Genomic DNA, 54788 nt, shown 5'->3' with positions numbered 1-54788 from the left:
GCACGCCCTGGACCAGCTTCTGTGCCAGCTCGCCGCGATAGAAGCCGTCACGGCCGTGGTTGGCCAGGCGCTCCAGGGTTTGCGCCAGCTCCGGCTGGCGCAGCAGATGGCCTTCGGGCGGAAGTTCGCCCTCGTCGAGAAACAGCCGCGCGCTCTCGGGATCGTCACGCAGTGCGGCCAGGCGCCAGCCGGCGCGCTGGCGGTACACCGCATCCACCGCGAAGCCGTCGCGGGCCAGGGCGATGGCGGGTGCCAGGGTCGTCTTGAGCGGCAGGCGACCGCGTTTTTCGGCGAGTTCGACCAGTGCCGCTGGCGTGCCGGGAATCGCCGCGGCCAGCGGGCCGTTCAGCGAGAGTTCGCGCTGGATCTTGCCTTCGCGCAGATACATGTCCGGCGTGGCGGCGCTGGGCGCTCGCTCGCGGGCGTCGAGAAATACATGACGGGCCGGCTCGGCGGCCTCGCGCAGCAGAAAGAAGCCGCCGCCGCCGAGCCCGGAGCCGTAGGGTTCGACCACGGCCAACGCGGCGCTCACCGCGACGGTGGCGTCGAAGGCGTTGCCGCCTGCTTCGAGGATCTGTCGGCCGACTTCGCTGGCCAGGGGGTGGGCGGTGGCAACGGCACCGTTGTCGAGCGGGCTGGCCTGGACGCTGCAGGCCAGCAACAGCAGGACGGCGAACCAGCCGTGGAGCACCCTGAACAGGAGCGTCCGCCGGGTCGGTTGCCGCCAGCGCATCACGCCTTGCCGGTGATGATCAGGTACTTCTGCATCAGTTCGTCCTTGCTCTCGACGTTGTTCTCGTCGAGCGGAATGCAGTCTACCGGGCAAACCTGCTGGCACTGCGGTTCGTCATAGTGGCCGACGCACTCGGTGCAGAGGTTGGGGTCGATGACGTAGATCTCCTCGCCCTGGGAGATGGCGCTGTTCGGGCACTCCGGCTCGCAGACATCGCAGTTGATGCAGTCATCGGTGATTTTCAGGGACATCCAGCGAACTCCTGCCGTGGCTCGAACCACGGCACAGCTAAATTACGACGGCCAATTGTGCCGCATCGGCGCGCGGCGTGCATCCGACGCAGCGCCGACGGTGGCCCTCAGTTCTGGCCGAAGCGCGTCTTGAGCGCCTGCATCACGGCCGGATGGACGAACTTCGAGACGTCGCCCTGGAGCGAGGCGATCTCGCGCACCAGGGTCGAGGAAATGTAGGAGTACTTTTCCGACGGCGTGAGGAACAGGCTTTCGACGTCCGGCGCCAGCTGCCGGTTCATGTTGGCCAGCTGGAATTCGTATTCGAAGTCGGATACCGCGCGCAGACCGCGCAGCAGGATGTTGGCCTGCTGCTCCTTGACGAAATGGGCGAGCAGGGTGGAGAAGCCGATGACCTTGACGTTCGGCAGGTGCTTGGTCACCTCGCGGGCCAGCTCTACACGTTGCTCCAGCGGGAACAGCGGGTTCTTCTTCGGGTTGGCCGCCACGGCGATGATGACCTCGTCGAACAGCCGCGAGGCACGTTCCACCAGATCGGCGTGGCCCATGGTGATGGGATCGAAGGTTCCCGGATACAACACTCGATTCATCGCGGCGTCCTGACGCATGCGTGGGGGTGTGGATGGTAGCGGCTCGGTATCGGCAGCGTAAAGCCTGAATGGCCGTGCGGCGATCTGCCGCGAATGCGGGGCAATCTCAGGCGTTCTGCAAACGATCGATCAGCTCTGCCGTCAGTTTCGCGCACAGTGCGTAGATCGACAGCTGCGGGTTGGCGCCGACACTGGTGGGAAACAGCGAGCCGTCGTGTATCGACAGGTTGCCCAGCTGATGGTGCCGGCCGAGGCTGTCGGTTACCGCCTGGCGCGGGTCCTCGCCCATGGCGCAACCGCCCATGACGTGGGCGCTGCCGAGGCGGGTGCGGTACGGCGCGAGGTCGAGACGCTCGATCAGTTCGCGGGCGGCGCGGGGCGTCTTCACGTAGCGGGCGTCGGCATGCAGCGGCAGTACGGCGCGCGCCCCCGCGGCGAACTGGATCTCGGCCATGCTCAGAAAGGCGCGGCGGATACCGTTCCAGGCATAGTCGGTCATGCGGTAGTCGAGCACTGGGCTGCCGTCGCTGCGCAGCTCGACCGTGCCCTCGGCACTGTCCGGATGAAAGCCGTCGCGCTGCAGGGCGATCATCGCGTGGGTGTGCGGCAGCGCGGCCAGGCGCCGGGCGTTCTGCATGCCATAGTCGCCGAGCAGGGTGGCGGCGAGAGCCGGGTGAACCGGCGGCACCTCCAGCTTGTAGCCGGCAGGGCCGGTCGCGCCGTCGCGCCATTGAAAGTGATCGGAGTAGATCGATTGCGGTGCGCCGTAGAAGGCTTCGATGCGCTCGTCGAAGCGTGCCGCGGAGAAGTTCGTCAGGTGCAGGAAGGTGCGCTTGCCGACGCGCTTATGTGGGTCCGGCGCATCGGAGCGCAGCAGCAGCGCCGGGGTGTTGATACCGCCGCCGGCGAGGATGTAATGCTTGGCGATTACGCGGATGCGTCGACCGTTCGGCGCCACGCAACGTTCATCCATGCCCAGGCAGTCCAGGCCGACGACCCGCTCGCCCTGCATCAGCAGGCGTTCGGCGCGGGCGAGGTAGAGCAGCTCGCCGCCCTTGTCCAGCAGCGCTGGAATGCTGGTGACCAGCATCGACTGCTTGGCATTGGTCGGGCAGCCCATGCCGCAGTAGCCCAGATTCCAGCAGCCGCGCACGTTGCGCGGGATCACCGCCCAGTGATAGTCGAGCCGTTCGCAGCCGCGTTTGAGCACCTGGTTGTTGGCGTTCGGCGGGACTGCCCAGGGCGTGATGCCTAGGTGCTGCTCCATGCGTTCGAACCAGGGCTGTAAGGCCTCGGCGGAGAGGCCGCGCACACCGTGTTCGCGCGCCCAGTGCGCCAGCGTCTGCGGCGGGGTGCGGAAGCTCGAGGTCCAGTTCACCAGGGTGGTGCCGCCTACCGCACGGCCCTGCAGGATGGTGATGGCGCCGTCCTTGCTGGTGCGGCCGATGGCCTCCTGATAGAGCGAGCGGTAGGCACGGGCTTCCTGCATGTCGAAGTCGCGGCTGGTGCGCAGTGGGCCTTCCTCGATCAGCAGCACTTTGAAGCCGGCGGCACTGAGGATTTCCGCGCTGGTGGCGCCGCCTGCGCCGCTGCCGACGATGGCGATGTCGGCTTCCAGCGTCAGGTCGTGCGGCAGGCGCGAGCCGTCATGGGTGGTCCAGCCACGGGCGAGGCCTTCGGCGAAGAGATCGGGAACGGGCACGGCGGCCTCCTTGGTCAGACGGCCGGTGGCCCGGGATAGCCGCAGTGCGCCCAGGAAGCCGGGCAGGCGTACCAGGCCATGAGGATCATCTGCAGCAGCGAGGCATGCCCCTGGCGCAGCAGCGCCAGCGAGCTGTTCTGCCAACGGTTTAGGAACGCCCGCAGTTCGTCATCCGAGGCCTCGCGCCAGTCGCGCCAGATGCCAGTGAGCGGACCGCGGGTCAGGGGTTGGGTGAGCACATCGAACAACTGGCGTACCTGGGCCGCCAGCGCCGGCGAAAGATGGTGCAGGCCCTGATCCAGGCTGATAAGAGTGGCTGCCGCCGCTTGCGGCATTTCGGCCGGTGGCACCGACCCCTCCAACAACAACGGAATCAGGCGATGTAGCATCGGCAGGTCGCTCTCGCGCAGCACGGCGAAGCCGCTGGCGGGAACGGCGGCTGTCGCCCCGGCGCAGCGGCCGAGCAGTCCGCCGGCGGCCAGGATGGTGCTGCCGAGCAGCCCGACCTTGAGCAGGGTGCGGCGGTTCATGGCGAGATCGTGCATCGTGGCGTCGCGTTTCAGCGGATGAACAGAGCGTAGATCAGCTTCTGCCACCACTTGCCGTAGGGTGGATAGACCAGCCGGGCGGCGTTGAAGCGCTGCTTGGCGAAAACGCTCTTGGCCTTGCTGAAGGTCAGGAATCCCTCGCGGCCGTGGTAGTGGCCCATGCCTGAGGGGCCGATGCCGCCAAAGGGCAGATCGTCCTGGGCGACGTGCAGCAGGGTGTCGTTCAGGCAGACCCCGCCCGAATGTGTCGAGTCCAGAACCCGCTGCTGTTCGGGCCGGTCGTAGCCGAAGTAGTAAAGCGCCAGCGGCCGCGGCCGGGCATTGACGTAGGCCAGCGCCTTGTCCAGCTCGTCGTAGGGAATGATCGGTAGCAGCGGGCCGAAGATCTCCTCGTGCATCACCCGCATGTGCTCGTTGACCTCGAGCAGCAGGCAGTGCGGCATACGCCGCTGCTGCGCCTCGGTGAACAGTGGCACGACCTGGGCGCCCTTGGCGCGGGCATCGTCGAGGTAGTCCTGCAATCTTGCCAGCTGACGCGCATTGATGATTGCGGTGTAGTCGGGGTTGTCCGCAAGGCTCGGATACAGACGCTGTACCGCTTCACGATAGGCGTCGACGAAGCCCTCGAGGCGGGCCCGCGGTACCAGCACATAGTCCGGCGCGACGCAGGTCTGCCCGGCATTCATGCATTTGCCGAAGGCGATGCGCTCGGCGGCATCGGCCAGCGGTACCGTGGCCGAGACGATGGCCGGCGACTTGCCGCCCAGCTCGAGGGTCACCGGGGTGAGGTTCTCGGCGGCGGCACGCATCACGTCACGGCCTATATGCGTTGCGCCGGTGAACAGCAGATGGTCGAACGGCAGGCGGGCAAAGGCGCGCCCGACCTCGACATCGCCGAGCACCACCGCCACCTGATTCTCCGGAAAAACCTGCGCCAGCAGCGCCTTCAGCAGCTGGCCGGTGGCCGGTGTCGACTCGCTCATCTTCAGCATCACCCGATTGCCTGCCGCCAGCGCGCCGACCAGTGGGCCGATGGCCAGGTAGAGCGGGTAGTTCCACGGCACGATGATGCCCACCACTCCCAGCGGCTGATAGACGACCCGCGCACTGGCCGGCTGGAAAGCCAGGCCGACCCGGCGCCGCGATGGCTTCATCCAGCGCCGCAGATGGCGGCAGGCGTAGCGGATGCCATGCAGGCTGGGCATCAGTTCGGCCAGCAGGGTCTCGTCGGCCGAGCGATGACCGAAATCCGTGCTGATCGCCTCGATCAGAGCCGGCTGGTGAGTCGCCAGCACATCGCGCAGCGCGTCCAGCCAGCGCAGACGGTCTTCCTCGGATGGCATCGGTGCGGCGGCGAATGCTGCACGCTGGCAAGCGAACACCGCTTCAAGGGCGGCGAGTGCTTGTGGAGTGTCGGCTGACATTGGGGCTCCGGCTGGCGAGGCGGGTTGATAGATTTCTAGAGTAATTGCTCTAAACTGTCAACGAGACGTGCTTGCCCGACCGCTGCCGTGTACCGTTGCCCCTTCGCTCCATCGCCGAGATCCCGCCGCCCATGGCACCCCGAGCAAAGACCCGCGATCGCATCATCGAAGCCAGCCTGGCGCTGTTCAACGCCCAGGGCGAACGCAACGTCACCACCAACCACATCGCCGCGCACCTGGGCATCTCGCCGGGAAACCTCTACTACCACTTCCCCAACAAGCAGGCGATCGTCGCCGAGCTGTTCGGCCAGTACGAGGCGCGGGTCGATGCCTTTCTGCGCCTGCCGCTGGCGCGCGCGATGCAGGTAGAGGACAAGGCGATCTACCTGGAGGCACTGCTCGGCGCGATGTGGGATTACCGTTTTCTGCACCGGGATCTGGAGGGGTTGCTCGACGCCGATATGGAGTTGGCGCGGCGCTACGAAGGCTTTGCCGCGCGTTGCCTGCAGCATGCTCGGGCGATCTACCAGGGTTTCGTCGAAGTCGGGATTCTGGAGATGGACGATGAACAAACCGAGGCGCTGGCGCTCAATGCCTGGATCATCGTTACGTCCTGGATTCGCTTCCTCGGCACGGTTGGCGCCGGGGCGGGCCAGCTCGATCCTGTGCAGATGCGGCGTGGCATCTATCAGGTGCTGGCGCTGGAGAGCGGCTTCGTCGCGACCGAAGCGCGCGAGGCGGTGGCTGCATTGCGGGGTCAGTACTTCGTTGCGCTGGAGTCGCTGCTGCCGACGGCGGATGCCTGACGCCTCTCAGGGCTCGCTCAGCCACTGCGGAATCCGTCGCTCCAGGTAGTAGCGAGGGCGGCGTGGCGTGCCTTCGACAAAGCCGACGTGGCCGCCGCGACGGTGCAGCTCCAGGGTTGTGGTTGCGGACAGTTCGGTTGGTTCCGGTACGCTGTGGCGGAACACGAAGGGGTCGTCCGCGGCCTGGATCAGCAGGGTCGGTGTCGCGATCGCTGGCAGGTAGTAGCGGCTGGAGGCACGGCGGTAGTAGTCCTGGGCGTCGCTGTAGCCGTGCAGCGGTGCGGTGAAGCGACCGTCGAAATCCCAGAAGGTGCGCATGCCGTGCAGCGGGCCGAGGCTCTGCAAGGCACCGAGGTGGTTCAGCAGCCCCTCGCGCTGGAAGCGCTGTTGTTTGTCCCTCACGTAGGCCACCATCGCCTTCATGAAATGCGCCTGGTAGACGCGGGAGAAGCCGAGGCCGATGCGATCGGCGCACTGGTCCAGGCGAAACGGCACCGACACCGCCGCCGCCTTGCGCAGCGGGCAACTGGAACCGGTTTCGCCGAGGTACTTGAGCAGCACGTTGCCACCCAGCGAGTAGCCCACCGCGTGCAGCGGTGCCATGGGTCGGCTGGCCTGTAGATGCCCGATCACTTCGGCGAGATCGTCGCTGGCGCCGGAATGATAGGCGCGCGGCAGTAGATTCGGTTCGCCCGAGCAGCCGCGCCAGTTGATCGCGACGCTGCCCCAGCCCTGTGCGGCCAGTTGTTGCTGCAGGCCGAGCACGTATAGCGAGCTGGACGAGCCGGTCAGCCCGTGCAGCACCAGCACCAGTGGCGCCGTGGCCTCATGCGGGCCGTGCCAGTCCAGGTCGATGAAATCGCCATCGGCCAGCCACAGTCGCTCACGCCGGCGTTCGAGACGCGGCGCCTTGCGAAAGAAGGGGTTCCACAAGGTCTGCAAGTGCGGCCCGGGAAGCCACCAGGCGGGTTGGAAGGTTTCGGACACGGTCTCGGGTTCCTCGTTTGCTCCGACGTTAGAGCGTTGGCGGCTCGAAGAAAAGCATGATGCAGGCATTGAATGATGCCTGCCGCCCGGCGACTTACGCCTTTGGGGATATGGTCAGCGCCACCCAAGGGGTGGAGAGTGACGCGATAGTCTTATCCGGAACCCTGCCCATGACGCCTACCCCCTTCGACCAACTGCTCGGCGCCGCGCGCCAAGAGCGCGAGCCCCAGCGCCTGCTGTTCGTCTTTGTCAGCGCCGAACTGCCCGAGGACGCCACCGAGGCCGAGCGCCAGCGTTTCGAGGAAAACGCCGGCGGTTCGCTGAAACCGGTGCTCTGCGTCGACAAGCTGCCCGAGGAACTGAGCGACTTCGCCGCGCTGCGTGAAGAATCCGAGCGCACCGGCGTGGCCTGGGACCTGCTGTTCGCCGCGGCGCTGCCCGGCCAGGCCGGCATCACGCCGAACGCAGACGAGGCCGAGCAGCCACTGAAGATGATGGTCAGCGCGATCGAGACCGGCAACGTCGGCCGCTTCCTGGCCTTCGATCGCAACGGTCAGACCGTCGACTTCTACTGAAGTCGCCGACTTCAAGCGGTAGGTGCGTGGCGCTCCCAGAGTGCGTAGTGCACCTTGCCGGCCTGCTTCTCCCGATGCAGTCGCCAGTTCCCCGGCAGGCCGAGGCTGGACGGCAGCGCCTCGCTTTCGGTGTAGACCCAGGCGTGTTCGGCCAGCCAACCCTTGCTCTCCAGCAGCTCGCAGGCCGGTTGCAACAGATTCTTGTTGAACGGCGGGTCGAGGAATACCAGGTCGAAGGCGGTCGGCGTCTGAGTTTCCAGATAGCGCAGGGCATCGCTCTGCAGCAGTTGGCCGTGGCCGCAGTTGAGCGTGTCCAGGTGCTTGCGCAGGCTGGCGATGGCATTGGCGTTCACGTCCAGCGCCAGGGCCATGCTGGCGCCGCGCGACAGCGCTTCCAGATAGATCGCGCCGCTGCCGGTGAACGGATCGAGCACCCGTGCGCCGGATAGGTAGGGTGCCAGCCAGTTGAACAGGGTTTCGCGCACCCGGTCCGGCGTAGGGCGCAGGCCTTCGGCATCGGGAAAGCTGAAGCGGCGCGAGCGCCACTCGCCGCCGATGATGCGCAGCTGGCCCTGGCCGCCGTGGGCGTTGGGGCGAATGGGTGGATTGGCCATCAGTGCTCCGGAACGCCGCTGGGCTGTTCGGCTGGTTTATCGGTGGGCGGCGGCAGCGGCTGCTGCTCGACGTTGGGGCCGGCGGTGACGATGACGAAGGCATCGGCCTGCAGATGCTTGTTCATCGCGGCTTTGACTTGTTCGACCGTCAGCGCCTGCACCTCGCCCATGAAATCCTCTAGGTAGGTCAGCGGCAGGTCGTAGAAGCCGATGCTGCCGAGCTGACCGACGATGTCGGCATTGCTTGCGGTAGACAGCGGGAAGCTGCCGGCGATCTCGCGCTTGCTGCGCTCCAGCTCGGCCTCGGTCGGACCCTCCACGAGGTAGTCGCGGACCAGCTGCTGCACCAGTTCCAGCGCGCCATCGGTGAGTTCGGCGCGGGTCTGCATGCTGATCATGAACGGCCCTTCGGCGCGCATCGGGCTGAAGCCGGAGTAGATGCCGTAGGTCAGGCCGCGCTTTTCGCGCACCTCTTCCATCAGTCGCGTGCCGAAGCCGCCGCCGCCGAGGATCTGGTTGCCCAGATACAGCGCCGCATAGTCCGGATGGCCGCGAGGGATGCCGAGTTGGGCCAGCATCAGGTGGCTCTGGTTGGAGGGGAAGTCAACGTGATGCTTGCCGGCTGCGGGCGGTTGGGGCGACGGCGTCGTTGGCAGCGCCGGGCCTTCCGGCAGCGCGGCGGAGACCTCGGCGGCGAGCGCTTCGGCTTCCTCGCGGGAAAGGTCGCCGACCAGTGCGATCACCGCATTGCCTGCCGCATAGGCGCGGGCGTGGAAGTCGCGCAGCTGCTCGACGCTGATCGCCGGAATCGACTCGGGCGTGCCTTCGCTGGGATGGGCGTAGGGGTGATCGCCATAGAGTTGCTCGAACAGCTCGAGGCTGGCCAGCTTGCCGGGGTTCTGCTTCTGGAATTCGAAGCCGGCCAGCAGCTGGTTCTTGATCCGTTGCAGCGAGTCCTCCGGGAAGGTCGGCTGGCCGATGACCTGGTTGAACAGCGCCAGCGCCGGCTCGCGCTTGTCCGGTGCACTGAGGCTGCGCAGGCTGACCACCGCCATGTCGCGGTAGGAACCGTTGCCGAAGTTCGCACCGAGGCCTTCGAAGCCGCGGGCGATGGCGCTGACGTCCTTGCCTTCGACGCCCTCGTTGAGCATGGCATTGGTCAGCAAGGCCAGGCCGGGCATGTCGCCGTCCTGGCTACTGCCGGCGGAAAAAGTCAGGCGCAGGTCGAACATCGGTAGCTCGCGGGCCTCGACGAAAAGCACCTTGGCGCCTTCGCTGGTCTGCCAGCTCTGGATGTCCAGCTTGCGACGGGCCAGCGGCTGGTCGCTCAGCTCGCTGAGCGATTCCAGGCGCGGCTTTTCGGGCGTTGCGGTCGGCACGGCAGGCTGGCTCGCCTCGCGGGCGACATCCTGCTCCGCCGGCTGGCCGGGCTGTGGCAGGGCGGTGGAGCCTTCGTCGCAGCCCGCCAGGCCGAAGCTGGCCGCCAGCAGCAGGCCAAGCAGACCGTTGCGCAGGGCTTTGCAATCACTCATCACGGGCTTCCTCGGGCAGAACATGGGCGACGCTCAGGCGGGAGCGGGTGAAGTAGGTGCGGGCGGCCTGCTGGATGTCCTCGGGCGTGACCGCTTCCAGCGCGCTCAGCTCCTCGTCCATCAGGCGCCAGGACAGCCCGACGGTTTCCAGCTTGCCGATGGTGGTGGCCTGCTGGGTGATGGAGTCGCGCTCGTAGACCAGGCCGGCGATGACCTGGGCACGCACGCGCTCGAGTTCGTCCGCCGAGGGTGGCGTCTCCTTGAGCGCGTCCAGCTGCCGCCAGAGACCGGCTTCGACTTCTTCCAGGGTGCGGCCCTTCTGCAAGTTCGGCGCGGCGCTCAAGACGAACAGGCTGTCGCCACGGGCATAGGCGTCGTACCAGGCCGAGGCGCTGGTCACCAGTTCCTCACCGCGCTCCAGCCGCTCCGGCAGGCGCGCGCTGTAGCCGCCGTCGAGCAGGGCGGAGATCAACCGCAGGGCATGCACCTGGCGAGCGTTCTCCTCGGTCGCAAGGCTCGGTGCATTGAAGGCCATGAGCAGCGTCGGCAGCTGGGTCTTCACGTGCAGCTGGAGGCGGCGCTCGCCCGGTTCGTCCAGCTCAAGCGGCCGCTTGGCCGCCGGCACCTCGCGTTTCTCGATGCCGCCGAAGAAGCGTTCGGCCAGCCCGCGGACCTCGTCGACGGTCACGTCGCCGACCACCACCAGGGTGGCGTTGTTCGGTGCATACCACTGCTCGTACCAGGCGCGCAGCTCGTCGGCCTGCATGCGGTTGAGATCGGCCATCCAGCCGATGGTCGGGTTGCGGTAGCCGCTGGCGGGATAGGTGATGGTCTTGAAGCGCTCGTAGGCCAGCGAGCTGGGCTTGTCATCGGTGCGCAGGCGGCGTTCTTCCTTGATCACTTCGATCTCGCGGGCGAACTCCTCGGGCGGCAGCCTGAGGCTGGCCAGGCGGTCGGCTTCGAGCTCGAACGCAACGGCCAGGCGGTCGCGTGCCAGAACTTGGTAATAGGCCGTGTAGTCGTCGCTGGTGAAGGCATTTTCCTCGGCGCCCAGCTCACGCAGGATGCGCGAGGCTTCGCCGGCATCGAGCTTGCGGCTGCCCTTGAACATCATGTGTTCGAGCGCGTGGGAGAGGCCGGTCTGGCCGGCTGTCTCGTAGCTGGAGCCAACCTTGTACCAGAGCTGGGAAACCACCACCGGCGCACGATGATCCTCGCGCACGATCACCTTCAGGCCGTTGTCGAGGAAGAACTCGTGGGTGGGCTGGCTGTCTGCTGCTGCCAGCAGGGGCAGATAGAACGCTCCGAGCAGCAGGGCGGCGGCGCGGCGTAACATCAGAGGCATAGTCGGGACTCGTCCAGGTTGGTGCCCGCCACGGCAGATGGCAGGACGGCGACACGGCAGCCATGGTAATGGCCCGCGCGGGTCAGGCAAAGCCGGGGTATCCGCACAGTCTGCTCGGCCACAGTGCCCGCGCTTAGCGCACCTGCCTGGCGAGGTGCTAGGATAGGGCCCATTTTTAGGCCGGAAGCCAGGCTGCCGGCGTTTCGCATCCTTGAGAATACCTTCTCCATGTTTGGTTCCAACGACGACAAGAAGACGCCGGCCGAGCCCGGTGAAAAGAAAGGCCTGTTCGGCTGGCTGCGCAAGAAGCCGCAGCCCGCGCCGGCAGAGCAGCCCGCCGCCGAACAGCCGGACAGCGAATCGGTCGAGCAGACCGGGGCGCCTGTCGAATCGCCTGTCGCGACACCTCAGGAAGAGCAACCGGCGCGCATGGTCGAGGCCGATATGCAGCCGGCTGAGGACATAGAGCCGGTGCTGCTGCACCCTGAGCCCGAACCCGAACCCGAACCCGAACCCGAACCCGAACCCGAACCGGAGCCGTTACTTGCCCCGGTCGTAGCGACCGCGCCGGAGGCCCCAGCCAAGCTCGGCTTCTTCGCTCGCCTGCGCCAGGGGCTGTCGAAAACCAGCGCCAGCATTGGCGAAGGTATGGCCAGCCTGTTCCTCGGCAAGAAGGCCATCGACGACGATCTGCTCGACGAACTGGAAACCCGCCTGCTGACCGCCGACGTCGGCGTCGAGGCGACCACTGCGATCATGCAGAATCTCACCCGGCGCGTCTCGCGCAAGGAGTTGGCCGACAGCGGCGCGCTCTACACCGCACTGCAGGAAGAACTCGTTGGCCTGCTCAAGCCGGTCGAGCAGCCGCTGACGATCGATGCTGGCAAGCGCCCGTATGTCATCCTGGTGGTCGGCGTGAACGGCGTCGGCAAGACCACCACCATCGGCAAGCTGGCCAAGAAGCTGCAGCTCGACGGCAAGAAGGTCATGCTCGCCGCCGGCGACACATTCCGCGCTGCGGCGGTGGAGCAGCTGCAGGTCTGGGGCGAGCGCAACGGCATTCCGGTGGTCGCCCAGCACACTGGTGCCGATTCCGCCTCGGTGATCTTCGATGCGGTGCAGGCCGCCAAGGCGCGCGGCATCGACGTGCTGATCGCCGACACCGCGGGCCGACTGCATACCAAGGACAACCTGATGGAAGAGCTGAAAAAAGTCCGTCGGGTGATGGGCAAGCTCGACGAGTCGGCTCCCCACGAAGTCCTGCTGGTACTCGACGCCGGCACTGGCCAGAACGCCATCAACCAGACCAAGCAGTTCAACCAGGCGGTCGAGCTGACCGGGCTGGCACTGACCAAGCTCGACGGCACCGCCAAGGGCGGCGTGATCTTCGCGCTGGCCAAGCAGTTCGGCACGCCGATCCGCTACATCGGCGTGGGTGAAGGCATCGACGATCTGCGCACCTTCGAGGCCGATGCCTTCGTCAAGGCGCTGTTCTCCCAGCGGGAAGACGCATGATCCGTTTCGAACAGGTCGGCAAACGCTACCCCAACGGCCACGTCGGGCTGCACGAGCTGTCCTTCCAGGTCAGGCGTGGCGAGTTCCTCTTCGTCACCGGCCATTCCGGTGCCGGCAAGAGCACGCTGCTGCGCCTGCTCTTGGCGATGGAGCGGCCCACCAGTGGCAAGCTGCTGCTGGCCGGGCAGGACCTGTCGCGCATCACCAATGCGCAGATCCCTTTCCTGCGCCGGCAGATCGGCGTGGTGTTCCAGAACCACCAGCTGCTGTTCGATCGTACGGTGTTCGACAACGTCGCCCTGCCGCTGCAGATCCTCGGGCTGAACAAGCGCGAGATCGGCCAGCGGGTGATGACCGCGCTGGAGCGCGTCAGCCTCAAGGACAAGGCGCTGCAGTATCCGGCGGACCTGTCCACCGGCCAGCAGCAGCGTGTCGGCATCGCCCGCGCCGTCGTGCATCGGCCGGCTCTGCTTCTCGCCGATGAACCGACCGGTAACCTCGACCCGCGACTCGCTGCGGAGATCATGGGCGTGTTCGAAGACATCAACCGCCTGGGGACCACAGTGCTGATCGCCAGCCACGACCTGGCGCTGATCGCGCGGATGCGCCATCGCATGCTGACCCTGCAACGTGGTCGCCTGATCGGCGACGGGGAGGCCAGCCGATGAGCAGCGAACGCAATCCCAAGACCAACCCGAGCACGGCCGAGCGCGTCGGCGGTTCGGTGAAGAAGCCGGAGCAGCCACGCGGCGACGAGCCGGACTTCAAGACGCTATTCCACGCCTGGCTGGAAAGTCACCGCGCCAGCCTGGTGGACAGCGTCGGGCGCCTGATCAAGCAGCCGATCGGCAGCTTCTTCACCTGCCTGGTGATGGCCGTGGCGTTGAGCCTGCCCATGGGCCTGGCGCTGCTGCTGGACAACGTCGAGCGACTCGGTGGCTCCTGGCAGCGCGCCGCGCAGATCTCGCTGTTCATGGACCTCGAGGTGGATAGCGCCGCCGGTGAGCGCCTGCGTGACGAGGTTGCGGCCATGCCCGATGTGGCAGCGGCGGACTGGGTCAGTCGCGAGCAGGCGCTGGACGAGTTCCAGCAGCTCTCCGGGCTTGGCGAAGCGCTCAAGGAATTGCCGGAGAATCCGCTGCCCGGCGTGATCATCGTGACACCCGAAGAGGTGGACAAGGACAAGCTCGAAGCGCTGCGCCAGCAGCTGGCCGAGTTGCCGGGCGTGCAGCTGGCGCAGCTGGATCTGCTCTGGGTCGAGCGGCTGACCGCCATCCTCAAGCTCGGCGACCGTTTCGTCTTTGGCCTGACATTGCTGCTGGTGGCGACGTTGCTGCTGGTGATTGGCAACACCATCCGCCTGCACATCGAGAACCGCCGCACCGAGATCGAGGTGGTCAAGCTGGTGGGCGGTACCGATGGTTACGTTCGCCGCCCGTTCCTCTACATGGGGGCCATCTATGGCCTGGGTGCCGGCCTGATCGCCTGGCTGCTGCTGGTCTACGGTCTGGGCTGGCTGAATGAAGCCGTGGTCAACCTGGCGGGCCTCTACGGTAGCGATTTCGGCCTGGGGGGCGTTCCGGCCGGCGATGCGTTATCGCTGGTGATCGGTGCGGTGCTGCTCGGCTACATTGGTGCCTGGCTGGCTGTCGCAAGGCATCTGAGCGAACTCGCTCCGCGTTAAAGTTTCGTTTAAAAACAATGACTTGATTGTTGTATCGGGGAACTTTTCCACAGGCTTGCAGTCTCATGCGGCAATGCTAAACTGCTGCAGCTTCGTCATTGGAGGTACTGCATGACAACTACTCTGCAACCTGTTCAAGCGCTAGTCCCGGGAGCGAATCTCGAGGCCTACGTGCAGACCGTGAACAGCCTCCCGCTGCTCACCGTCGAGCAGGAGCGCGAGCTGGCCGGGCGCCTCTTCTATCATCAGGATCTCGAAGCGGCTCGGCAGATGGTGCTGGCGCACCTGCGTTTCGTCGTTCACATCGCCCGCAGCTATTCCGGCTACGGGCTGGCCCAGGCCGACCTGATCCAGGAAGGCAATGTCGGCCTGATGAAGGCGGTCAAGCGTTTCAATCCGGAAATGGGTGTGCGGTTGGTGTCCTTCGCCGTGCACTGGATTCGCGCCGAAATCCACGAGTTCATCCTGCGCAACTGGCGCATCGTCAAGGTCGCTACCACCAAGGCGCAGCGCAAGCTGTTCTTCAACCTGCGCAGCCAGAAGAAGCGTCTGGCCTGGCTGAACAATGATGAAGTCACCGCCGTGGCCGACAGCCTGGGCGTCGAGCCGCATGAAGTGCGCGAGATGGAAAGCCGCCTGACCGGTCATGACATGGCCTTCGACCCGGCCGCCGATGCCGACGACGACAGCGCCTACCAGTCGCCTGCGCATTACCTGGAAGATCATCGCTACGATCCGGCGCGTCAGCTGGAAGATGCCGACTGGAGTGACAGCTCCACCTCCAGCCTGCACGCCGCGCTTGAGGGGCTCGACGAGCGCAGCCGGGACATTCTCCAGCAGCGCTGGCTGAACGAGGACAAGGCGACCCTGCACGACCTGGCGGCCAAGTACAACGTGTCGGCCGAGCGCATTCGTCAGCTGGAAAAGAATGCGATGAACAAGCTGAAGGGCTCGATCCAGGCCTGACGCCCCTTAGCAGGAACGAATCGCGGGATGCCGATGGCTCCCGCGATTTTTTTTTGCCGAACGTCCGGCTCGCAGGCGTTAGTTATCGCTGTTCGTCGCCTTGATGAAGCGTGTTTCGTCGCGCCTGGTCTATCGCCGCCAGCAGCTGTGCATTGGTGATCGGCTTGTGCAGCCAGACGATCCGGTCAGGGAATTTCGCCTCGTCGAACTGGTGCGCTGCGGAGATCACGACGATCGGCAATTCGTGTATGGCCGGCCGTGCGCGCAGTTCGTCAATCAACTGTGCCCCGCTGCCATCGGGTAGGTGCAGGTCCAGCGTCATGGCCTCGTAGCACCCGGTGGCGAGTTTCTCCCGTGCCTGATGCAGGCTCTGCACGCGATCCACCGCGTATCCTCCCTCGCGCAGCATCATGTGCAGCAGGCGCCCGGTATCCGGCTCGTCTTCGACGACCAGTATCCGCGGCAGGCCTTCCCGGTTGTCTGCCTCGCTTGTCGGCGTCTGGATCGGCAGCTCGCACCAGAAGGTGGTGCCAGCGCCGGGCTGGCAATCGAAGCCGACTGTGCCGCCCATGCGCTCGATGAGCTCCTTGGTGATCGCCAGGCCCAGGCCGGTGCCCGACTTCTGCCGACTGTCAGAGGCATCGGCTTGGGCGAACTTCTCGAATACCCGTGAGCGGAAGGCGTCCGGTATGCCCGGCCCCTGATCGGTCACGCTGATGCGTACCCGCGCGCCGCGAAGGCTGGTGTGCAGACGGATCTCTCCGCCTTCGGGAGTGAACTTCACGGCATTGGAAAGAAAATTGCCGAGCACCTGCTGCAGGCGCAGGCTGTCGACCCAGACCAGGACGTCCTGTGGATGGTGCAGCGTGCAGCGCACGCCATGCTGGCCGCACAGTGGCTGATTGCTTGAAAGCGATTCCTCCAGCAGCTTGCCGAGTGAATGCTCGCGCAGTTCGAAGGCCATCTTGCCGGCAGCGATCTTCTCCATGTCCAGCAGGTCGTTGATCAGATGACCCAGGCGCAGGCTGTTGCGGTAGGCGATCTCGAGCATCTGCTGCATGGCTGGCGGCGCCGCACCGAGTGCGCCGCCGACGATCAGGCCGAGCGCACCGCTGATGGAGGTCAAGGGCGTGCGCAGTTCATGGCTCACGGTCGAGACGAAGTCATTCTTCATCTGCTCGATGCGCTTGCGCTCGGTCAGGTCCATCAGGGTACCGCTGATGCGCTGGGCCATTCCTTGCGGGTCGCGCTGGATATAGCCACGCAGCAGAACGGGTACGACATGGCCGTGCTTGTGTTGCAGGCGCAGTTCGCTCGTGAAGTGATCGATATTGGACAGCATGGTTTGCGCCAGCTTGGCTTTCTGCTGCGTCAGGTTCTCGGGTACGGTCAGGCGTTCCCATAGCTTGAGGTCGCAGGTCAACTCGTTCGGCCGGTAGCCGAGCATTTCCCACGCGCGTGGCGAGGCATACATGCTGCCTGCTTCCAGATCGAGATCCCAGAGGCCATCGTTGCTGCCCTTGAGGGCCAGCGAGAGCCGCTCCTCGCTCACCTTCAGGTCATTCTTGCTTTGGCGGATGCGCTGGGTCATCTCTTCCGCCAGGGCCTGGATGCGGCTATGGCGCAGGGCAAGCGAGGAGCTGAGGAAGAACACCAGCAGGCTCAGGCCGAGGCCCAGGGCGAGCATCAGGGTTTCGTTGCCGTGGAAGCGCGCGTCGAACTCCGGCCGGCTGTCCATGCGCAGGGTCCAGGTCTGGCCGTACAGGTGCAGCTGCTGCAATCGGCTGTAGCGAGCGTCGCCGGGCTGTGGCGCATCGGGCGAGGCATAGAGCAGTTGTTCTGGGTCTTCGTCGTCGCTGGCGTAGATATGCAGCGCCAGCGGCAGGTCGGCGGCGCGCAGGATGCCCTGCATCAGATCATCGAGGCGATAGGGGCTGTAGACGAAGCCGATGAGCGCCTGCATGCGCTGTGCGGGTGTGTCGGTCGGCTCGCCTTGCCGGTATACCGGCACGTAAAGCAGTACGCCGGCCTGGACCTTGCCGTGGGTCTCCTGCATCAGCGTCACCTTCGCCGTGATGCTGGTCTCGCCCAGGCGCGCAGCCCGCAGCATGGCCCGGCGGCGGGTCGGCTCGGAGTACATGTCGAAGCCGAAAGCGGCCAGGTTGCGCCCGACGAAGGGCTCGAGAAAAACGATCGAGGTATAGAGGTCGCGCTCACCAGGCGGATGGATGTCGTACTCCGGGAAGCCTTCGGCTCGAATCCGTGCGATATGCGCGTCCCGCTCGTCCGGCGCGATGACCTGGCTGAAGCCTACGCCCTGGATGCCCGGGTAGCGGTCTGGCAGCAGCAGGCGCTGAACATACAGACGCCATTGCGCGCGGCTGACGTGGTCGACGGCGTCGAACAGGCCGGCGCCCCCGAGGAGAATCTGCTCGTGGTCGCGTAGCCGCTTGCGGATGGCTTCGGTGACTTTCTCGCTGAGTAGCTGGAACTGCTGTTCGGCCGCCCGGTCCTCGTTGGCGCGCAGGTTCTGCCAGGCCGCCAGCTGTACCAGCAGGGTGAACAACAGCATCGCCCAGGCAATACCGTTTTGCCGGGTGAACAACTGTCGCAGGGCCTGGAACTGGCTGGCGGGTTGGGCTGGGTTGCTCATCATCTTCGCTGCAGTGCGCATGTCTGAATCGATTTGGATGCCCCGCGGGTCAGAATGTGCGTCAGCCCGCCGGTAGCCGATCGGTTCAGTATGCCGCAAGCGCTGAGGCGGAAACTGGAATGGATCGGCGACTCCGGGAACTCGGTCAGCTTACCCTTCGTACTGGCCGTTTGATATACGCGCCCGCTCAGGCGCGCGACGAGTGGCAGTGCTGCTCATAGTCGAGTGCCGTAGGGCTCCACTCGATCGATTCTGCTGGCAGCGGCCGGGCGAAGCCGTAGCCCTGCCCGTAATCGCAGCTTTGTCCGAGCAGGAAGGCCGCCTGCTCCGCGGTTTCGATGCCCTCGGCCACCACTTTCAGGCCGAGGTTGTGTGCCAGGCCGATGACGGATCGGGTAATGGCGGCGTCATCATGGTCGTTCGGCAGCCCGCGAACGAACCCTTGATCGATCTTGAGCTTGTGTACGTTCATCCGCTTGAGCCGCTGCAATGACGAGTAGCCGGTACCGAAATCGTCGATCGCCAGCTGCACCCCGAGTGCGCGCAGGCGCTGCAGTAGCTGGACGGCGGCATCCGGGTCCTGCATCACTGCGCTTTCGGTGATCTCCAGCTCGAGATGGCGCGCGTCGAGTCCGGATCTGGCGAGGATCGTGGCGACCTGCAGATCGAGTTCGCCGTTACCGAACAACCTGCTGGAAATATTCACGGCGATGAAGCCGAGCGGCCGATTCTGGGCCAGCCACTCCTGCGCCTGGTGGCAAGCCTTTTCCAGTACCCAGCGGTCAATGGCGCTGATCAAGCCGGTTTCTTCGGCGATGGGAATGAAAATGCCCGGTGCGATCAGCCCTTTCTCCGGATGCAGCCAGCGTACCAGCGCCTCGAAGCCGGTGATGGTGCCGTGACGCAGATCGTAGATCGGTTGGTAATGCAGACGCAGCTGGCCCTGTTCCAGCGCCTGGCGCAGCGCGGTGACCAGTTCGACGCGCAGACGGGCCTGGCTGGTCAATTCCTGGGAATAGAAGGCGTAGGTGGAGCGGCCGCTGCTCTTGGCCTTGAACAGAGCCGAGTCGGCATTGCGCATCAGTTGCTCGACATTCTGTACGTCGGTGGGGTACGGGTAGAGCACGATGCCAATGCTGGCACTGCTGAACAGCTCGCGGTCGTCCAGGTGATAAGGCTCGTTCAGCCGATCCAGCAGGCGCAACGCCAGTGCGGTCGCCTTTTCCGCGCCGTGATCCTCGCAGAGCAGGGCAAACTCATCGCCGCCCAGCCGGCCGAGGGTCATGCCGTTCTCCAGCTGTTCGCTCAGTCGGGCGCTGACGGCCTGGAGCAGGGCGTCGCCCAGGCTGTGCCCGAGGCTCTCGTTGATGTCCTTGAAGTGGTCCAGGTCGATCAGCAGCAACGCGCCGCTGCGTTTGTTCGCCCGGGCGCGCTCGAGGTCCTGCTTGGCACGCTCGGTGAACAGCAAGCGATTCGGCAGATTGACCAGCGGGTCATAGTGAGCGAGCTGGTCGAGTTCTTCGCGTGAACGCTTCAGCGCCGAGAGATCGGAAAATACCGCGACATAATGGCTAAGCTGGCCCTGATCGTCGTAGATGCAGCGCAGATTCTGCCACTGTGGATAGACGTCGCCATTCTTGCGCCGATTCCAGATCTCGCCGCTCCAGGACCCGTGCTCGCGCAGTGCATGCCACATCTCCTGATAGAAGGCTGCATCGTGCTTGCCAGAGGCGAACAGTTTCGGCGTCTGGCCGAGCACTTCCTCCGTGCTGTAGCCGGTGATGCGGCTGAATGCCGGGTTGACGTGCACGATGTGCTGATGCGGATCGGTGACCAGCACGCCTTCCTGGGTGCTGTCGAAGACCGCAGCGGCCTGCTTCAGACTGGTCTTCTGCAGATGCTGGGCGCGCTGCTGCTCATCGAAGCGACGGAAGTGCTGTCGACCAAGCAGAAAGATCAGGCCGCTGGTGAGTGTCACGAACAGCGCGCCCTTGCCCATGTGCCAGGCCTGGTTGTCGCCTGCCACCAGACGGCTGACCAGGGTGTCGCCAAGAAGGATCCACAGCATCGCCAGGCAGAAGTAGCCCAGACTCAGCCGCGCGAGGTATGTGTTCATCGTTGCTCTTGGGTCCGATCAAATACTGCATAGTCAAACCCCATCGCACTGGGCGAGCGGGAGATACGTCAAAAAGCACCGGTGGTGCTGCTTCCTGCTGCGCCGGTTGTCTTGCATGCTGGCTCAAAGCCAGCTTGGCCACCAGTCCCGGCGGTCAGGTTTGATGCGCTGCAGGTAGTGGCTGCCGCCGAGCTGGCGCATCTGCTGCCGGATCCAGGCGGCCCGATTGTTCACATGGCCGCTGGGTTTGCCAGCGCTCCATTGTCGCGGGTTCGGCAACACGGCGGCCAGCAGGCTGGCCTGACGGCTCGACAGATAGGGCGCGCCAATGCCGAAGTGATGACGCGCGGCCGCCTCGGCACCGAAGATTCCGTCGGCCCATTCCACGCTGTTGAGGTACACCTCGAGAATGCGCTGCTTGGGCCACAGCAGCTCGATCAGCGCAGTGAACCAGGCCTCCAGTCCCTTGCGCGGCCAGCTGCGGCCGGACCATAGGAAAAGGTTCTTCGCCACCTGCTGACTCAATGTGCTGGCACCGCGCAGTGAACCACCGCGTTCATTGTGGCTGAGGGCGGCGCGAATTGCAGCGATGTCGAAGCCCCAGTGGTCGGCGAACTTCTGGTCCTCGGCGGCGATCACTGCCATCTTCAGGTCGTCTGGCAGCTCTTTCCAGGGCCGCCACTTGCGGGTCAGGTCGATAGCTTCGCCTGTGTGCCAGGACTCGATCTTGCGCTCGATCATCAAAGCGGTGAACGGCGGTGGCACCCAGCGCAGCAGCAGTACCAGCAGCACCGAGAGGCCGATCAGCCAGAGCAGCAGTTTGGACAGGCGCAGCAGGAGGTTCCGCAACATGGCACTTGGTCGTGGGCGAAAAGAGCGGGCATTATAGCGGCCGCTAAGGCTATCGACCGGAAATGGCAATGATTCGTGCTTATATCGTCCTTGCCGCGCTGTTCGGCTTTACCGGCGTTGCGCTGGGCGCCTTCGCTTCCCATGCCCTCAAGAGCCAGTTGAGCGCTGCCTATCTCGCGGTGTTTCAGACCGGCGTGCAGTACCAGATGCTCCATGCACTGGCGCTGCTGGGCGTCGCGCTGCTTTCACTGCATCGGCCCGGCCGCCTGCTGACTGTGGCAGGCGGCTTGTTCGTCGTCGGTATCCTGCTGTTCTCCGGCAGCCTCTACCTGCTCACCCTGAGCGGCGTCGGCAGGCTCGGCATGATCACGCCGATCGGGGGCATGTCATTCCTGGCCGGCTGGTTGTGCCTGGGACTGGCTGGTTGGCGCCTGCGCGGCTGAGCGGGACGAACGGCCGCGGCCTTCGCCTTGGTGCACCGGGTGGTTCGGGCTAGAATGCCGTCCCCTTTGCGCAATGCGGCGAACAGCATGCAGATTCAGTTGAACGGCGAACCCTACGAGCTGCCAGCCGGCGAGACGGTGGCTGACCTGCTGGCGCGTCTGGAACTGACCGGCCGTCGTCTGGCCGTCGAGCTCAACCGCGATATCGTGCCGCGCAGCGCGCACGCCAGCACCGCGCTCAGCGAAGGCGACCAGGTCGAAGTGGTGCACGCCATCGGTGGCGGTTAGCCGCCGCCCGCTCATTCGAATGACGCCGCCTCTGCGGCGCCCAGCCCGCAGCAATACGTCCGAACGAGGATTTCTCATGCCCCCAGTTCCGAACGACAAGCCTTTCACCCTGGCCGGTCGCACCTATCAATCGCGCCTGCTGGTCGGCACCGGCAAGTACAAGGATCTCGAGGAAACGCGCGCGGCCATCGAGGCCTCGGGTGCCGAGATCGTCACCGTCGCGGTGCGCCGCACCAACATCGGCCAGAATCCGGGCGAGCCGAACCTGCTCGATGTGATCAGCCCCGAGCGCTACACCATCCTGCCGAACACCGCCGGATGCTTTACCGCCGAGGACGCGGTACGTACCTGCCGCCTGGCACGTGAACTGCTCGATGGCCACAAGCTGGTCAAGCTGGAAGTGCTGGCCGACCAGAAGACCCTGTTCCCCAACGTGATCGAGACCCTAAAGGCCGCCGAAGTGCTGATCAAGGACGGCTTCGACGTCATGGTCTACACCAGCGACGACCCGATCATCGCGCGCCAGCTGGCCGAAATGGGCTGCATCGCGGTGATGCCGCTGGCCGGCCTGATCGGCACCGGCCTGGGCATCTGCAACCCGTACAACCTGCGCATCATCCTCGAGGAAGCGACCGTGCCCGTGCTGGTCGACGCCGGTGTCGGCACCGCTTCGGATGCCACCATCGCCATGGAGTTGGGCTGCGAAGCGGTGCTGATGAACAGCGCCATCGCCCATGCGCAGAATCCGGTGCTGATGGCCGAGGCGATGAAATACGCCATCGAGGCCGGGCGCCTGGCGTACCTGGCCGGGCGCATGCCGAAGAAGCTCTACGCCAGTGCCTCGTCGCCGCTGGATGGGCTGATTCGCTGAATCGATTCGTGGCCGGCCTCGACCGTGGTCGGGGCCGGCCTTTTTTATGTCTTGCAGGTAAACCATGACTGAGCAGAACCCCGCGGCCGAAGAGCAACAGAGCGCGCCTCGCCGCACCATCAAGAGTTTCGTCATGCGCGCCGGGCGCATGACCGAAGGCCAGCAGCGCGGCCTGGAGCAGGGCTGGCCACTGTTCGGTCTTGAGCTGGCGGATGGTCTGCGCGACTTCGACGCCGTCTTTGGCCGCAGTGCGCCGCGCACCTTCGAGATCGGCTTCGGCATGGGTCATTCGACCCTGGAGATGGCTGCTGCGGCGCCGGAGCAGGACTTCATCGGCGTCGAAGTGCATAAACCGGGCGTCGGCGCGTTGCTGAGCGGACTTGTGTCACAGAAATTGAGCAACGTCCGAGTCTACAGTTGCGACGCTCTGGAGGTGCTGCGCGATTGCGTACCCGACGCCAGCCTCGACCGCGTGCTGCTGTTCTTTCCAGACCCCTGGCACAAGAGCCGTCATCACAAGCGTCGCATCGTTCAGCCGGCCTTCGCCGAGCTGGTACGCAGCAAGCTGAAGATCGGCGGCGTGCTGCACATGGCCACCGACTGGGAGCCCTATGCCGAACACATGCTCGAAGTGATGAGCGTCGCCCCGGGCTACCGCAATCTGGCCGAGGATGGCCGCTATGTGCCGCGACCCGCTGAGCGGCCGGTGACCAAGTTCGAACGCCGCGGTGAGCGGCTCGGGCATGGCGTCTGGGACTTGAAATTCCAGCGCGTCGACTGAGTGACAGCGTAATAACGGCAGCCTGTGCTGCTGCCGCCGTACCGCCCGCGGGCGGTGCCAGGCCAGCCACGCTGGCCGCATCCAATCGAAGAGCCGCAACAGCGGCCAGGGACGAATGCCGGCCAGGAAGGCATGCCTGCCCACACCGATAACAATGCAACGCCGATGATCGGGCATGCCTGGCAGCGCCCTGACATCGTGCGCAATTGGGGGAGTAGACGATGTACGCGAAGATTGGAGCCTTGATGCTGGCCACCTGTGCCGCACTGCCGGTACAGGCCAAGGTCGACAGTACGCAGGCCGCCCGGCTCGGGCAGGACCTGACGCCGCTGGGTGCAGAACAATCGGCGAATGCGGCCGGCACCATTCCCGCCTGGACTGGAGGCGTCGCGCCGCCAACCGGCTATGAACGTGGCATGCACCACCCGGATCCCTTTGCCGCCGACGCGATGCTCTATCGGGTCGATGGCACTAACCTGGCCGAGCACAGCGAACAGCTATCCGCGGGCATGAAGGCGCTGCTCGAGCGCAATCCTGACTATTACCTGCGCGTGTTCCCGACCCGCCGCAGCGCGGCGGTACCGCAGCGCATCTACGACGCCACTCGCTTCAACGCCGTCAGCGCCGAGCTGATCGCCAACGGCAACGGCATCCAGGGCGCGGCGGCCGGGATTCCCTTCCCGATTCCGCAAAGCGGTATCGAGGTCATCTGGAACCACATCCTGCATTACAAGGGTGACCAGAGCCACATGATCAACAACCAGGCAGTGGTGATCGGCGGCCGGGCCAACTACATCAAGCGCGATCGCCACGTGTACTACGTCTATAACCGCGAAGGCATGACCTACGCGGATCTGGACAATACCGTGCTGTATTACAAGTACCGCGTCACCGCCCCGGCCAAGCTCTCCGGCACGGCGCTGGTGGTGCAGGACCCGATTGATCAGGTGCTCACCACCCGCAAGGCCTGGCGCTACAGTGCGGACGACCGCCGTGTGCGTCGTCTGCCCTCGCTTGCCTACGATTCGTTGCAACCGGACACCAGCGGCCTGGCCACGGCTGATGTGGTCGATTCGTTCAATGGCGCACCGGATCGCTACGAGTGGGAGCTGCTCGGCAAGCGCGAAATGCTGGTGCCCTACAACAGCTACGCCCTGCATCAGAAGGGCATTGCCTACGACACAATCGTCCAGCCGCGCACGCTCAATCCCGACCTGCTGCGCTACGAGCTGCACCGCGTGTGGGTGGTCGACGCCACGCTGCGCAAGGGCTTCAGCCATCTCTACGACAAGCGCCGCTTCTACATCGACGAGGACAGCTGGGCGATCCTGGCGGTCGATCTGTATGACGAGAACGGGCAGCTGATCGGCCTGCAGGAAAGCCATCCGATCAGCTACTACGAGGTGCCGATGTTCAACAGCACGCTGGAGACGCTCTACCACCTCAAGGACGGCAACTACTTCGTCGATGGCCTGGATAACAACGAGCCGATGTACGACTTCGACGTGAAACTCGGCCCGCGTGACTTCTCGCCGCAGGCGCTGCGTCGCGGTAATTGAGGTTCACCTGCTAAGCGAAGGGCGCCGCTGGCGCCCTTTTTTATGCGTGGTGCAGGCCGGTTGCCGCCAGGCTGACGCGGGTACCGGCTTCGCCGCGGACGATGACCTCGATCTGTTCGAGCGAGCCGATCACCGCGACCTTGCCGGTATGACGGGCGAACTGGCAGGCTGCCTCGACCTTCGGTCCCATGGAGCCGGCAGCGAAACCCAGGCCTTGCAGTCGGTCTGGATGGGCTTCGACGATCCGCCGCTGCTGCAGGGTGCCCCAGTCCAGGTAGGCGCCGTCTACATCGGTCGCGATCACTAGCAGATCGGCGCCGAGCTGCTCGGCCAGCAGCGCCGAACACAGGTCCTTGTCGATCACCGCCTCGACCCCTTGTAGCCGCCCCTGCTGGTCGTAGACGGTCGGAATGCCACCGCCGCCGGCGCAGATCACCACGCAGCCCTTCTCCAGCAGCCAGCTGATCGGCCTGATCTCGAAGATCCGCTTTGGACGCGGGCTGGGCACCACGCGGCGGAAACGCTCACCGTCGGGCGCGATGCTCCAGCCCCGTTGTTCGGCCAGACGCTCTGCCTCTTCGCGGCTGTAGACCGGGCCGATCGGCTTGCTCGGTGCCTTGAATGCCGGGTCCTCGGGGTCCACCTCGACCTGGGTTAATAGCGTCGCGAAGGGCACCTCGAACGGCAGCAGGTTGCCCAGCTCCTGCTCGATGATGTAGCCGATCATGCCCTCGGTTTCGGCTCCCAAGACGTCCAGCGGATAGCTGGGTACCTCCTTGTAGGCGGCCCCCTGCAGGGCCAGCAGCCCGACCTGCGGGCCGTTGCCGTGCGCCACCACCAGTTCGTTGCCCGGTGCGACCCGCGCGATCTGTGCGCAGGCCCGGCGGATGTTCTCTCGCTGATTCTCGGCGCTCAGCGGCTCCCCTCGGCGAAGCAGGGCATTGCCGCCCAGCGCGATGACGATGCGCATGTCGGTTCCTCCAGCGCGCCCGTCACGGGCGCCGGTCACGTCAGATATCGGCGAGGGTGGAGACCAGGATCGCCTTGATGGTGTGCATGCGGTTCTCTGCCTGCTCGAAGGCAATGCAGGCCGGGGATTCGAACACCTCCTCGGTGACCTCGATACCGTTGGCCAGGTGCGGATAGCGCGTGGCGATCTCCCTGCCGACCTTGGTCTCGCTGTTGTGGAACGCCGGCAGGCAGTGCATGAACTTCACCCGCGGATTGTTGCTCGCCTGCATCAGCGCCGCGTTCACCTGGTAGGGCAGCAGCTGCTGGATGCGCTCGGCCCAGGCGTCCATCGGCTCGCCCATCGAGACCCAGACGTCGGTGTGGATGAAGTCGACGCCCTGCACCGCCGCCTGCGTATCCTCGGTGAGCAGCAGGCGCGCACCGCTCTGCGCGGCGAATTCCTCGCAGGCCTTGACGTGCTGCTCGCTGGGCCAAAGGGCGCGCGGTGCGGCGATGCGGACGTCCATGCCCAGCTTGGCGCCGATCAGCAGCAGCGAGTTGCCCATGTTGTTGCGTGCATCGCCCACGTAGGCGTAGCTGATCTGGTGCAGTGGCTTGTCGCTGTGCTCGCGCATGGTCATGACGTCAGCGATCATCTGGGTCGGATGGTATTCGTCGGTCAGGCCGTTGTAGACCGGCACGCCGGCGTACTGCGCCAGCTCCTCGACGATCTCCTGCCGGAATCCGCGGTACTCGATGGCGTCGTACAGCCGCCCGAGCACCCGAGCGGTGTCCTTCATGCTTTCCTTGTGGCCGATCTGCGAAGAGTTGGGGTCGATGTAGGTGACGTTGGCGCCCTGATCGTAGGCGGCCACCTCGAAGGCGCAGCGGGTTCGCGTGGAGGTCTTCTCGAAGATCAGCGCGATGTTCTTGCCCTTGAGATGCTGGCGTTCGGTGCCGCTGTACTTGGCGCGCTTGAGGTCGCGAGAGAGGTCGAGCAGATACTGCAGCTCGCGCTCGCTGTGGTGCATCAGGCTGAGCAGGCTGCGGTTGTGGATGTTGAAGGCCATGGCGAGTCCTCCGCAATGTGGGGTTGCCGGGCAAACCCCGGCGCGGTGATCAGTAGTCGAGCGCGTCGCGCACGATCGGGCAGGTCATGCAGTGACCGCCGCCGCGGCCACGGCCCAGTTCGCTGGAGCTGATGGTGATGACTTCGACGCCGGCCTTGCGTAGCAGCGTGTTGGTGAAGGTGTTGCGGTCGTAGCCGATGACCACGCCGGGCTCTAGGGCGACCACGTTGTTACCATCGTCCCACTGCTCGCGCTCCACCTCGTAGCTGTCGCCACCGGTTTCCACTACACGCAGAGCCGGCAGGCCGAGAGCTTCGGCTACCACCTGGAGGAAGCTGGCCTTTTCCCGGCGCAGATCGATGCCGCCGGGCTTGCTCTCGTCAGGGCGCAGACTGAAGGCGACGATGCTTTGCACCACTTCTGGGAAAACGGTCACCAGATCGCGATCGCAGAAGCTGAATACCGTATCCAGATGCATCGCCGAGCGCGCACGCGGCAGGCCGGCGACGATCACCCGCTCGGCCGCACCGTGGCGGAACAGCGACAGCGCCAGCTGGCCAATGGCCTGCCGTGAGCTGCGTTCGCCCATGCCGACCAGCACCACGCCTTTGCCGATCGGCATGACGTCGCCACCTTCGAGCGTGGCCAGGCCGTGGTCGAGCTCGGGATCGCCATACCAGACCTTGAAGTCCTGACCGGCGAACTGCGGATGGAAGCGGTAGATCGCGGCGGTGAGCAGGGTTTCCTGGCGGCGCGCGGTCCAGTGCATCGGGTTGAGCGACACGCCGCCGTAGATCCAGCAACTGGTGTCGCGGGTGAACAGGGTGTTGGGCAGCGGCGGCAGGATGAAGCTCGAGTGGCCCAGGTAGTCGCGGAACAGGCTGACGATCTCGCCGCTCTGGGTGCCGGGGATGTCACTGCCCGAAACACCGCCGATCAGGTACTCGGCAAGCTGTCGGGGTTGCTGTTCTTCGAGCCAGCTGCGCACCTCGTCCTGCAGGCCGATGCCGACCTGGTTGGCGGTGATCTTGCGGTCGAGAATCCACTTCAAGGCCTCTGGATCGCTCACCGTCTCGGTCAGCAGGTTGTGCATTTCCAGCACCTCGACGCCGCGCTCGCGCATCTTGGTGACGAAATCGAAATGGTCGCGCTTGGCCTGGTTGACCCAGAGCACGTCGTCGAACAGCAGCTCGTCGCAGTTGCTCGGCGTCAGGCGCTGGTGGGCCAGCCCGGGCGCGCAGACCATCACCTTGCGCAGCTTGCCCGCTTCGGAGTGAACACCCAGTTTCGCCGGTTGCTGAGTCATGGCATTGCCTCCGTCAATCGTTGCACCTGTGGGTGCAGAGTGGCTCGCCGCCGCTTGTGGCCTTGGCGAGAGGGCGCGTTGCTGCTCCGGTCAGAGGGACAGGAAACCGTCGTACAGACCATAGGCCGCGATCGCTGCACCGACGAGCACGGCAGCGAAGATCAGCTTCTCGGCGCCGCTGAATACCGGCTGTCCCAGTTCGCGCTTGGCCTTGGCGAAGAACAGTGCCCCCGGCGCATAGAGCAGCGCCGACAGCAGTAGGTACTGCATGCCCCCGGCGTAGACCAGCCACACGGCATATAGCGTAGCGACGGCGGCGATCAGCGTGTCCTTGCGCCGTTCACCCGCGGCGTTGGCGTATCCCTCGCCGCGAACCCCGAGCAGCAATGCATAGGCCGCCGACCAGAAGTACGGCACCAGGATCATCGAGGTGGCGAGGTAGAGCAGGCTGAGGTAGGTGGAGGCGTTGAACAGGGTGATGATCAGGAACAGCTGGATCAGCCCGTTGGACAGCCACAGCGCGTTGACCGGAACGTGGCGGGCATTTTCCTTGCGCAGGAAGCTCGGCATGGTGTGGTCACGGGCGGCGGCGAAGAGAATCTCGGCACACAGAAGGGTCCAAGACAACAGGGCACCGGCCAGCGAAACCACCAGGCCGACGCTGATCAGCACTGCGCCCCAGCGACCGACCACCTGCTCCAGCACGCCTGCCATGGAGGGGTTCTTCAGGCCCGCCAGCTCGGCCTGGCTCATGATGCCCATCGACAGGATGTTCACCAGCACCAGCAGCGCGAGCACGCTGTAGAAACCGATGACCGTTGCGCGCCCGACATCGCTGCGGCGTTCGGCGCGGGCCGAGAACACGTTGGCGCCCTCGATGCCGATGAACACCCACACCGTCACCAGCATCATGTTGCGCACCTGCTGCATGACGCTGCCCAGCTCCAGGTTGCCGCGACCCCAGAAGTCGGCGGTGAACACGTCCAGGCGGAAGGCCAGCGCGGTGATCACGATGAACAGGAGCAACGGCACGATCTTGGCGATGGTGGTGACCAGATTGACGAACGCCGCCTCGCGGATACCGCGCAGGACGAGGAAATGCACGCCCCACAGCACCAGCGAGGCGCCGATCACCGCCGGCAGGGTGTTGCCCTCGCCGAACATCGGTACGAAGTAGCCGAGGGTGCTGAACAGCAACACGAAGTAGCTGACGTTGCCGATCCAGGCGCTGATCCAATAGCCCCAGGCGGACGAGAAGCCCATGTAGTCGCCGAAACCGGCCTTGGCATAGGCGTACACGCCGGCGTCGAGTTCCGGCTTGCGGTTGGCCAGGCTCTGGAAGACGAACGCCAGGGTCAGCATGCCCACCGCGGTGATCGCCCAGCCGATCAGGATGGCGCCGGCGCTGGCACTGGCCGCCATGTTCTGCGGCAGGGAGAAGATTCCGCCGCCAATCATCGAACCCATCACCAGCGCCACCAGTGCGCTGAGCTTCAGTTGCTTCGAGGTCGTGGCCATAACCCTGTCTCCTGTGAAGACCGTGCGTAGCGGGACCATTGAATGCCTGCCCGTGCGATGCGGTGATGACAGGCGTCAAGAAAGTATGGATGTAGCGGTGCAAGGATGCTCTGGGCCGGTTGCGCTGCGACGAATGCGGCCAGCCTCGGTGTCAGTTATCGAGCGCTCAGGCGCGACGAGGGGGAAACGGTGTTCAGACCCGGACATGTGGAAATCAGCCGGCTGCCGACCGATGTGCGGCTCGGCTATCGCCTGACTCTTGACTATCACGTCGAAGGCGCTGAGCCGAGACCGGAGTGGGCCTGCTTTCATCTCTGCGTCGAAGCCGGTCAGGTGCATATCGACGAGCGCTTCCGGATGCATCGGGATGTCGCCTGCAACTTCCTGCAACGGGTAAGGCAGTGCCTGCGCGCGCACGGCGTACAGGTCAGGCAGGACATCCTGTTCGGCTTTCATGGCCTGTATGACCCGCTGTATGCGGATCTGCGCGAGCAGCTGCATCTGCAGCCCGGTGAGGCGGTCGATCTCGACCGCTTCCTGCGCGAGGGCTGAGCGGCGTCAGTTGCGGTCGGCGATCACACCGATGAGGAAGAAGATCAGCAGCAGTACCGGCGCCAGGCTGTAGTTGTTCAGGTGCGCCAGGCCTTGGGTCATCCACGGCGTGAGAAAGACGATGGCCAGGCCGTAGCCGACCGCGCAGACAAGCACGAAGATCAGCGTGCGGAAAAAGAAATTCAGACTGCTGACCGCGCCCTTTACCCAGGTATTGATTGCCGGCCCGAACAGCACGAAGAGGGTCGCCATCAGTGCCAGGGAAATATCGGACAGGTGGCTGCGGCTCCAGCGCGACAGCGTGACGATCAGGTCGAGTAGCAAATCCATGCAGGGTCCTTAAGGCAGGAAGCTCTGTAGCAGGTCGTTGAGAAACAGCTGGCCCTTCGGCGTTGCCACCAGGCGTGCCGGATCAGCCGAGAGCAGGCCGCGTGCTTCGGCATCGCGCCGTGGCTTGGCGAGTACATCCAGCGCCAGTCCGGTGCGCTGAGTGAACAGCATGGCCGGTACGCCGTCGGTGAGGCGCAGCACATTCATCAGGAATTCGAAGGGCAGCTCGTCCGCTGTCAGCTGTTTTTCGCCTGCGCGGAAGGCCTTGCCCGGATCCAGATAGTCCTTCGGCAGGCGGGTCTTCCAGCTGCGCAGGATGCGCCCGTCGGCGTGGCTGAGCTTGGCGTGGGCGCCGGCGCCGATGCCGAGGAAGTCGCCGAAGGTCCAGTAGTTCAGGTTGTGCCGCGCCTGTTGCCCGGGCAGGGCGTAGGCCGAGGTCTCGTACTGGCGATAGCCATGCTCGGCGAGCAGCGCCTGGCCGGCTTCCTGAATGTCCCAGAGGATGTCGTCTTCGGGCAGCTGCGGCGGTTGGCTCCAGAACACCGTGTTCGGCTCCAGCGTCAGCTGGTACCAGGACAGGTGCGTCGGTTGCTGGGCGATGGCGATGCGCAGGTCGCTCAACGCATCCTCCAGGCTCTGGTCCGGCAGACCGTGCATGAGGTCGAGGTTGAAATTGTCGAAGCCTGCGGCGCGGGCCATGTCGGCGGCGCGGATCGCTTCGTCGCCATCGTGGATGCGCCCCAGCGCCTTGAGCTTGTCGGCCTGGAAACTCTGCACGCCGATGGACAGCCGGTTGATGCCGAGCTGGCGGTAGTCGCGGAATTTGGCCTGCTCGAACGTTCCCGGATTGGCCTCCAGGGTGATCTCGATATCCTCGGCAAAGCCGACCAGCCGCTCCAGCCCGTCGACGATCGCCGCCAGTGCCTTGGCGGAAAACAGGCTTGGCGTACCGCCGCCGAAGAAGATCGAACTCAGCCGGCGGCCCTGGACGTGCTCGAGATCCGCGCGAAGATCGGCCAGCAGCGCGGCGACATAGGCGTCTTCTGGCAGCTTGGGACCGGCTGCGTGGGAGTTGAAGTCACAGTACGGGCACTTGCGCACGCACCAGGGAATATGGACGTACGCTGCCAGCGGTGGCAGTTCGAAGCGGCCCTGTCCGGATGTAGGCATGGGGCTTGCGGTGATCATATCCCCAGCCGCTGCTTGAGCAGGGCCATGGCGCGTGCACGGTGGCTGAGCTGGTTCTTCTGCGCAGCTGGCAGCTCGGCGCTGGAGCAGTCGCACTCCGGCACCCAGAACAGTGGGTCGTAGCCGAAGCCGTGCTCGCCACGCGGCGCATGCAGGATGCGGCCGTGCCAGAGGCCTTCGCAGATGATTGGCAGCGGATCGTCGGCGTGCCGCACCAGCGCCAGGGCGCAGACGAACTGCGCGCCGCGCTCGGCATCCGGCACGTCGCGCAGCACCTGCAGCAGCTTGGCATTGTTGGCGGCATCGCCCTGGCCATCGGCGTAGCGCGCCGAGTAGATGCCCGGTGCGCCACCCAGAGCGTCGACCGCCAGACCGGAGTCGTCGGCCAGCGCCGGCAGGCCGGAGATCCGTGCCGCATTGCGCGCCTTGAGAATGGCGTTCTCGATGAACGACAGGCCGGTCTCTTCCGGCTCCACGCTGCTGAACTCGGCCACCGAGCGTACGCGCACGGTGTCGCCGAGCATGGCCTGGAGTTCCTTGAGTTTGCCGGCATTGTGGCTGGCCAGCACCAGTTCGGAAAAAGGCATCATCGGTCGGGGAAGAATTCCTGGGTGAACTCGAAGCTGAACGGCTCGGCGCCGGTCGGCTGTACGGTGAGAGCGAAACGCAGGGTTTCCTGCGAGTCGAAGGGGAACTGCGCGAGGTAATAGATCGCCTCGTCGCCTTCCTTGAGTTGCTTGAAGCCCAGCGCGCGATCCTGTCCGAGCAGGTTCTTCACTACACCGCTGACCTGCGCCGCGACCGGCTTGCCGCCCTTGATCACCGAGACGTTGACCACGCCCTGGGTCTTGCTGCGCGTGAGTCCGGCGGCGGCGGCAATGTCCGGCTGCAGGAAGCCCGAATTGAAGGCGCTGTAGTGGATGTCGTATTCGCCGACGCTGTGCTTGCGCTCGGCCAGCGCCGGCAATGTGAGGAGTGCGGCCAACAGGCCGATCAGGACGCGTTTCATATGCTTACCTCCAGCGTTGAACCGCTCAGCGGGACGGCCCGGTGACGCGGTAGATGCCGATTTCACCCAGCAGATTCGGCCATAGTCGACTGGCCCAGCCATGCCTGTGATCGCGGTCGACGGCCAGGCGTTCGAGTACTCTGGCACCGCTTTCCAGACACAGCCTCTCGAAATCTTCGAACGTGCAGAAGTGAATGTTCGGCGTGTTGTACCAAGTGTAGGGGAGGAACTCCGACACCGGCATGCGGCCTTTGCTCGCAAGGTACCAGCGACAACGCCAATGGCCGAAGTTGGGGAAGGTGATGATGCACTGGCGGCCGACGCGCAGCATTTCCTTCAACAGCTGGTCGGGGTAATGCACGGCCTGCAGCGCCTGGGTCATCACCACCATGTCGAAGCTGTCGCTGGCGAAGTTGCCCAGGCCTAGGTCGAGGTTCTGCTCGATGACATTGACGCCCTTGTCGATGCAGGCGGCGATGTTGTCCGGGTCGATTTCCAGGCCATAGCCGCTGACCTGCTTGTGGTCACGCAGCCAGGCCAGCAGCTCGCCGTTGCCGCAGCCGAGGTCGAGAACTCGGCTGCCGGCCGGAATCCACTCTTGGATGATGTCCAGATCGGCGCGCATCTTCGTTCCTTATACGGCTATGCGGTTCATGTAACCGCGGAAGGCTTGCAGGTAGCGGGGGTTGGGGATCAGGAAGGCGTCGTGGCCCTGCGGCGCATCGATCTCCAGGTAGCAGACGTCCTTGCGCGCGGCGAGCAGCGCGTCGACGATTTCCCGCGAGCGTTCCGGCGAGAAGCGCCAGTCGGTGGTGAAGGACATCACACAGAAGCGCGCTTGGGCGACCTCGAAGGTCTTGGCCAGATTGTCATCATTGGCCGCGGCCGGGTCGAAGTAGTCCAGCGCCTTGGTCATCAGCAGGTAAGTGTTGGCGTCGAAACGCCCGGAAAACTCCTCGCCCTGGTAGCGCAGGTAGCTTTCGACCTGGAACTCGACGCTGTTGAAGTCGTAGTTCAGCTTCTCGCTCTTCAGCCCGCGGCCGAACTTGGTGCCCATGGCGTCATCGGACAGGTAGGTGATGTGCCCGACCATGCGCGCCAGCATCAGTCCGCGCTTGGGGATCACGCCCATCTCCTGGAAGTGCCCGCCGTGGAACTCGGGGTCGGAGAGGATCGCCTGGCGCGCGACCTCGTTGAAGGCGATGTTCTGTGCCGACAGCCTGGGCGCCGAGGCGATGGCCAGGCAGTGACGCACCCGCTCGGGGTAGCTGATGGTCCACTGCAGCGCCTGCATGCCACCCAGGCTGCCGCCGACCACCGCAGCCCACTGGGCGATGCCGAGCCGGTCGGCAAGCAGTGCCTGGCTATGCACCCAGTCCTCCACCGTGACCACCGGGAAGTCGGCGCCGTAGGGCTTGCCACTGGCCGGATTGGTGCTGCTGGGACCGGTGGAGCCGTTGCAGCCGCCCAGATTGTTCAGGCTGACGACGAAGTAGCGCTCGGTATCGATGGCCTTGCCCGGACCGATGCACGAGTCCCACCAGCCAGGCTTGCGGTCGTCCACGCTGTGGTAGCCGGCCGCATGGTGGTGGCCGGACAGCGCATGACAGATCAGCACGGCATTGCTGCGCGCGGCGTTCAGCTCGCCGTAGGTTTCGTAGATCAGCTGGTAGTCGGCCAGCGTGCGGCCGCAGGCGAGTGTCAGTGGTTCGGCAAAATGCGCGACCTGCGGACTCACCAGGCCAACGGAATCGGCGGGAATTGCAGTGGGCATCGACCCTGGCTCTTGCTTGAGGAAGGCGGCAAAGTCTAAAGGTAAGCGCGGCGCAATTCATCCTGAAATGCAACAGCGAGCGGGGCTCTCGCCATTTCCTCGCTGGCTGCGACGAAATGGCGACAGCTTTAGCTGATCTGCGCGTTGGTCAGGCTGACGACCTTGCCCTGCCGCCGTAGCGGCGCCGGTCGGCGCAACGCACGGAGCATTTCCGTGGCCTGCGCCAGTTGTTGCTCCAGCTCGCCGCTGTAGCGGGTCAGCAGCTGGCCGCGCTGGCTGTTCTGCTGGCTCTCGCTGGCCAGCGACTTGAGCTTCAGGATGTGGGTTTCCAGCTGTTGCTTGTGTTCGAGCGAGTACTGCAACAGCGGCATCAGGGCCTCGCCAGCCCACTGTTCGGCCTCCTGACGCAAACGCTGGTGCAGACCGATGACTTCCTGGACCAGGGTGGCGAAAAAGCGCCGGGTCAGGGTGCGCTGCTCGGTGAGCAGGGTCTTGAGTTGCAGGCGGAACTGATCGGCCTTGGTTTGCAGGGTACGCAGCTCGCGCTGGTAAGGCTGCAACTGGAACAGAGGCGGGTCGATGCCGTGCAACGGATTTTCTTCGTTGTGTCGACGATAGATGGCCGAGACCATCTTGTTGGCACGTTCGGCCTCCTGCTCGAGGATTCCCAGGTCCTGCTCCACGGAGCGGAAGAAGTGCAGGATCGCCAGGTTGATGCCCAGCGTGGTCAGGCTGCCGGTCAGGCTGCGGCGCAGGCGGGTCAGATGCTCTTCGAGGCGCTCGGCACGTATCGCCGTACGCAACAGGTCCCCCTGACGTTGCAGCAGGCGCTGGTTGGTCTTCAGATCGAGCAGGCGCTTGTGGTGACGATTATGGTCGTGGCGGGTGCGCGCGGTGAGCTCGAGCAGCATCTGCCCGCTGCCCATCTGATGGCTGGCGAGCAGGTCGCGCTGCTCGATGACCTTTTCCAGGCGCAGGCGGAGCGTGTGCTGGCTGTTCTGCAGCAAGGCCAGCACCTGATGCACGACCTGTTCCTCGAGCAGCTGTTCCTTGTGCGTCAGAATTCGCTGGCTGAGCAGGCGTTCCAGCTGCTCCAGCTGGCTGCGCTCGAGCAGCGCCTGGTCGCCGCGGATCTTGGCCATCAGCGCCTGCTTGGCCGACAGCGGCATCACGTCAGCCGGGTCGATGCCCAGCTGCTGTGCGGTGCTCTGGCGGATCTGCTCGATGGCGTTCTGCACGAAGTCTTCGCCGGCGACGTCGTCCCAGAGCACGTCGATCTTGTTCAGCACGGCGAACAGACTGTTCTGCGTGTCTTCGTCGAGCTGACGGATGTGCTGCTGCCAGATCTGCATGTCGCTGGCGGTGACACCGGCGTCAGCCGACAGCAGGAATATGATCGCCTGGGCATTGGGCAGCATCGACAGGGTCAGTTCCGGCTCGCTGCCCAGCGCATTGAGTCCGGGGGTATCGAGAATGCGCAGGCCCTGACGCAGCAGCGGGTGATCGAAGTTGACCATTGCATGGCGCCAGGCCGGCACCCGTACATGATCGCTGCCGTCTGCGCTTTCCAAGGTGGCGGGGTCGAAGCCGAGCTGGATCGCCTGCTCCACCGGCATGGCCTTGGTCAGTGCGACCTGGGCAAAGGCTTCGGCCATATTGTCCGGGTCCTGCGGGTCGAGGGGCAGGTGCAGCCACAATCGCGGGGTCCGCTTGAGTTGGGCGATACTGGCATCTTCCAGGCGCGACTCGATGGGCAGGAGGCGGATATAGGAGCGCTCCGAACGCGGGTCGAAGAACAGCTCGGTGGGGCACATGGTGGTGCGTCCGGCGCGCGAAGGCAGGATGCGTTGGCCGTAGTTGGAAAAGAACAGGCTGTTGATCAGCTCGGTCTTGCCGCGCGAGTACTCGCCGACGAAAGCCAGTGTGATGTGGTCGGTACGCAGGACCCGCAAGGCGCGTTCCAGGCGGGCATCGACCGCTTCGCTGTTGAGGCGGTTGTGTGCCAGCCAGCTGCGGTAGCGGGTGATCTCGCGGATCAGGTCGCGCTTCCAGGCGACGTAGGCATCCACTTGTCGATCGAGTCGTTCCATGCTCATCCAGCTCCTGGACGTATGTCCGGCGATTATCGGGCCCGCCGGCATGACGTCAATTCAGTCGGAGCCTGCTGCGCCGGACGGGCGAGCAGGGTGCACGAACGGTCATCGCAGGGCTCGAAGGCGTGTCGATGTACTCGTTCACATCCCCGCATTCAGCAGGCGAGGCAGGATGGAAACAACCGAGCGAATGGAGTCTACGTGCAGCCAGGCGGCAAGCCGAGGCGCATTTCCGCCCCCGCTGCCGCTTTGACAGCAAAACTTGAACGGCGTCTCAGATGAGCATGCGCAGGATGTTCGGCATGTGGGTCATCGTCGCCAGGTTGTTCACCACCAGCATGTCCAGCAGCTTGATCGCCAGGAAGGCGAAGATCGGCGAAATATCCAGCCCGCCGAGGTTCGGCAGCAGGCGGCGGAATGGCATCAGCACCGGTTCGCAGATCTGACTGACCAGCTGAGCGCCGGGGTTGTGGCTGCCCGGTGCGACCCAGGAGAGGATTACGCTGATGATCAGCGCCCAGAAGAAGATGTTGAGGAACAGACCGGTGATGCCTACCAGCGCCCAGACAAGGAGCAGCAGCGGATTGCCGGTGGTGCCGTAAGCGATCAGCAGGATCAGCGCCATCAGCACCATTTGCACGATGATCGCGAGGACCAGCGAGGACAGGTCCAGCGAGCCCATGCTAGGAATGATTCGGCGCATCGGGCGCAGTAGCGGATGGGTGGCCTTGACGATGAACTGGCTGAGCGGGTTGTAGAAGTCGGCGCGTACCAGCTGAAGGATGAAGCGCAGCAGCACGATCAGCAGATAGAGGCTGCCCAGGGTCTGGATGACGAGAATCAGGGCTTGCGAGAGTTGGGACATGAATGCTCCTTATTGACCCAGTTGTTCGGCCAGCTCGGCCGAGCGCTGTGCGGCCGCGTTCAGCGCCTGCTGCACAAGCTGTTCGAAGCCGCCCGTCTGGAAGGCTTTGATCGCTGCTTCGGTGGTTCCGTTCGGCGAGGTGACGCGACGCCGCAGTTCGGCGGCATCGACATCGCTCTCGCAAGCCATGCGCGCGGCGCCCAGCGCGGTCTGCAGGGTGAGCTGGGCGGCGGTTTCGCGAGGCAGGCCGAGCTGCTGGCCGGCCGCCGTCATCGCCTCGATCAGCAGGAAGAAATAGGCCGGACCACTGCCGGAAACGGCGGTCACCGCATCGATCAGGTGCTCCTCGTCGAGCCACAGCGCCATGCCGACGGCTGACAGCAGCTGTTCGGCCTGCCGCTTCTGCTCGGCGCTGACCTGGGCGTTGGCGAACAGCCCGCTGACGCCCTGGCGCAGCAGCGCGGGGGTGTTGGGCATGCAGCGCACGATCGCCTGCGGTCGCGGGCCGAGCCAGCGCTGCAGGCTGTCGCAGCTGATGCCGGCGGCGATGGACACGATCAGCGGCCCATGTTCGAGGTGGGCGGCCAGGTCGCGGCAGACGGCCTGCATCACCTGCGGCTTGACCGACAGCACCACCACATCGGCGCCAGCCAGTGCTTCGGCATTCTGCGCGAAGGTCTGAATGCCGTGTTCGGCGCTGATCTTCGCGCGCTGTTCGGCGCCGGGGTCGCTGGCGCGGATGGCGTCGGCGGGGAAGCCCTGGGCGCGCAGGCCGCCGATCAGGCTGGCGGCCATGTTGCCGGCGCCGATGAAGGCGATGCGGGGAGTGGTCATAGCAATTCCTTTATTGAGGGCGGCCGTAGTCACGAGCGCCGAAGAGAGCGGTGCCGATGCGAACCCAGGTCGCACCTTCGGCAATGGCCGCTTCGAGATCCTGGCTCATGCCCATGGACAGCGTATCCAGGTCCAGTGCCAGCTCGTCGCGCAACAGCCGCAGGCGGGCGAAGGCAGCGCGCTGCTCGGCAGGGTCCTCAGTGGGTGCCGGGATGCACATCAGGCCGCGCAGACGCAGCTGAGGCATCGCAGCGACGGCCTCGGCCAGCGGCCCTAACTCCTGTGGAGTACAACCCGATTTGCTGGCCTCGCCACTGACATTGACCTGCAGGCAGACGTTCAGCGGCGGCAGCGTGGCGGGGCGCTGGTCGGACAAGCGCTGGGCGATCTTCAAGCGGTCCACCGAATGCACCCAGTCGAAGTGCTCTGCGATGGCTTTGGTCTTGTTCGACTGGATGGGGCCGATGAAATGCCAGATCAATGGCAGGTCGTCCAGTTCGACCTGTTTATCCAGCGCTTCCTGTAGATAGTTCTCGCCGAAATCGCGCAGACCGGCAGCGAACGCCTCGCGAATGGCGGCGGCTGGCTGGGTCTTGCTCACGGCCAGCAGGCCGACCGTGGCAGCGTCGCGATGCACAGCTTGCGCCGCCTCACGGATGCGCGCTGCGACCTTTGCAATATTCTTCTCTATCGTGGACATTACTTGCGCCCGCTGCCTTGGGGTCTGCGCGGCATTCTACCTGCTTGCTTGTAATTGGGGAGTCCCATGGATATCACAGAACTGCTGGCCTTCAGCGCCAAGCAGGGTGCGTCGGATTTGCACCTTTCCGCCGGCCTGCCGCCGATGATCCGCGTCGATGGCGACGTGCGGCGCATCAACCTGCCGGCCATGGACCACAAGCAGGTGCATGCGCTGATCTACGACATCATGAACGACAAGCAGCGCAAGGATTACGAGGAATTCCTCGAAACCGACTTCTCGTTCGAGGTGCCGGGCGTGGCGCGTTTCCGCGTCAACGCGTTCAATCAGAACCGCGGCTCGGGCGCGGTATTCCGGACCATTCCTTCCAAGGTGCTGACCATGGAAGACCTGAACATGGGCGAGGTCTTCCGCAAGATCACCGACGTGCCGCGCGGGTTGGTGCTGGTCACCGGGCCGACCGGTTCGGGTAAGTCGACTACCCTGGCGGCGATGCTCGACTACCTAAACAACACCAAGTACCACCATATCCTTACCATCGAAGACCCCATCGAATTCGTTCACGAATCGAAGAAATGTCTGGTCAACCAGCGCGAGGTACACCGCGATACCCTCGGCTTCTCCGAAGCCCTGCGCTCGGCCCTGCGTGAGGACCCGGACATCATCCTGGTGGGCGAGATGCGCGACCTGGAAACCATCCGCCTGGCGCTGACGGCCGCGGAAACCGGTCACCTGGTGTTCGGCACCCTGCACACCACCTCGGCCGCCAAGACCATCGACCGTGTGGTCGACGTGTTCCCGGCCGAAGAGAAGTCCATGGTCCGCTCGATGCTCTCCGAATCCCTGCAGGCTGTGATCTCGCAGACGCTGCTGAAGAAGGTTGGCGGTGGTCGCGTGGCGGCCCACGAGATCATGATCGGTACGCCGGCGATCCGTAACCTGATCCGCGAGGACAAGGTCGCGCAGATGTACTCGGCGATCCAGACCGGCGGCTCGCTGGGCATGCAGACCCTGGACATGTGCCTCAAGGGGCTGCTGGCCAAGGGCCTGATCAGCCGCGACAGCGCGCGCGAGAAGGCCAAGCAGCCAGAGAATTTCTAGACCGCCTGACAACCCCGGACGCCGCTCGGTGCGGCGCTTGCCACGATTGCGAGTATGACGATGGAATTCGAGAAACTTCTGCGCCTGATGGTGGAAAAGGGCGGCTCCGATCTGTTCATCACGGCGGGCGTGCCGCCGTCGATGAAGGTCAACGGCAAGATCATGCCGGTGAGCAAGACCGCCATGTCACCGGAGATGACCCGCGAAACCGTGCACGGCGTGATGAACGAGCAGCAGCGTCGCGAGTTCACCGAAAATCACGAATGCAACTTCGCCATCAGTGCCCGCGGGATCGGTCGCTTCCGTGTCAGTGCGTTCTATCAGCGAAACCTGGCCGGCATGGTGCTGCGTCGCATCGAGACCAACATTCCGACCATCGAAGAGCTGAAGCTGCCTGACGTTCTCAAGAAGCTGTCGATGACCAAGCGTGGCCTGGTGCTGTTCGTCGGCGCCACCGGCACCGGCAAGTCGACCTCGCTGGCCTCGATGATCGGCTACCGCAACAAGAACTCCAGCGGCCACATCATCTCCATCGAAGACCCGATCGAATTCATCCACCAGCATCAGAACTGCATCGTTACCCAGCGCGAAGTCGGCATCGATACCAGCTCTTTCGAGGTGGCACTGAAGAACACGCTGCGCCAGGCGCCGGACGTGATTCTCATCGGCGAGATTCGTACCCGCGAGACGATGGACTATGCCGTAGCCTTCGCCGAAACCGGACACCTGTGTCTGGCCACGCTGCACGCCAACAACGCCAACCAGGCGCTGGACCGCATCATCAACTTCTTCCCGCCGGATCGGCACAACCAGGTCTGGATGGATCTGTCGCTCAACCTCAAGGCCATCGTCGCCCAGCAGCTGGTGCCGACCCCGGACGGCAAGGGTCGTCGCGCGGTGATCGAGGTGTTGATCAACACCCCGCTGGCCGCGGACCTTATCCGCAAGGGCGAGGTGCATGAACTCAAGTCGCTGATGAAACGCTCCACCGAGCTGGGTATGCAGACCTTCGACCAGGCGCTGTACAACCTCTATGTGCAGGGCGAGATCACCTATGAAGATGCGCTGTTGCACGCCGACTCGGCCAACGACCTGCGGCTGTTGATCAAGCTGGGTTCGGAAACCGACGGCGAGCACCTGACCACTGTTTCGCAGGGGTTGAGTCTGGAGGTCAGCGACGACGATCCGGGTCGGCGCTTCCGTTAATCGACCTTAGCCCGGTTGCCGGCCGATGCGCTTGCCATGCCGGCCGGCCACGCGCTCGGCCTGGCCGTCACGCTGCGCACCGGCGCGTGCGCGGCTCATCAACTCGGGAATCAGCATGCCTTCGGGCAGGTTCTTCCAGAACCGCACCGGCAGGTTGCTTTCCATCACGCTGCGGTTCAGCCGGGCCGGGTTGAAGGTACTTTCGTAATACGTCTTCCAGAGTTCGCCACCGGGATCGGCAGCGTTCTGCGCCAGCTGCTGCCACTGTGGTGGGCAGGGACGGGTGTAGTACAGCTCCTGGCCATCCCAGCAAACACCTTCTTCCGGTGTCGCGATCAGCCAGCTGTTCTCACCCATGCGCTCGGCGAAATGCCCTGCCGCCCATGGCAGCACGTCGTGCGCCGGCTCGAACCAAGCCACATGCCGAGGCCCATCGTCGCTCTCCAGCGGGCTGAAGCGCAGGAAGGCATGCAGATGGTGCGCCTCCCGCCGAACCACCTTGATCCGGCTATGCAGCTCGCTGCCGTCGACATCGCCTGCCATTCTGGCGCTGGCGTCACCTTGGGCAACCCGCCAGAGCACGCGATACAGCAGGCTCCAGCGCTGATCGGTGCGAAAGCGGGCGGCCATCTCCAGTTCTTCGAGCAGCTGGCGGGGGACCCGAATGCGCGGCCCGTCCGTGGCCGCTGACGCGGACATTGGCTCATCGAACAAGCCGGCGTCACCGCCGCTTGCCCAGTTCAATTCATGCGGCGCGATCCGCTCCTGCAGCAGCGCCCGCGCCGCGTCTCGCCAGCCCTGGAAGCTGCCGTCGAAGTGCACCGTGCGCATCACCAGAGCGCCATCTGCGTCGGCGTGCCATCGCGCAGGTGCTGCCGCAATGCCGCCGATTCCTGCCCGGCGAGGCTGGGTCGATAGTCCTGGGTGACGATGAACGGCTTGGCCTTCTCCAGCGAGCAGCGCAGGCGAGTCAGGTCCTCGAAGCGGATGCGCTTGTGTCGCCGCAGGTCCACCAGGCGCTTGGCACTGAGCACGCCGATGCCGGGAACGCGGGCGATCATGGTCGGTTCGGCACGGTTGAGATCAATCGGGAAATGTTCCCGGTTAGCCAACGCCCAGGCCAGCTTCGGGTCCACATCGAGGGCCAGGTTGCCGGGCCCGCTGAGCAATTCGCCGGCCGAGAAGCCGTAGCCGCGCATGAGAAAGTCCGCCTGGTACAGCCGATGCTCGCGCAACAGGGGCGGCGCGGCGAACGGTACGGTCTTCGGACTGTGCGGGATGGGGCTGAACGCCGAGTAGTAGACACGCCGCAAGCGGTAGTCGCCATAGAGGGACTGCGCGGTGTGCAGAATGGTGCGGTCGTCGGTGTCATCGGCGCCGACGATCATCTGCGTGCTCTGCCCGGCAGGCGCGAAGCGCGGCGCGCGCTTCTCCGTGCTCGCCTCGGCCTCGCCCTGGTGAATGGTGTGCATGGCCTGCTTGATGGTCAGCACCTGCTTTTCCGGTGCCAGGCGGATCAGGCTGGTTTCGGTCGGCAGTTCGATGTTAACGCTGAGCCGATCGGCGTAGCGGCCGGCCTCGGCGATCAGCAATGGGTCGGCATCGGGAATCGTCTTCAGGTGGATGTAGCCGCGAAACTCGTGCTCGTCGCGCAGCAGTCTGGCGACGCGCACCAGCTGCTCCATGGTGTAGTCGGCCGAGCGGATGATGCCTGAGCTGAGGAACAGGCCGCTGATGCAGTTGCGCCGGTAGAAATCCAGCGTCAGCTCGACCACCTCCTCCGGCGTGAAGCGCGCGCGCGGTACGTCGCTGGAGCGTCGATTGACGCAATATTGGCAGTCGTACAGGCAGAAGTTGGTCAACAGAATCTTCAACAGCGACACGCACCGACCGTCCGGGGTGAAGCTGTGGCAGATGCCCATGCCGTTGGTGGCGCCAAGCCCGCGCTTACCTTTAGAGGAGCGCTTCGGCGCGCCGCTGCTGGCGCACGAGACGTCGTACTTGGCGGCGTCGGCGAGTACGCTGAGTTTGTCGATCAGCTGCATGATCCGGCTCGTGACACTGTTTGCATATACAGTATCACGACGAATCGAACCGGCAAGAACCATCTGGCGGGCTCTTCGATGGGCTTATCGGATAAGCTGGAGACCACTCATCAATCGCAAATCGAGGTTCGGATGCAGCAGAACACTCACAGCACGCTGATCGGCTATCTCCTATGGATCTTTGGCTTTCTCGGCTCCCATCGCTTCTACTATGGCAAGCCGATCACCGGCACCATCTGGTTCTTCACCCTTGGGCTGTTCTTCATCGGCTGGATCATCGACCTGTTCCTGATCCCGTCGATGGATCGTGAAGCGGATCTGCGCTTTCAGCCGGGGCCTATCGATTACACGGTGGGCTGGATCCTGCTGACCTTCCTAGGGGTCTTCGGCGTGCACCGGATGTATCAGGGCAAGTGGATCACCGGCATCCTCTACCTGTTCACCGGCGGGCTGTTCTTCATCGGCGTGCTCTATGACTTCTGGACGCTGAACACGCAGATATCGGAGCGTAATCGCGCGCGGGTCTGACGCCCCGAGAAGCTACGGGCCGGGCCGGGGCGAGCGAGCCGCCGCCCCGGCCACCTGCGTTCAGGCCTGGTAGCTGATGTGGCCGTCGACGAGGGTGTAGCGCACCGAGCCCGGCAGGCAGTGGCCCATGAATGGGCAGTTGCGACCTTTCGAGTACCAGCTTTCGCCGACCAGGGTCGAGCTGTGCGGATCGAACAACACCAGGTCGGCGGCCTGACCGGCCTGCAGCGTGCCGGTTGACAGCTGCAGCGCGGCGGCGGGGCCGCTGGTGAGGCGCGCGAGCAGGGTCGGCAGGTCGAGCAGGCCGTCGTCCACCAGCGTCATCGCCAGCGGCAGGAGTATCTCCGCACTACTGATGCCTGCTTCGGTCTCGCCGAACGGTGCCAGTTTGGCATCGGCTTCGTGCGGTTGATGGTGGCTCGAAATCGCCGAGATCACGCCCGCCCTGACCGCCTCGCGCAGGTCATCGCGATCCGCCGTGCTGCGCAGCGGCGGCTGCACGTGGTACAGGCTGGAGAAGCCGTGCAACGCTTCGTCGGTGAGTATCAGCTGATACATTGCCACGTCGGCCGTGACCGGCAACCCGCGGGCCTGGGCCTGGGCGATCATCTCCGCGCCACGCGCGCTGGTCAGCTGGGTGAAGTGCGCGCGCACGCCGGAGCGCTCCACCAATAGCAGGTTGCGCGCCAGCGCCACGGTTTCCGCGGTCTCTGGAATGCCGGAGAGGCCGAGGAAACTCGCGGCCGCGCCCTCATGGGCGAGGCCGCCTTCGGCGAGGTCGCTGTCCTGGGAATGGAGGATCACCGTCAGATCGAAGGTGGCGGCGTACTCCAGGGCGCGGCGCAGGTTGCGGTTGCTGGCGAATTCGGTGAGGCCGTTGCCGAAGGCGACGCAGCCGGCTTCACGCAGTGCGACCAGTTCGGACAGCTGTTCCCCGGCCAGGCCGCGGGTCAGCGCGCCGATGGGAAAGACCTTGGCGTGCCCCGATTCGCGGGCGCGGTCGAGGATCAGTTCGGCCACCGCCGCGGTATCCAGTATTGGGCGTGTCTGCGGCGGGCAACACAGGCTGGTGATTCCGCCAGCTGCGGCGGCCAGGGTCTCGCTGGCGATGCTGCCCTTGCGGCTGTAGCCGGGTTCGCGCAATGCCACGGACAGATCGACCAGTCCCGGAGCGGCAATCAGCCCCAGCGCATCGATGCTGCGCTGGGCCCCGAAGCCGGCTGGCGCCTGGCCGATGGCCGTGATCCTGCCGTCCTGCAGGAAGATATCGGCGACTTCGTCGCGCCCGCTGCTGGGGTCGATAACGCGCGCGCCGAGGATTCTTGTTGCCACCATCACTGCTGCTCCTCGGAAACGGACTCGGAATCGATCTGACGCTGCGCGGTCTGGCCGCTCATCGCCATGGACAGCACGGCCATGCGGATGGCGATGCCGTAGGTAACCTGATTGAGAATGACCGACTGCGCCCCATCGGCCACCGCGGACTCGATCTCCACGCCGCGGTTGATCGGCCCTGGATGCATGACGATGGCATCCGGCTTGGCCAGTTCAAGACGTTGAGTGTTCAGGCCGTAGAGTTTGTAGAACTCGCCTTCGCTGGGCAGTAGGCCGCCCTGCATGCGCTCGCGCTGCAGGCGCAGCATGATCACCACGTCGACATCGCGCATCCCTTCGTTCATATCGGTGAATACGCGTACGCCGTATTGCTCGATGCCCTCGGGTAGCAGGGTTTTCGGCGCGATCACGCGGATGTCGGGGCAGCCCAGGGTGCGCAGGGCCAGCATGTTCGAGCGGGCCACCCGCGAATGCAGGATGTCGCCGACGATGGCCACCGAGAGGTTCTCGAAACCGCCCTTGTGTCGACGAATGGTGAGCATGTCGAGCATGCCCTGGGTCGGGTGGGCATGGCGCCCATCGCCGCCATTGATCACCGCCACCTCGGGGCAGACATGTTCGGCGATGAAATGCGCCGCCCCGGAGTCGGCATGGCGCACCACGAACATGTCCGCTGCCATGGCTTCGAGATTGCGCAGGGTATCGGTCAGGGTCTCGCCCTTGCTGGTCGAGGAGGTGGAGACGTTGAGCGTGATGACGTCCGCCGAGAGTCGCTGTGCCGCCAGTTCGAACGTGGTGCGGGTACGCGTGGAATTCTCGAAGAACACGTTGCAGACGGTCTTGCCGCGCAGCAGCGGGACCTTTTTCACCGCCCGTGCGCCGACCTCGAGGAAGGAGTCGGCGGTGTCCAGGATCTCGGTGAGCAGCTCGCGGGGCAGGCCGTCGAGGGAGAGAAAGTGGCGCAGCTGGCCTTGGTCGTTCAGCTGTAGCGGGCGCTTGGCGTCAGTGGGCGTCATCGCAGGTCTCGGTGGGCGGCGGGTGATGGACGATGGGTTCGGGGTTCGGCAGGCTCGCTCAGGACGGGTGGGTTTCCAGCAGCTGCGGTTCCAGTGCCAGCGGCGCTGGCCCGAGCAGCTTGATGCGCTGTTCCGGTGCCAGCGACAGGGTGGCACCGACCACGTCGGGGCGGATCGGCAGTTCGCGGGCGTTGAGGTCGAGCAGGCAGACGAGCGTCACGCTGGCCGGCCGTCCGTAGTCGAACAGCTCGTTCAGTGCGGCGCGGATGGTGCGGCCGGTCATCAGTACGTCATCGACCACCACCAGATGCTGGCCTTCGATCTCGAACGGCAGCTCGGAGGGCTGTACCTGCGGGTGTAGGCCTTTCTGGGTGAAGTCGTCGCGATAGAAGGACACGTCGAGGATGCCGAGCGGTTCGTGCTGCCCGCGGGCTTCGAGCAGCGCCTGGGCGACCCAGACGCCGCCGGTACGAATGCCGATGAAGCGCGGCTCCTGAATGTTGCGTGCGCTCAGATGCTGCGCCAATGCGGCGACCATCTCGGGTAGAAGCTGTTCGGGGTTGGGCAGGATCATGGGGTCTCCTTCAGGGACGGCTCAGACGGCGGCTTGATCGTTCAGCCAGCCTTCCAGCAGTAGTGCGGCGGCCAGGGCGTCGACCGGGCGTTCACGATAGCCGCCGTGCTGGCCCTGACGCAGGCGCTCGCCCTTGGCTTCGAATGTGGTCAGGCGTTCGTCGTGGGTGTGCACCGGCAGGCTGAAGCGACCGCTGAGGCGTCGGGCGAACTTCTCCGCCCGAGCACTCATGTCGCTGGGACTGCCGTCCATGTTCAGTGGCAGGCCGACCACCAGTGCGTCGGGCTGCCATTCGCGTAGCAGTGCTTCGATCTGCTGCCAGTCCGGCACACCGTTCTGTGCCTTGAGTACGCAGAGCTCGCGCGCCTGCCCGGTGATGGCCTGGCCAACAGCCACGCCGATCTGCTTGGTGCCGTAGTCGAACCCGAGCAGGAGTCGCGGGGCGCTCATGCGTGGCCGACCTGGGTGCTGAGCAGGCGCAGATCGACCCCAAGGGACGCAGCGGCTGCGTTCAGGCGCTGATCGTAAGGCAGGTCGAACAGAATCTCCGGATCGGCGGCACAGCTCAGCCAGGTATTGTCTGCCAGCTCCGCTTCCAGCTGACCGGCCTCCCACCCTGCATAACCCAGGGCGACGAAGTGGCGCTGAGGTCCCTGGCCGTCGGCGATCGCGAAAAGCACGTCCTGTGATGTCGACATGCCAAGCGGGCCGAGCGAAAGGGTGGCCTGGAACTGCTGCTCCGGCGAATGCAGGACGAAGCCGCGATCGGTCTGTACCGGGCCGCCAGAAAAGATCGGCAGGTTTTCACACAGGGGGGGAATCGGCTCGTCCGGGCGTAGCTGTTCGAGTACGTCGGCCAGGCTCAGTCCGCTTGGACGGTTGATGATCAGGCCCATGGCGCCTTCTGCGCCGTGCTCGATCAGGTAGATCAGCGTCTGGGCGAAGTTCGGATCGGCCATCTGTGGCATGGCGATCAGGAAGTGGTGCTTGAGGTAGCTGGGCGCGGTGCTTTTCATGCGCGTTAGCTTAAGCGTTGCACCGCATTCCGGCTACAGCTTCGATGGTTGCCAAGCGTGGCGATTCGCCCCTTTTGCAGGGCTGCGGCAAGCTCCGAACGGGACGCACCAGTGCTTGACGAGGCCTCCGGCGGGACGGGCGGCTCAGCGGCTAGAAAGCCTGTCGCCCCGTTCGAAGCGCCAGGTGCGGATGATCTCGACCTGGTCGAATTTCTGCGCCAGTTCGCCGGTGAATGGCGCAAAGGGTGCTGCCAAGCGAACAATGCGCAGTGCTGCGTCGTCGAGCACCGGTTGACCGGACGATTCGATCACCCGCAATTCCTGAACGGTGCCGTCCCGGTTGATGGTCACCAGCATGCGCAGGCTGCCATATATCTGCTGGCGACGCGCCTCGTCCGGATAGTTGAGATTGCCGATGCGTTCGACCTTCTTGCGCCATTCGTCGCGGTACCAGGCGCTGATGTCGCGCATGGTGGCCGCACTGTTCTGCCGGCTGACGCGGGGTCGCTTGGCGTAGCGCTCCACATCCTGCGCCAGCTCTGCTTCGAGGCTGGCGATCTCGGCGCTCAGTTGCGAGCTGTCGAATGCCGGCGCCGGCTGGGCCTTGGGTTGTGGCTGGGTTTGCTGTTTGACCTCGGCTTTTTCCGGCTGGCGACTGCGAGTGGTTACCACGGTCTTGGCCGGCGCCGGGCTAGTGCTCTGCGGTGGCGCCGCTGGCGGCGTTACCTTGCGCACTTCGGTGTCCTGGAAAGGGGCCTGTTCGGTGGTCTTCGGCGAAGCCTTGTGTTCCAGCGTGCCGCTGCCCAGCTGATTATCCTGGGCGAGGAAGTCGGCATCCTTCGGCTTCTCTTCGCTCTTGAATGTCGACAGCGTGATCTCGAGCGTCTTGCTGATCTGCTTCGGCTCCGACAGCGTGAATCCAAGGCCGAGGATCAATGCCAGGTGCAAGGCTGCAGCGAGAAACAGCGTGAAGCCGAGCCTGTCCGCCGGACGGACGCGGGTGGTTTCAGGCGCAGGTTGGCGAATAGCAGCGTTCATCGCAGGTCAGGTCGGCTCGAAGTGCCGCGCAGTCTGCCGGCTTTGAGCTTGGAGTCGCAAGCGCCAAGCTCAAAGCTGTTAGCTGGTTCAAGCTTGCAGCTTGCTCGCGATGGCATCCATCAGGCGCTCGCCGATGCGGGTGTCGAAGGCGTTGTCGATTTCCCGGATACAGGTCGGGCTGGTGATGTTGATTTCGGTGAGGTAATCGCCGATGACATCCAGGCCGACAAACAACAGGCCGCGCTCGCGCAGCTGTGGCCCGACGATCGCTGCGATTTCGCGATCGCGATCCGACAGCGGCTGCGCCACGCCGCGTCCGCCGGCGGCCAGATTGCCGCGGGTCTCGCCGGCGGCCGGGATCCGAGCGAGGCAGTACGGCACCGGCTCGCCGTCGATCATCAGGATGCGCTTGTCGCCGTCCTTGATCGCCGGGATATAGCGCTGAGCCATGATCTGCCGGCCGCCATGCTCGGTCAGCACTTCGAGGATCACCGACAGGTTCGGATCGCCTTCACGATGGCGGAAGATCGAGGCGCCGCCCATCTCGTCAAGGGGTTTGAGAATGATGTCACGGTGCTCCCGAGCGAACTCGCGGAGAATGTCGGCGCGCCGGCTGACCAGGGTCGGTGGCGTGCACTGTGGAAACTGCGTGGCGAAGAACTTCTCGTTGCAGTCGCGCAGGCTCTGCGGGCGGTTGACCACCAGCGTTCCGGCTTTCTCTGCCAGCTCCAGCAGATAGGTGGCGTAGACGTACTCGCTATTGAACGGCGGGTCCTTGCGCATGAGGATGACGTCGAGCTCGCCTAGCGCCGAGTCGAACTCATCGCCTGTTTCGAACCATTTCTGTGGGTCGTTGAACACTCGGAGCGGACACATGCGCGCGCGCGCCTGGTCGCCGAGCTGGTAAAGGTCTCGTTGTTCCATGTAGAACAGCGTCCAGCCTCGCGCCTGGGCAGCAAGCAGCATGGCGAGCGAGCTGTCCTTTTTGAAGGCGATCTGCGCGATAGGGTCCATGATGATCCCGACGCGAACGGTCATGAGGTTTCTCCGGCATGGGGCAGCATCGCGCTGCTGGTGGCTCGATTGGTCGCTGCAGATTGGCCGTGGTTGTGCACTCGGTCAAGGAAAATTGGCATGCTTTTGCGGCTGATAGCATGGCCAGAAGGAGTGTGCTAAAAAGGTCCGGCGATTGGGTGCAGCCCATCGATGACAGGGCCTCCAGCGCACTGACATAACGATAAACTACGACTCACCGAGGCGATGGTAGGGCGAAATGGAACAGCACTCCGAGGGCTTGAAGGTCATGGTGATCGACGATTCGAAGACGATTCGTCGCACCGCTGAAACCCTGCTGAAGAAAGTAGGTTGCGATGTCATCACCGCTGTTGACGGTTTCGATGCGCTCGCCAAGATTGCAGATACTCATCCTCGTATCATCTTCGTCGATATTATGATGCCCAGGCTGGACGGTTATCAGACCTGTGCACTGATCAAGAACAACAGTTCCTTCAAGTCGACGCCGGTGATCATGCTGTCTTCCAAAGATGGCCTCTTCGACAAGGCGAAAGGGCGTATCGTCGGGTCCGATCAATACCTCACCAAGCCGTTCAGCAAAGAAGAGCTGCTAGGCGCAATCAAGGCGCACGTCCCTGATTTCGCGCCGGTGGAACAAGCATCCTGAAGTTCGGCATTGTTTGCCGCTGAAGCCTTCCTATGGAGAAATCATGGCTCGCGTTCTGATTGTTGATGATTCACCGACAGAAATGTACAAGCTCACCGCCATGCTGGAGAAGCACGGGCATGTGGTGCTCAAGGCCGAGAACGGGGCTGATGGTGTTGCTCTGGCTCGCCAGGAAAAACCGGATGCCGTGCTGATGGATATCGTCATGCCCGGGCTGAACGGATTCCAGGCCACGCGCCAGCTGACCAAAGATTCTGAAACCAGTCACATTCCGGTGATCATCGTTACCACCAAGGATCAGGAAACCGATAAGGTCTGGGGCAAGCGCCAGGGCGCCAAGGATTACCTGACCAAGCCAGTGGACGAGGCGACATTGCTGAAAACCCTGAATGCCGTTCTGGCGGGCTGACGCCGGGGTAGCCAACACTCGGACAAAGGGACGTGGCCAGCATGGCTGACATGCCAACGCCGTTTCAGCACCTGCTGGAGCTAGATAGACAATGCCGCATGCATGCGGCAGGCCTGCCTTCACAGCAGGAAGCCGTACAGACCTGGGGAGGGATCGGCTTCCGCATGGGTGGACGCTTGTTCGTCGCGCCGATGGGCGAGGTCAGCGAGATCCTGCATGAGCCGCGATATACCTTGTTGCCAGGCGTCAAGAGCTGGGTGAAGGGTGTGGCAAACGTTCGCGGCAGGCTGCTGCCGGTGATGGACCTGTGTGGCTATTTCGGGCTGGAGCTATCGGCCTTGCGCAAGCAGCGCAGGGTGCTGGTGGTAGACCATCAGGAAGTATTCGCCGGACTGACCGTCGACGAAGTGTTCGGCATGCAGCATTTTCCGGTAGAGGCCTTCTCGGAGGAGCTGCCACCGATCGAGGCGTCGATTCAGCCGTTCATTCACGGTGTCTTCCAGCGCGAGCAACCCTGGCTGGTCTTCAGTCCGCACGCACTGGCTACGCATCAGGCGTTTCTAGACGTCGCTTATTAGTTGTAGGTGGGTCGACCTAGGTCGGCCTTTTGGTTCTTGGATGGAAGCGCACGGGGGTCCAGGCGGGGGCCGGATAATGAACAAGATGAATGCTAGTGCTTTGTTGAGCGGGGTGCGCAGCAATACGCTGATCACCGGCCTGTTTGTCGTGTTGATCGTATCGATCGTGTTGTTGTTCGCGAACTTCGCGTACGTCAATACGCAAGCCGATCATGACAACGAGTACATCGCTCACGCGGGAGAGCTACGCGTACTGTCCCAGCAGATCGCCAAGGATGCCGTGGAAGCGGCGACGGGCACCCAGGAGGCGTTCGCGTCCCTGAAGCAGGCTCGTAACGAGTTCGAGCGACGTTGGGGGTATCTCGCCCAGGGTAACGAAAGCATCGGGCTGCCTGCGGTGCCCGAATCGCTGCGTGCCGAGGTCAATGCGGTGGAGCAGGACTGGAACACTCTGCGCCGTGACACGGACGCGATCCTTTCCAGCGAGCAGACGGTACTGTCTCTGCATCAGGTGGCCAGCACTCTCGCCGAAACCATCCCGCAGCTGCAGGTAGAGTACGAGGAGGTCGTCGATATTCTGCTTGAAAGCGGCGCGCCGGCTGCCCAGGTCTCGGTGGCCCAGCGCCAATCGCTGCTGGCCGAACGTATTCTCGGTTCGGTGAACAAGGTACTTTCCGGTGATCAGGACTCGGTTCAGGCAGCTGATATGTTCGGCCGGGACGCCAGCCTGTTCGGTCGCGTACTGAACGCGATGATCGAAGGCAACGTCGCCATGGGCATCAGTGCGGTGGCTGACGAAGAGGCACTGGACCGTCTTGCGGAGATCTCCGAGCTGTTCCAGTTCGTATCGGGTTCCGTGGACGAAATTCTGGAAACCTCGCCAGAGCTGTTCCAGGTCCGCGAGTCGGCAAACAGCATCTTCGAGGTTTCGCAGACGCTTCTGGACAAGACCTCTGCCCTTTCCCAAGGTTTGCAGAACCGTGCTGATGCACGTTATCTGAACACCATTATCGGTTACGTATTGGGTGCGCTTGCGCTGGCATCGATCATCCTGATCGGCTTGGTAATGGTTCAGGAAACGCGTCGCCGCTTGAGCGAAACCGCCGAGAAGAACGAGCGCAACCAGGCGGCGATTCTGCGACTGCTCGATGAGATCGGTGACCTTGCTGACGGTGACTTGACGGTAGCCGCAACCGTAACCGAAGACTTCACTGGCGCAATCGCGGACTCGATCAACTATTCCATCGACCAGCTGCGCGATCTGGTAGCAACCATCAACCAGACGGCGGTACAGGTATCGGGCGCAGCCCAGGAGACCCAGGCGACGGCAATGCATCTTGCCGAAGCGTCCGAGCACCAGGCACAAGAGATTGCCGGTGCGTCGGCGGCAATCAACGAGATGGCCGTTTCCATTGACCAGGTATCGGCAAACGCTGCGGAATCGTCCGCGGTAGCAGAACGCTCGGTAGCCATCGCCAACAAGGGCAACGAGGTCGTACACAACACCATTACCGGCATGGACAACATCCGTGAGCAGATCCAGGACACGTCCAAGCGGATCAAACGTCTCGGTGAGTCTTCCCAAGAGATCGGCGACATCGTAAGCCTGATCAACGACATTGCCGACCAGACCAACATCCTTGCACTCAACGCGGCGATCCAGGCCTCCATGGCCGGTGACGCGGGGCGTGGCTTCGCGGTGGTTGCGGACGAAGTACAACGCCTGGCGGAACGTTCCTCCGCTGCAACCAAGCAGATCGAAGCGCTGGTCAAGACCATTCAGACCGACACCAACGAAGCGGTCATCTCGATGGAGCAGACCACTTCCGAGGTGGTCCGCGGTGCGCGCCTGGCACAGGACGCCGGGGTGGCACTGGAGGAGATCGAAAAGGTATCCAAGACCCTCGCGGCGCTTATCCAGAACATCTCCAACGCAGCTCGTCAGCAGGCTTCGTCTGCCGGTCATATTTCCAACACCATGAACGTGATCCAGGAGATCACCTCGCAGACCTCGTCGGGTACCACCGCTACGGCCAAGAGCATTGGTAATCTGGCCAAGATGGCCAACGAAATGCGCCATTCCGTTTCGGGCTTCACCCTGCCGGATACGCCGGATCAGGCCTGACTTGACGAGTGCGGCAGTCAAGTGATGGCTGCCGCCGAGGATCACGAGCGAGGGGCAGGGCATGCAGCCAAGGTTTGACTGGGCACTGGAGCCCTTGGCCGATATGTCGCCGGCGGAGTTCCATGACTGGCAGACGCTCCTCGAGGAGCGTTCCGGAATGGTCGTCAGCGAGCACAGACGCAGCTTCCTGCAGACCAATCTGAGCGCACGTATGCGTGAAGTCGGGGCGGCCGACTATGCCAGCTATTACCGGCAGGTCACTTCCGGCCCTCGCGGTGCAGTTGAGTGGTCGACCCTCATGGACCGCCTGACAGTGCAGGAGACGCGCTTCTTCCGCCATCCGGCTTCGTTCGCGCTGCTTGAGAGTCACCTGCGACACCGGCTGGATGAAGGCTCGCTCGCTCGCCCCTTGGCGCTTTGGAGCGTCGGCTGTGCAAGCGGAGAGGAAACCTATTCACTGGCGATGATCGCGGATCAGTTGCTGGCTGACAGCGACTCCGGATATGGCTTCGGTGTAACGGGAACCGATATCAGCCTGAATGCGCTAGCCAAGTGCCGTGCCGCAGTCTACGGCGCCCGCAGGCTGGAACAGGTGACGCCAGCGTTGCGCGAGCGCTACTTCCAGCCTTCGGTCGACGATCGCTTTCAAGTCATCCCTGCCCTGGCCGCGCGAGTGTGCTTTGCGCGGCTCAATGTGCTGGAACTGGCGAATTCGCCGCTTTCCGGCATGGACGTCATTTTCTGTCAGAACCTGTTGATCTATTTCCGCCGCTGGCGCCGCAGAGAGATCCTCAATCGCTTGGCCGAGTGCCTGGCGCCGGGGGGATTGCTGGTGATTGGGGTCGGGGAAATAGTCGGTTGGCAGCATCCGGATCTGGTTCCGGTTGCCAACGATCAGGTCCTGGCCTTTACCCGGAAAAGTTTATGAGCGGAGTCGCTATGGGTGATCGGCACGATTATGTCGCCCTGGAGTGGGTGAAAGGCGAGATTGCCGAAACGCTTAAGCAGGCGCGTCAGGCGCTGGAGGCGTTCGTCGAGAATCCGCAGGACTCGACTCGGATGCGCTTCTGCCTGACCTACGTGCATCAGGTCCATGGCACTCTGCAGATGG

General features: G+C 64.3%; 57 protein-coding genes (2 of these 57 only partly in view). 21 read left to right on the top strand and 36 right to left on the bottom strand.

The features are described from left to right. The 6 genes from ggt to OUY36_RS20655 form a co-directional block, all read right to left on the bottom strand. Positions 1-733, bottom strand: partial view of a gamma-glutamyltransferase gene (gene ggt, locus OUY36_RS20680; protein WP_267935812.1) — the beginning only. Its footprint begins 1001 nt before the window's first position; only the first 733 of its 1734 coding nucleotides appear in the window; it begins with the start codon at positions 731-733; its stop codon lies off the left edge, out of view. Then, on the bottom strand, positions 733-984 hold the full coding sequence (locus tag OUY36_RS20675; protein ID WP_003303200.1) for a YfhL family 4Fe-4S dicluster ferredoxin: 252 nt from the start codon (positions 982-984) through the stop codon (positions 733-735). Before OUY36_RS20675 ends, ggt begins: the two co-directional genes overlap by 1 nt. Before the next feature lie 107 nt (positions 985-1091). Then, complete coding sequence (coaD, locus tag OUY36_RS20670) at positions 1092-1574, bottom strand: pantetheine-phosphate adenylyltransferase (protein ID WP_013984354.1); 483 nt, start codon at positions 1572-1574, stop codon at positions 1092-1094. A gap of 106 nt (positions 1575-1680) precedes the next feature. Next, positions 1681-3276: a GMC family oxidoreductase gene (locus tag OUY36_RS20665; RefSeq protein ID WP_267935811.1), complete on the bottom strand. Its 1596-nt coding sequence runs from the start codon at positions 3274-3276 to the stop codon at positions 1681-1683. A 14-nt stretch (positions 3277-3290) separates the two neighbouring features. Continuing rightward, positions 3291-3821 carry a hypothetical protein gene (locus OUY36_RS20660; protein ID WP_063540662.1) on the bottom strand — a complete coding sequence of 177 codons (531 nt, stop codon included), beginning with the start codon at positions 3819-3821 and terminating at the stop codon, positions 3291-3293. Positions 3822-3835: 14 nt separating this feature from the next. After that, the gene (locus OUY36_RS20655; RefSeq protein ID WP_200630305.1) at positions 3836-5248 is read right to left on the bottom strand and encodes a coniferyl aldehyde dehydrogenase; all 1413 of its coding nucleotides are present in this window, start codon (positions 5246-5248) and stop codon (positions 3836-3838) included. Between the two features lie 131 nt (positions 5249-5379). On the opposite strand from OUY36_RS20655, the gene OUY36_RS20650 reads away from it, so the two are divergent. Further along, positions 5380-6054 carry a TetR/AcrR family transcriptional regulator gene (locus tag OUY36_RS20650; protein WP_230724201.1) on the top strand — a complete coding sequence of 225 codons (675 nt, stop codon included), beginning with the start codon at positions 5380-5382 and terminating at the stop codon, positions 6052-6054. A 6-nt stretch (positions 6055-6060) separates the two neighbouring features. Here the strand turns inward: OUY36_RS20650 and OUY36_RS20645 are convergent, their stop codons facing one another. Further along, entirely contained in the window at positions 6061-7041 is a 981-nt protein-coding gene (locus OUY36_RS20645; RefSeq protein ID WP_230724202.1) for a hydrolase, read from the bottom strand. 170 nt (positions 7042-7211) lie between these two features. On the opposite strand from OUY36_RS20645, the gene OUY36_RS20640 reads away from it, so the two are divergent. Continuing rightward, positions 7212-7616: a hypothetical protein gene (locus OUY36_RS20640; protein WP_013984344.1), complete on the top strand. Its 405-nt coding sequence runs from the start codon at positions 7212-7214 to the stop codon at positions 7614-7616. An 11-nt stretch (positions 7617-7627) separates the two neighbouring features. On the opposite strand, the gene rsmD is transcribed toward OUY36_RS20640, so the two are convergent. From rsmD to OUY36_RS20625, 3 genes are read right to left on the bottom strand one after another with little or no spacing between them, the layout of a single operon-like run. Next, a complete protein-coding gene (gene rsmD, locus OUY36_RS20635; RefSeq protein ID WP_267935808.1) occupies positions 7628-8230 on the bottom strand; it encodes a 16S rRNA (guanine(966)-N(2))-methyltransferase RsmD in 603 nt (200 codons plus the stop codon). Continuing rightward, the gene (locus OUY36_RS20630) at positions 8230-9762 is read right to left on the bottom strand and encodes a M16 family metallopeptidase (protein ID WP_267935807.1); all 1533 of its coding nucleotides are present in this window, start codon (positions 9760-9762) and stop codon (positions 8230-8232) included. Before OUY36_RS20630 ends, rsmD begins: the two co-directional genes overlap by 1 nt. After that, the gene (locus OUY36_RS20625) at positions 9755-11107 is read right to left on the bottom strand and encodes a M16 family metallopeptidase (protein ID WP_156244978.1); all 1353 of its coding nucleotides are present in this window, start codon (positions 11105-11107) and stop codon (positions 9755-9757) included. Before OUY36_RS20625 ends, OUY36_RS20630 begins: the two co-directional genes overlap by 8 nt. A 228-nt stretch (positions 11108-11335) precedes the next feature. On the opposite strand from OUY36_RS20625, the gene ftsY reads away from it, so the two are divergent. The 4 genes from ftsY (at position 11336) to rpoH (ending at position 15272) form a co-directional block, all read left to right on the top strand. Then, the gene (gene ftsY, locus OUY36_RS20620; RefSeq protein WP_267935806.1) at positions 11336-12622 is read left to right on the top strand and encodes a signal recognition particle-docking protein FtsY; all 1287 of its coding nucleotides are present in this window, start codon (positions 11336-11338) and stop codon (positions 12620-12622) included. Further along, positions 12619-13290: a cell division ATP-binding protein FtsE gene (ftsE, locus tag OUY36_RS20615; RefSeq protein ID WP_045665759.1), complete on the top strand. Its 672-nt coding sequence runs from the start codon at positions 12619-12621 to the stop codon at positions 13288-13290. Before ftsY ends, ftsE begins: the two co-directional genes overlap by 4 nt. Then, positions 13287-14306: a permease-like cell division protein FtsX gene (gene ftsX, locus OUY36_RS20610; protein WP_102838920.1), complete on the top strand. Its 1020-nt coding sequence runs from the start codon at positions 13287-13289 to the stop codon at positions 14304-14306. The genes ftsE and ftsX overlap by 4 nt, the downstream gene beginning before the upstream one ends. A gap of 111 nt (positions 14307-14417) precedes the next feature. Further along, positions 14418-15272, top strand: coding sequence for an RNA polymerase sigma factor RpoH (gene rpoH / locus OUY36_RS20605; RefSeq protein ID WP_003297176.1), 855 nt, complete (start codon positions 14418-14420; stop codon positions 15270-15272). Between the two features lie 82 nt (positions 15273-15354). Here the strand turns inward: rpoH and OUY36_RS20600 are convergent, their stop codons facing one another. The 3 genes from OUY36_RS20600 to mtgA all read right to left on the bottom strand — a co-directional run bounded on the left by OUY36_RS20600 (position 15355) and on the right by mtgA (position 20893). Next, positions 15355-17925, bottom strand: coding sequence for a hybrid sensor histidine kinase/response regulator (locus OUY36_RS20600; RefSeq protein ID WP_267938228.1), 2571 nt, complete (start codon positions 17923-17925; stop codon positions 15355-15357). 187 nt (positions 17926-18112) lie between these two features. Next, on the bottom strand, positions 18113-20041 hold the full coding sequence (dibA, locus tag OUY36_RS20595) for a phosphodiesterase DibA (protein WP_267935804.1): 1929 nt from the start codon (positions 20039-20041) through the stop codon (positions 18113-18115). Positions 20042-20164: 123 nt separating this feature from the next. Continuing rightward, positions 20165-20893 (bottom strand): monofunctional biosynthetic peptidoglycan transglycosylase, encoded by a 729-nt coding sequence (gene mtgA, locus OUY36_RS20590; protein WP_267931441.1) that lies wholly within the window; start codon positions 20891-20893, stop codon positions 20165-20167. Between the two features lie 68 nt (positions 20894-20961). Between mtgA and OUY36_RS20585 the strand changes: the two genes are divergently transcribed. From OUY36_RS20585 to OUY36_RS20565, 5 genes are all read left to right on the top strand, one after another. Then, a complete protein-coding gene (locus tag OUY36_RS20585; protein WP_200597317.1) occupies positions 20962-21336 on the top strand; it encodes a DUF423 domain-containing protein in 375 nt (124 codons plus the stop codon). An 87-nt stretch (positions 21337-21423) separates the two neighbouring features. Then, positions 21424-21624 (top strand): sulfur carrier protein ThiS, encoded by a 201-nt coding sequence (thiS, locus tag OUY36_RS20580; RefSeq protein ID WP_063540920.1) that lies wholly within the window; start codon positions 21424-21426, stop codon positions 21622-21624. Between the two features lie 76 nt (positions 21625-21700). Then, a complete protein-coding gene (locus OUY36_RS20575) occupies positions 21701-22495 on the top strand; it encodes a thiazole synthase (RefSeq protein WP_011914988.1) in 795 nt (264 codons plus the stop codon). 64 nt (positions 22496-22559) lie between these two features. Then, entirely contained in the window at positions 22560-23276 is a 717-nt protein-coding gene (gene trmB / locus OUY36_RS20570; RefSeq protein WP_102838915.1) for a tRNA (guanosine(46)-N7)-methyltransferase TrmB, read from the top strand. A gap of 221 nt (positions 23277-23497) precedes the next feature. Continuing rightward, positions 23498-24835: a DUF1329 domain-containing protein gene (locus tag OUY36_RS20565; RefSeq protein WP_267935802.1), complete on the top strand. Its 1338-nt coding sequence runs from the start codon at positions 23498-23500 to the stop codon at positions 24833-24835. A 40-nt stretch (positions 24836-24875) separates the two neighbouring features. Here the strand turns inward: OUY36_RS20565 and arcC are convergent, their stop codons facing one another. The 4 genes from arcC to arcD all read right to left on the bottom strand — a co-directional run bounded on the left by arcC (position 24876) and on the right by arcD (position 29680). Then, positions 24876-25805, bottom strand: a complete 930-nt coding sequence (arcC, locus tag OUY36_RS20560) for a carbamate kinase (RefSeq protein WP_267935801.1) — start codon at positions 25803-25805, stop codon at positions 24876-24878. 40 nt (positions 25806-25845) lie between these two features. Further along, a complete protein-coding gene (locus OUY36_RS20555) occupies positions 25846-26856 on the bottom strand; it encodes an ornithine carbamoyltransferase (protein ID WP_102838912.1) in 1011 nt (336 codons plus the stop codon). Positions 26857-26905: 49 nt separating this feature from the next. Continuing rightward, positions 26906-28162 (bottom strand): arginine deiminase, encoded by a 1257-nt coding sequence (arcA, locus tag OUY36_RS20550; RefSeq protein ID WP_267935799.1) that lies wholly within the window; start codon positions 28160-28162, stop codon positions 26906-26908. 90 nt (positions 28163-28252) lie between these two features. Then, complete coding sequence (gene arcD, locus OUY36_RS20545) at positions 28253-29680, bottom strand: arginine-ornithine antiporter (RefSeq protein ID WP_267935798.1); 1428 nt, start codon at positions 29678-29680, stop codon at positions 28253-28255. 207 nt (positions 29681-29887) lie between these two features. Here arcD and OUY36_RS20540 point away from each other — a divergent pair, with 207 nt between their 5' ends. Continuing rightward, positions 29888-30232 (top strand): DUF5064 family protein, encoded by a 345-nt coding sequence (locus OUY36_RS20540; RefSeq protein ID WP_267938226.1) that lies wholly within the window; start codon positions 29888-29890, stop codon positions 30230-30232. A gap of 6 nt (positions 30233-30238) precedes the next feature. Here the strand turns inward: OUY36_RS20540 and OUY36_RS20535 are convergent, their stop codons facing one another. The 10 genes from OUY36_RS20535 to OUY36_RS20490 all read right to left on the bottom strand — a co-directional run bounded on the left by OUY36_RS20535 (position 30239) and on the right by OUY36_RS20490 (position 39025). Continuing rightward, on the bottom strand, positions 30239-30562 hold the full coding sequence (locus tag OUY36_RS20535; RefSeq protein WP_003303164.1) for a DUF3392 domain-containing protein: 324 nt from the start codon (positions 30560-30562) through the stop codon (positions 30239-30241). A gap of 9 nt (positions 30563-30571) precedes the next feature. Then, complete coding sequence (hemW, locus tag OUY36_RS20530) at positions 30572-31750, bottom strand: radical SAM family heme chaperone HemW (protein WP_267935797.1); 1179 nt, start codon at positions 31748-31750, stop codon at positions 30572-30574. Further along, positions 31747-32340, bottom strand: a complete 594-nt coding sequence (gene rdgB / locus OUY36_RS20525) for an RdgB/HAM1 family non-canonical purine NTP pyrophosphatase (RefSeq protein WP_063540681.1) — start codon at positions 32338-32340, stop codon at positions 31747-31749. Before rdgB ends, hemW begins: the two co-directional genes overlap by 4 nt. Continuing rightward, positions 32337-32759 carry a DUF4426 domain-containing protein gene (locus OUY36_RS20520; protein ID WP_102838907.1) on the bottom strand — a complete coding sequence of 141 codons (423 nt, stop codon included), beginning with the start codon at positions 32757-32759 and terminating at the stop codon, positions 32337-32339. Before OUY36_RS20520 ends, rdgB begins: the two co-directional genes overlap by 4 nt. Before the next feature lie 25 nt (positions 32760-32784). After that, positions 32785-33384 (bottom strand): methionine biosynthesis protein MetW, encoded by a 600-nt coding sequence (gene metW, locus OUY36_RS20515; protein ID WP_017245442.1) that lies wholly within the window; start codon positions 33382-33384, stop codon positions 32785-32787. Between the two features lie 9 nt (positions 33385-33393). After that, a complete protein-coding gene (gene metX / locus OUY36_RS20510) occupies positions 33394-34533 on the bottom strand; it encodes a homoserine O-succinyltransferase MetX (protein ID WP_267935795.1) in 1140 nt (379 codons plus the stop codon). A gap of 128 nt (positions 34534-34661) precedes the next feature. Continuing rightward, complete coding sequence (locus OUY36_RS20505; RefSeq protein WP_267935794.1) at positions 34662-36629, bottom strand: dynamin-like GTPase family protein; 1968 nt, start codon at positions 36627-36629, stop codon at positions 34662-34664. Between the two features lie 271 nt (positions 36630-36900). Beyond that, positions 36901-37491, bottom strand: coding sequence for a YggT family protein (locus OUY36_RS20500; RefSeq protein WP_017245439.1), 591 nt, complete (start codon positions 37489-37491; stop codon positions 36901-36903). Between the two features lie 9 nt (positions 37492-37500). Then, the gene (proC, locus tag OUY36_RS20495) at positions 37501-38325 is read right to left on the bottom strand and encodes a pyrroline-5-carboxylate reductase (RefSeq protein WP_267935793.1); all 825 of its coding nucleotides are present in this window, start codon (positions 38323-38325) and stop codon (positions 37501-37503) included. A 10-nt stretch (positions 38326-38335) separates the two neighbouring features. Continuing rightward, positions 38336-39025, bottom strand: a complete 690-nt coding sequence (locus tag OUY36_RS20490; protein ID WP_267935792.1) for a YggS family pyridoxal phosphate-dependent enzyme — start codon at positions 39023-39025, stop codon at positions 38336-38338. Positions 39026-39091: 66 nt separating this feature from the next. Between OUY36_RS20490 and pilT the strand changes: the two genes are divergently transcribed. Then, a complete protein-coding gene (pilT, locus tag OUY36_RS20485; RefSeq protein WP_017245436.1) occupies positions 39092-40126 on the top strand; it encodes a type IV pilus twitching motility protein PilT in 1035 nt (344 codons plus the stop codon). A gap of 60 nt (positions 40127-40186) precedes the next feature. Beyond that, on the top strand, positions 40187-41332 hold the full coding sequence (locus OUY36_RS20480; protein WP_026006585.1) for a PilT/PilU family type 4a pilus ATPase: 1146 nt from the start codon (positions 40187-40189) through the stop codon (positions 41330-41332). 6 nt (positions 41333-41338) lie between these two features. Here the strand turns inward: OUY36_RS20480 and OUY36_RS20475 are convergent, their stop codons facing one another. Continuing rightward, positions 41339-42163, bottom strand: coding sequence for a TIGR03915 family putative DNA repair protein (locus OUY36_RS20475; protein WP_152481926.1), 825 nt, complete (start codon positions 42161-42163; stop codon positions 41339-41341). After that, positions 42163-43377 (bottom strand): putative DNA modification/repair radical SAM protein, encoded by a 1215-nt coding sequence (locus tag OUY36_RS20470; RefSeq protein WP_063540689.1) that lies wholly within the window; start codon positions 43375-43377, stop codon positions 42163-42165. The genes OUY36_RS20475 and OUY36_RS20470 overlap by 1 nt, the downstream gene beginning before the upstream one ends. A 132-nt stretch (positions 43378-43509) precedes the next feature. Here OUY36_RS20470 and OUY36_RS20465 point away from each other — a divergent pair, with 132 nt between their 5' ends. Beyond that, a complete protein-coding gene (locus OUY36_RS20465) occupies positions 43510-43905 on the top strand; it encodes an NINE protein (RefSeq protein ID WP_017245432.1) in 396 nt (131 codons plus the stop codon). Positions 43906-43965: 60 nt separating this feature from the next. Here the strand turns inward: OUY36_RS20465 and OUY36_RS20460 are convergent, their stop codons facing one another. From OUY36_RS20460 to gshB, 7 genes are all read right to left on the bottom strand, one after another. Further along, a complete protein-coding gene (locus OUY36_RS20460) occupies positions 43966-45240 on the bottom strand; it encodes a dihydroorotase (RefSeq protein ID WP_267935791.1) in 1275 nt (424 codons plus the stop codon). Continuing rightward, on the bottom strand, positions 45240-46256 hold the full coding sequence (locus tag OUY36_RS20455; RefSeq protein ID WP_017245430.1) for an aspartate carbamoyltransferase catalytic subunit: 1017 nt from the start codon (positions 46254-46256) through the stop codon (positions 45240-45242). The genes OUY36_RS20460 and OUY36_RS20455 overlap by 1 nt, the downstream gene beginning before the upstream one ends. A 58-nt stretch (positions 46257-46314) precedes the next feature. Next, on the bottom strand, positions 46315-46830 hold the full coding sequence (pyrR, locus tag OUY36_RS20450; RefSeq protein WP_267935790.1) for a bifunctional pyr operon transcriptional regulator/uracil phosphoribosyltransferase PyrR: 516 nt from the start codon (positions 46828-46830) through the stop codon (positions 46315-46317). A gap of 21 nt (positions 46831-46851) precedes the next feature. Further along, positions 46852-47280, bottom strand: a complete 429-nt coding sequence (gene ruvX, locus OUY36_RS20445; RefSeq protein ID WP_253749294.1) for a Holliday junction resolvase RuvX — start codon at positions 47278-47280, stop codon at positions 46852-46854. Then, positions 47277-47846: a YqgE/AlgH family protein gene (locus tag OUY36_RS20440; RefSeq protein ID WP_152481924.1), complete on the bottom strand. Its 570-nt coding sequence runs from the start codon at positions 47844-47846 to the stop codon at positions 47277-47279. The genes ruvX and OUY36_RS20440 overlap by 4 nt, the downstream gene beginning before the upstream one ends. 144 nt (positions 47847-47990) lie before the next feature. Then, positions 47991-48884 carry an energy transducer TonB gene (locus tag OUY36_RS20435; RefSeq protein ID WP_017245426.1) on the bottom strand — a complete coding sequence of 298 codons (894 nt, stop codon included), beginning with the start codon at positions 48882-48884 and terminating at the stop codon, positions 47991-47993. An 87-nt stretch (positions 48885-48971) separates the two neighbouring features. Then, complete coding sequence (gene gshB, locus OUY36_RS20430; protein ID WP_017245425.1) at positions 48972-49922, bottom strand: glutathione synthase; 951 nt, start codon at positions 49920-49922, stop codon at positions 48972-48974. A 235-nt stretch (positions 49923-50157) separates the two neighbouring features. Between gshB and pilG the strand changes: the two genes are divergently transcribed. From pilG to OUY36_RS20400, 6 genes are all read left to right on the top strand, one after another. Beyond that, the gene (gene pilG, locus OUY36_RS20425; protein ID WP_003282729.1) at positions 50158-50565 is read left to right on the top strand and encodes a twitching motility response regulator PilG; all 408 of its coding nucleotides are present in this window, start codon (positions 50158-50160) and stop codon (positions 50563-50565) included. Positions 50566-50608: 43 nt separating this feature from the next. Next, positions 50609-50974 (top strand): twitching motility response regulator PilH, encoded by a 366-nt coding sequence (gene pilH / locus OUY36_RS20420; protein WP_003297216.1) that lies wholly within the window; start codon positions 50609-50611, stop codon positions 50972-50974. A gap of 41 nt (positions 50975-51015) precedes the next feature. Next, complete coding sequence (locus OUY36_RS20415) at positions 51016-51552, top strand: chemotaxis protein CheW (protein WP_110778835.1); 537 nt, start codon at positions 51016-51018, stop codon at positions 51550-51552. A 76-nt stretch (positions 51553-51628) separates the two neighbouring features. After that, complete coding sequence (locus tag OUY36_RS20410; protein WP_102838894.1) at positions 51629-53677, top strand: methyl-accepting chemotaxis protein; 2049 nt, start codon at positions 51629-51631, stop codon at positions 53675-53677. Between the two features lie 61 nt (positions 53678-53738). Further along, the gene (locus OUY36_RS20405) at positions 53739-54605 is read left to right on the top strand and encodes a CheR family methyltransferase (protein WP_156244993.1); all 867 of its coding nucleotides are present in this window, start codon (positions 53739-53741) and stop codon (positions 54603-54605) included. A gap of 11 nt (positions 54606-54616) precedes the next feature. After that, a protein-coding gene (locus OUY36_RS20400; RefSeq protein WP_267938223.1) for an Hpt domain-containing protein crosses the window boundary here: on the top strand, positions 54617-54788 show its start. The gene runs 7010 nt beyond the window's last position; 172 of the gene's 7182 nt are visible here — the first part of the coding sequence; its start codon is at positions 54617-54619; the stop codon falls past the right edge of the window.

Source organism: Stutzerimonas sp. R40042, from assembly GCF_026642215.1.
GTDB classification, from domain to species: domain Bacteria; phylum Pseudomonadota; class Gammaproteobacteria; order Pseudomonadales; family Pseudomonadaceae; genus Stutzerimonas; species Stutzerimonas frequens.
Note: the sequence above shows the minus strand (reverse complement) of the source record. Positions and strands in the feature narration are given on the sequence as shown.

What these genes read in the sequence shown, in the direction of transcription:
- OUY36_RS20675 (WP_003303200.1), bottom strand. Translation starts at nt 984, where the DNA reads ATGTCCCTGAAAATCACCGATGACTGCATCAACTGCGATGTCTGCGAG.
- coaD (WP_013984354.1), bottom strand. Translation starts at nt 1,574, where the DNA reads ATGAATCGAGTGTTGTATCCGGGAACCTTCGATCCCATCACCATGGGC.
- OUY36_RS20660 (WP_063540662.1), bottom strand. Translation starts at nt 3,821, where the DNA reads ATGCACGATCTCGCCATGAACCGCCGCACCCTGCTCAAGGTCGGGCTG.
- OUY36_RS20655 (WP_200630305.1), bottom strand. Translation starts at nt 5,248, where the DNA reads ATGTCAGCCGACACTCCACAAGCACTCGCCGCCCTTGAAGCGGTGTTC.
- OUY36_RS20650 (WP_230724201.1), top strand. Translation starts at nt 5,380, where the DNA reads ATGGCACCCCGAGCAAAGACCCGCGATCGCATCATCGAAGCCAGCCTG.
- OUY36_RS20640 (WP_013984344.1), top strand. Translation starts at nt 7,212, where the DNA reads ATGACGCCTACCCCCTTCGACCAACTGCTCGGCGCCGCGCGCCAAGAG.
- rsmD (WP_267935808.1), bottom strand. Translation starts at nt 8,230, where the DNA reads ATGGCCAATCCACCCATTCGCCCCAACGCCCACGGCGGCCAGGGCCAG.
- OUY36_RS20630 (WP_267935807.1), bottom strand. Translation starts at nt 9,762, where the DNA reads ATGAGTGATTGCAAAGCCCTGCGCAACGGTCTGCTTGGCCTGCTGCTG.
- OUY36_RS20625 (WP_156244978.1), bottom strand. Translation starts at nt 11,107, where the DNA reads ATGCCTCTGATGTTACGCCGCGCCGCCGCCCTGCTGCTCGGAGCGTTC.
- ftsY (WP_267935806.1), top strand. Translation starts at nt 11,336, where the DNA reads ATGTTTGGTTCCAACGACGACAAGAAGACGCCGGCCGAGCCCGGTGAA.
- ftsE (WP_045665759.1), top strand. Translation starts at nt 12,619, where the DNA reads ATGATCCGTTTCGAACAGGTCGGCAAACGCTACCCCAACGGCCACGTC.
- ftsX (WP_102838920.1), top strand. Translation starts at nt 13,287, where the DNA reads ATGAGCAGCGAACGCAATCCCAAGACCAACCCGAGCACGGCCGAGCGC.
- rpoH (WP_003297176.1), top strand. Translation starts at nt 14,418, where the DNA reads ATGACAACTACTCTGCAACCTGTTCAAGCGCTAGTCCCGGGAGCGAAT.
- OUY36_RS20600 (WP_267938228.1), bottom strand. Translation starts at nt 17,925, where the DNA reads ATGAGCAACCCAGCCCAACCCGCCAGCCAGTTCCAGGCCCTGCGACAG.
- dibA (WP_267935804.1), bottom strand. Translation starts at nt 20,041, where the DNA reads ATGAACACATACCTCGCGCGGCTGAGTCTGGGCTACTTCTGCCTGGCG.
- mtgA (WP_267931441.1), bottom strand. Translation starts at nt 20,893, where the DNA reads ATGTTGCGGAACCTCCTGCTGCGCCTGTCCAAACTGCTGCTCTGGCTG.
- OUY36_RS20585 (WP_200597317.1), top strand. Translation starts at nt 20,962, where the DNA reads ATGATTCGTGCTTATATCGTCCTTGCCGCGCTGTTCGGCTTTACCGGC.
- thiS (WP_063540920.1), top strand. Translation starts at nt 21,424, where the DNA reads ATGCAGATTCAGTTGAACGGCGAACCCTACGAGCTGCCAGCCGGCGAG.
- OUY36_RS20575 (WP_011914988.1), top strand. Translation starts at nt 21,701, where the DNA reads ATGCCCCCAGTTCCGAACGACAAGCCTTTCACCCTGGCCGGTCGCACC.
- trmB (WP_102838915.1), top strand. Translation starts at nt 22,560, where the DNA reads ATGACTGAGCAGAACCCCGCGGCCGAAGAGCAACAGAGCGCGCCTCGC.
- OUY36_RS20565 (WP_267935802.1), top strand. Translation starts at nt 23,498, where the DNA reads ATGTACGCGAAGATTGGAGCCTTGATGCTGGCCACCTGTGCCGCACTG.
- arcC (WP_267935801.1), bottom strand. Translation starts at nt 25,805, where the DNA reads ATGCGCATCGTCATCGCGCTGGGCGGCAATGCCCTGCTTCGCCGAGGG.
- OUY36_RS20555 (WP_102838912.1), bottom strand. Translation starts at nt 26,856, where the DNA reads ATGGCCTTCAACATCCACAACCGCAGCCTGCTCAGCCTGATGCACCAC.
- arcA (WP_267935799.1), bottom strand. Translation starts at nt 28,162, where the DNA reads ATGACTCAGCAACCGGCGAAACTGGGTGTTCACTCCGAAGCGGGCAAG.
- arcD (WP_267935798.1), bottom strand. Translation starts at nt 29,680, where the DNA reads ATGGCCACGACCTCGAAGCAACTGAAGCTCAGCGCACTGGTGGCGCTG.
- OUY36_RS20535 (WP_003303164.1), bottom strand. Translation starts at nt 30,562, where the DNA reads ATGGATTTGCTACTCGACCTGATCGTCACGCTGTCGCGCTGGAGCCGC.
- hemW (WP_267935797.1), bottom strand. Translation starts at nt 31,750, where the DNA reads ATGATCACCGCAAGCCCCATGCCTACATCCGGACAGGGCCGCTTCGAA.
- rdgB (WP_063540681.1), bottom strand. Translation starts at nt 32,340, where the DNA reads ATGATGCCTTTTTCCGAACTGGTGCTGGCCAGCCACAATGCCGGCAAA.
- OUY36_RS20520 (WP_102838907.1), bottom strand. Translation starts at nt 32,759, where the DNA reads ATGAAACGCGTCCTGATCGGCCTGTTGGCCGCACTCCTCACATTGCCG.
- metW (WP_017245442.1), bottom strand. Translation starts at nt 33,384, where the DNA reads ATGCGCGCCGATCTGGACATCATCCAAGAGTGGATTCCGGCCGGCAGC.
- metX (WP_267935795.1), bottom strand. Translation starts at nt 34,533, where the DNA reads ATGCCCACTGCAATTCCCGCCGATTCCGTTGGCCTGGTGAGTCCGCAG.
- OUY36_RS20505 (WP_267935794.1), bottom strand. Translation starts at nt 36,629, where the DNA reads ATGAGCATGGAACGACTCGATCGACAAGTGGATGCCTACGTCGCCTGG.
- OUY36_RS20500 (WP_017245439.1), bottom strand. Translation starts at nt 37,491, where the DNA reads ATGTCCCAACTCTCGCAAGCCCTGATTCTCGTCATCCAGACCCTGGGC.
- proC (WP_267935793.1), bottom strand. Translation starts at nt 38,325, where the DNA reads ATGACCACTCCCCGCATCGCCTTCATCGGCGCCGGCAACATGGCCGCC.
- OUY36_RS20490 (WP_267935792.1), bottom strand. Translation starts at nt 39,025, where the DNA reads ATGTCCACGATAGAGAAGAATATTGCAAAGGTCGCAGCGCGCATCCGT.
- pilT (WP_017245436.1), top strand. Translation starts at nt 39,092, where the DNA reads ATGGATATCACAGAACTGCTGGCCTTCAGCGCCAAGCAGGGTGCGTCG.
- OUY36_RS20480 (WP_026006585.1), top strand. Translation starts at nt 40,187, where the DNA reads ATGGAATTCGAGAAACTTCTGCGCCTGATGGTGGAAAAGGGCGGCTCC.
- OUY36_RS20475 (WP_152481926.1), bottom strand. Translation starts at nt 42,163, where the DNA reads ATGCGCACGGTGCACTTCGACGGCAGCTTCCAGGGCTGGCGAGACGCG.
- OUY36_RS20470 (WP_063540689.1), bottom strand. Translation starts at nt 43,377, where the DNA reads ATGCAGCTGATCGACAAACTCAGCGTACTCGCCGACGCCGCCAAGTAC.
- OUY36_RS20465 (WP_017245432.1), top strand. Translation starts at nt 43,510, where the DNA reads ATGCAGCAGAACACTCACAGCACGCTGATCGGCTATCTCCTATGGATC.
- OUY36_RS20460 (WP_267935791.1), bottom strand. Translation starts at nt 45,240, where the DNA reads ATGGTGGCAACAAGAATCCTCGGCGCGCGCGTTATCGACCCCAGCAGC.
- OUY36_RS20455 (WP_017245430.1), bottom strand. Translation starts at nt 46,256, where the DNA reads ATGACGCCCACTGACGCCAAGCGCCCGCTACAGCTGAACGACCAAGGC.
- pyrR (WP_267935790.1), bottom strand. Translation starts at nt 46,830, where the DNA reads ATGATCCTGCCCAACCCCGAACAGCTTCTACCCGAGATGGTCGCCGCA.
- ruvX (WP_253749294.1), bottom strand. Translation starts at nt 47,280, where the DNA reads ATGAGCGCCCCGCGACTCCTGCTCGGGTTCGACTACGGCACCAAGCAG.
- OUY36_RS20440 (WP_152481924.1), bottom strand. Translation starts at nt 47,846, where the DNA reads ATGAAAAGCACCGCGCCCAGCTACCTCAAGCACCACTTCCTGATCGCC.
- OUY36_RS20435 (WP_017245426.1), bottom strand. Translation starts at nt 48,884, where the DNA reads ATGAACGCTGCTATTCGCCAACCTGCGCCTGAAACCACCCGCGTCCGT.
- gshB (WP_017245425.1), bottom strand. Translation starts at nt 49,922, where the DNA reads ATGACCGTTCGCGTCGGGATCATCATGGACCCTATCGCGCAGATCGCC.
- pilG (WP_003282729.1), top strand. Translation starts at nt 50,158, where the DNA reads ATGGAACAGCACTCCGAGGGCTTGAAGGTCATGGTGATCGACGATTCG.
- pilH (WP_003297216.1), top strand. Translation starts at nt 50,609, where the DNA reads ATGGCTCGCGTTCTGATTGTTGATGATTCACCGACAGAAATGTACAAG.
- OUY36_RS20415 (WP_110778835.1), top strand. Translation starts at nt 51,016, where the DNA reads ATGGCTGACATGCCAACGCCGTTTCAGCACCTGCTGGAGCTAGATAGA.
- OUY36_RS20410 (WP_102838894.1), top strand. Translation starts at nt 51,629, where the DNA reads ATGAACAAGATGAATGCTAGTGCTTTGTTGAGCGGGGTGCGCAGCAAT.
- OUY36_RS20405 (WP_156244993.1), top strand. Translation starts at nt 53,739, where the DNA reads ATGCAGCCAAGGTTTGACTGGGCACTGGAGCCCTTGGCCGATATGTCG.